This is a genomic window from Nostoc sp. 'Peltigera membranacea cyanobiont' 213, from assembly GCF_002245975.1.
GTDB lineage: Bacteria > Cyanobacteriota > Cyanobacteriia > Cyanobacteriales > Nostocaceae > Nostoc.
Genome location: NZ_NOLI01000022.1, coordinates 1 through 57,671, shown reverse-complemented (window position 1 = coordinate 57,671; position 57,671 = coordinate 1). Strand labels below are relative to the sequence as shown.

General features: G+C 41.0%; 20 protein-coding genes and 1 pseudogene (1 of these 21 running past the window's edge). All 21 read left to right on the top strand.

Features of this window, described 5'->3' with window-relative positions; all coding sequences use genetic code 11:
* A pseudogene (locus CDG77_RS37440) lies at positions 1 to 2,480 on the top strand (type I polyketide synthase) (its annotated part extends 179 nt beyond the left edge of the window); the annotation flags it as partial.
* A gap of 161 nt (positions 2,481 to 2,641) precedes the next feature.
* Positions 2,642 to 5,623, top strand: coding sequence for an SDR family NAD(P)-dependent oxidoreductase (locus CDG77_RS37435; RefSeq protein ID WP_223269755.1), 2,982 nt, complete (start codon positions 2,642 to 2,644; stop codon positions 5,621 to 5,623).
* Positions 5,624 to 5,698: 75 nt separating this feature from the next.
* On the top strand, positions 5,699 to 7,264 hold the full coding sequence (locus CDG77_RS09255; RefSeq protein ID WP_190233935.1) for a condensation domain-containing protein: 1,566 nt from the start codon (positions 5,699 to 5,701) through the stop codon (positions 7,262 to 7,264).
* A 4-nt stretch (positions 7,265 to 7,268) separates the two neighbouring features.
* A complete protein-coding gene (locus CDG77_RS09250; protein WP_094329101.1) occupies positions 7,269 to 8,315 on the top strand; it encodes a TauD/TfdA family dioxygenase in 1,047 nt (348 codons plus the stop codon).
* A 19-nt stretch (positions 8,316 to 8,334) separates the two neighbouring features.
* The gene (locus CDG77_RS09245) at positions 8,335 to 17,946 is read left to right on the top strand and encodes a non-ribosomal peptide synthetase (RefSeq protein ID WP_143856984.1); all 9,612 of its coding nucleotides are present in this window, start codon (positions 8,335 to 8,337) and stop codon (positions 17,944 to 17,946) included.
* Between the two features lie 2 nt (positions 17,947 to 17,948).
* Positions 17,949 to 22,625 carry a type I polyketide synthase gene (locus CDG77_RS09240; RefSeq protein WP_094329100.1) on the top strand — a complete coding sequence of 1,559 codons (4,677 nt, stop codon included), beginning with the start codon at positions 17,949 to 17,951 and terminating at the stop codon, positions 22,623 to 22,625.
* 132 nt (positions 22,626 to 22,757) lie between these two features.
* Entirely contained in the window at positions 22,758 to 23,828 is a 1,071-nt protein-coding gene (locus CDG77_RS09235) for an LLM class flavin-dependent oxidoreductase (RefSeq protein ID WP_094329099.1), read from the top strand.
* Between the two features lie 58 nt (positions 23,829 to 23,886).
* Positions 23,887 to 27,261 (top strand): non-ribosomal peptide synthetase, encoded by a 3,375-nt coding sequence (locus CDG77_RS09230; protein ID WP_094329098.1) that lies wholly within the window; start codon positions 23,887 to 23,889, stop codon positions 27,259 to 27,261.
* A 39-nt stretch (positions 27,262 to 27,300) separates the two neighbouring features.
* On the top strand, positions 27,301 to 28,941 hold the full coding sequence (gene panP / locus CDG77_RS09225; RefSeq protein ID WP_094329097.1) for a pyridoxal-dependent aspartate 1-decarboxylase PanP: 1,641 nt from the start codon (positions 27,301 to 27,303) through the stop codon (positions 28,939 to 28,941).
* A 54-nt stretch (positions 28,942 to 28,995) separates the two neighbouring features.
* Positions 28,996 to 33,660: a type I polyketide synthase gene (locus CDG77_RS09220; RefSeq protein WP_094329096.1), complete on the top strand. Its 4,665-nt coding sequence runs from the start codon at positions 28,996 to 28,998 to the stop codon at positions 33,658 to 33,660.
* A gap of 33 nt (positions 33,661 to 33,693) precedes the next feature.
* On the top strand, positions 33,694 to 38,364 hold the full coding sequence (locus tag CDG77_RS09215) for a type I polyketide synthase (RefSeq protein ID WP_094329095.1): 4,671 nt from the start codon (positions 33,694 to 33,696) through the stop codon (positions 38,362 to 38,364).
* Entirely contained in the window at positions 38,357 to 42,985 is a 4,629-nt protein-coding gene (locus tag CDG77_RS09210) for a type I polyketide synthase (protein WP_094329094.1), read from the top strand. Before CDG77_RS09215 ends, CDG77_RS09210 begins: the two co-directional genes overlap by 8 nt.
* Before the next feature lie 164 nt (positions 42,986 to 43,149).
* A complete protein-coding gene (locus CDG77_RS09205) occupies positions 43,150 to 47,301 on the top strand; it encodes a non-ribosomal peptide synthetase (RefSeq protein WP_094329093.1) in 4,152 nt (1,383 codons plus the stop codon).
* Positions 47,302 to 47,323: 22 nt separating this feature from the next.
* Positions 47,324 to 48,703 carry a cytochrome P450 gene (locus tag CDG77_RS09200; protein WP_094329092.1) on the top strand — a complete coding sequence of 460 codons (1,380 nt, stop codon included), beginning with the start codon at positions 47,324 to 47,326 and terminating at the stop codon, positions 48,701 to 48,703.
* A gap of 39 nt (positions 48,704 to 48,742) precedes the next feature.
* Positions 48,743 to 50,125, top strand: a complete 1,383-nt coding sequence (locus CDG77_RS09195; protein ID WP_094329091.1) for a cytochrome P450 — start codon at positions 48,743 to 48,745, stop codon at positions 50,123 to 50,125.
* 61 nt (positions 50,126 to 50,186) lie between these two features.
* On the top strand, positions 50,187 to 51,056 hold the full coding sequence (locus tag CDG77_RS09190; protein ID WP_094329090.1) for a TauD/TfdA family dioxygenase: 870 nt from the start codon (positions 50,187 to 50,189) through the stop codon (positions 51,054 to 51,056).
* Positions 51,057 to 51,248: 192 nt separating this feature from the next.
* Positions 51,249 to 52,280: a sucrase ferredoxin gene (locus CDG77_RS09185; RefSeq protein ID WP_094329089.1), complete on the top strand. Its 1,032-nt coding sequence runs from the start codon at positions 51,249 to 51,251 to the stop codon at positions 52,278 to 52,280.
* A 19-nt stretch (positions 52,281 to 52,299) separates the two neighbouring features.
* Entirely contained in the window at positions 52,300 to 53,676 is a 1,377-nt protein-coding gene (locus CDG77_RS09180; RefSeq protein ID WP_094329088.1) for an MATE family efflux transporter, read from the top strand.
* 59 nt (positions 53,677 to 53,735) lie between these two features.
* A complete protein-coding gene (locus CDG77_RS09175) occupies positions 53,736 to 54,614 on the top strand; it encodes an SDR family oxidoreductase (protein ID WP_094329087.1) in 879 nt (292 codons plus the stop codon).
* Between the two features lie 105 nt (positions 54,615 to 54,719).
* Positions 54,720 to 55,757: an acetylserotonin O-methyltransferase gene (locus CDG77_RS09170; protein WP_223269753.1), complete on the top strand. Its 1,038-nt coding sequence runs from the start codon at positions 54,720 to 54,722 to the stop codon at positions 55,755 to 55,757.
* A gap of 235 nt (positions 55,758 to 55,992) precedes the next feature.
* The coding region (locus tag CDG77_RS09165) for an acylase (RefSeq protein ID WP_094329112.1) at positions 55,993 to 57,671 on the top strand (1,679 nt) is incomplete at its 3' end.

The window sequence follows — 57,671 nt, the reverse complement described above, 5'->3', positions numbered from 1 at the left end:
CAACGATCCAAAATATGTAAAATCTGGAGCGGTACTAGAAAATATAGATTTATTTGATGCTTCATTCTTTAGCATTAATCCTAAAGAAGCAGAAATTACAGATCCGCAGCATCGTTTATTTTTAGAATATGCATGGGAAGCATTAGAAAATGCTGGCTATGACTCCCAACGTTGTGAAAGTAGGATTGGAGTTTATGCTGGTTCTAGTTCAAATAATTATTTATCATTGGATTTAAATAGCGATCGAGTTGGATTGGGTAACATTATCCAAAAGGGAATTGGCAACGATAAAGATTTCCTGGCGACTCGCGTTTCCTATAAATTAAATCTTACAGGCCCAAGTCTAACGGTACAAACGGCTTGTTCTACTTCCTTAGTAGCTATTTCTTTAGCTTGTCAAAGTCTATTAAATTACCAATGCGATATGGCTTTAGCGGGTGGAGTATCTATTCACATTCCCCAAAAAACAGGGTATTTGTATGAAGAAGGGGGTATTCTATCACCTGATGGCCACTGTCGTGCCTTTGATGCCAAAGCCAAGGGAACAATTATTGGTAATGGACTGGGGATTGTAGTTTTGAAGCGGTTATCTGAGGCGATCGCTGATGGCGATCGGATCTATGCTGTGATTAAAAGTAGTGCGATCAATAACGATGGTTCTGGTAAAGTTGGTTACACAGCACCCAGTGTTAACGGACAAGCAGATGTCATCGCAGAAGCACTTGCTTTGGCTGGGGTGGAACCTGAAACAATTAGCTATGTGGAAGCTCACGGTACAGGAACTGTCTTAGGCGATCCGATTGAAATTTCTGCTTTAACAAACGTGTTTCGTGAAAGTACCCATAAAAAAGGCTTCTGTGCAATCGGTTCAGTTAAAACAAACATTGGCCATCTAGATGCAGCAGCTGGGATTGCAGGACTGATTAAAACGGTTTTAGCCCTTAAACACAAGCAAATACCACCCAGCTTGAATTTTGAGCAACCCAATCCTCAAATAGATTTCGCCAATAGCCCTTTTTACGTTAATACAACGCTTACAGAATGGAAAGCCGGACTTACTCCTCGTCGGGCTGGAGTCAGTTCCTTAGGTATTGGTGGGACTAATGCTCATGTAATTCTGGAAGAAGCGCCAGCCTTAGAAGCTTCTAGTCCCTCTCGCCCTTGGCAATTATTGGTACTTTCTGCCAAAACAGACTCCGCTTTGGATACTGCAACAGAAAATCTGGTTCAATACCTCAAGCAACACAGCGATATTACTCTGGCAGATGTGGCGCATACGTTGCAAGTCGGACGCAGGGAATTCAATTATCGTCGCGTATTAGTGTGTCAAGATATCGAAGATGCAACCAGCGCCTTGCAGATACGAGATCCTCAAAGAGTTTTCACTAACTTAGTCGAAGTAGAGAATCGCCCCATCGTATTCATGTTTCCAGGACAGGGCGCTCAGTATGTGGACATGGGTAAAGAACTTTACCAGACTGAGCCAATTTTTCGGGAACAAGTGGATTTGTGCTGTAAATTGCTCCAATCTCATATAGGATTGGATCTGCGATCGCTCATTTATCCAAGCGAGTCTGGCTCAGTTGCCGCAGCACAAAAACTGCAACAAACTGATATCACTCAACCTGCATTGTTTGTGATAGAGTATGCTCTGGCTCAGTTGTGGATGTCATGGGGAATTACTCCAGGTGCAATGATTGGTCATAGCATCGGGGAATATGTAGCAGCTTGCCTTGCTGGTGTCATCTCACTTGAAGATGCTTTGGCGCTAGTGGCGGCGCGTGGACGGCTGATGCAACAACTACCATCTGGTACTATGCTCTCTGTACCACTGCCAGAGGAAGAAGTTAAAGCTTTACTTGATGAAAAATTATCCCTTGCTGCCAATAATGCACCATCTCTATGTGTGGTTTCGGGAACTCATGATGCCATAGACGCATTTCAAAACAAGCTCCAAGATAAAGGTATAGACTGCCGCCGTCTCCATACTTCCCATGCTTTTCATTCCCCAATGATGGAACCTATATTAGAGGCATTCCAAAAGGAAGTAAGCAAAGTCAAATTACATCCTCCAAAAATTACCTTTGTTTCTAATGTCACAGGAAACCGGATTACAGCAGAACAAGCCACAGATCCAAATTACTGGGCAAAACATTTACGGCAAACAGTGCAGTTTGCGGCAGGCATTTCTACATTGTCGCAAGAGCCAAATTACATTCTGCTAGAGGTGGGACCAGGGCACACTTTGTGTAGCTTTACTAAAAAGCATTTAGATTCTCCAGGACTATCTTCATTACGACATCCTCACGAAAAACAGTCTGACGTAACATTCTTACTGAACACATTAGGTAAACTCTGGTTGTATGGAGTACAGGTAGATTGGTCAAGATTTTACACCCATGAACACCGTCATCGCCTTCCTTTGCCAACATATCCCTTTGAGCGGCAGCGTTACTGGATTGAACCTGAAAAACTTTCACCTTTAACAAAAAGACACCTCCAACGAAAACCAACGGCACTAGAAATTTGGAAATCTCTGGTAGAAGTTGGCCAGTTCCAAGCGAGTGAGGGAATCTCTGAATTTGATAATCACATTTATCTAGCGAACAAACAGTGCTTAGAAAATTTATGTACCGTCTACATGAATCTTGCTTTAAGGGGTTTAGGTGCATTCAAAAATCCATCACAGAACTATTCTCTTGAGGAGTTGTTTGAGCAATGTCAAGTTATTCCTCACTACCGACAATTATTGTGTCGCTGGCTGGATGTCCTTGTAGAGCGAGGCCACCTAAAGCAAGATGGAAAACTCTTTACAAACCTTCTACCATTGCCAGCAGACTCGATTAATAGTTTAGTAAAAGAATTCAGAGTTAGATGGGCTGATATACCTCAACAGATAGAACTCGTCCAGAACTTTGGTGAAAATCTAGCAGACATACTTATTGGTAAAAAAGAACCATTAAAGTTGTATGCTGCTACCTTAGCCAAGGAAGGAGAAATTTCTCGGCAAAACTTGCCCACTGATGTCTACTATAATGCGATTATCCAAGCGATCCTGGAGGTGGTAATAAAGTCATTGCCATCCGAGGTGAATCTAAGAATCCTAGAAATCGGGGGTGGAACTGGTATTGTAACGGCAGAATTACTACCTGTATTGCCATCCAAGCAAACCAATTACACCTTTACTGATGTAGGCAGTTTTTTTCTAACAGAAGCTGAAAAAGAATTTAGCGCCTATCCATTTGTTGAATATCGTTTACTAAACATTGAGCAGCCTCCATCTGAGCAAGGGTACGAGAGCCACAGCTTTGATGTAGTAGTAGCCGTAAATGTGCTGCATGTGACTCAAAATATAGGAAAAACTCTTGAGTATGTACGCTCTTTATTGGCTCCTGAAGGTCTGTTATTAATCCAGGAGATAACGCAACCTCAATTAGACTTCGACATGATTGATGGTCTGTTGATGAATCCGTTAGAGGATGAACAACGAAGTTCAGGTAATCCCTTTTTATCAAAAGAACAGTGGCAGGAAGCTTTACGTAATCATGGGTTTGTTGAGGTGGCGGCTTTTTCTGAAATTGATGCTTTTGAACAATATGTTTTCGTAGCTCAAGCTTCTACGTCAACAGCATTACCCGTAGCTTCAGCATTTACTGTAACCTTTGAGCAAATAGATACTGAAAACAAACCTCAAGTTTCATTACAGGAAAAGCTGGACATTTCCGACTGGTTTTACATTCCCTCTTGGAAACGTTTAATGCCGCCTCAGCCGTTTAGCTCAAACCTTCAAGTAACTCAGCCAGAGTGTTGGTTAGTATTTATCGATGAGTGCGGTTTGGGTGATAATATCGTGCAACGACTTACCCTTGAGGGTCAGAATGCAATTATCGTCAGAATAGGAGAGCAATTTGGTAGCGAAATAGCATCTTCTCAACGCGTATATACCATTAACCCTCGACGACGAGATGATTATTACGCCTTGATCAAAGAACTTGGTGCATTAAAGTTGACTCCAAACAGGATTTTACATTTGTGGAGTCTTACATTGAACAGTGGCACAGAATTAACAATTGAGTTCCTTGAAAGGTGTGAAACTCAGAGTTTTTACAGTCTGCTATTTCTAGCACAAGCACTTGCAGAGCAGCAAAATATCACAAGTCCCGTGGAAATTGAAATAGTGTCAAACAATTTGCAGGAAGTGACAGGCTCAGAGGTTCTAGACCCAGCTAAGGCTTTCCTATTAGGGCCATGTAAGGTCATTCAGCAAGAGTACCCGAATATCGTCTGTCGTAGCATTGATATCGTTATTCCTGAAACAGAAAATTGGCAACAAGAAAAACTTATAGATCAGTTACTGGCGGAATTCATGGTTCAATCGTCTGACCGTGTTGTGGCGTACCGTGGAAATTATCGCTGGGTGCAGACCTTTGAACCTGTCAGCTTGGATGGAACAATCGAAGCAAAACCTCAGTTCAGAGAAAGGGGAGTTTATTTGATAACTGGTGGATTAGGAGGAGTTGGTCTCTTTAATGCAGAATATCTAGCGAAGACTGTACAAGCAAAACTCATACTGATAGGACGTTCAGCTTTTCCTGAGCCAGATGAGTGGTCACAATGGCTATCAGATTATGGTGAGCAAGATAGCGTAAGCCGCAAGATCCTTAAATTGCAAGAACTTGAGGCTTTGGGTGGGGAAGTTCTAGTAGTTAAAGCTGATGTTACCAATCAAGAACAAATGGAAGCAGCAATAACTCAAGCGAACAATCGATTTGGTCAAATTAATGGGGTAATTCATAATGCTGTAGAAAGCCAACAAGAATTCTTTGCACAAAAAACGCTAGAAACAGGAAGAATTTTTCTTGCGCCGAAAGTAATAGGAACAATAATACTCGATCATCTTTTCAAAGATACCAAGTTAGATTTCTTTGTACTGACTTCATCACAAGCTTCAGTTGTAGGTGGAATTGGGCTAGTAGAATATACTGCTGAATGTGCTTTTATTGATGCGTTTGCCTACTACAGTGCCTCTAAAAATGGTAGGTTTATGAGATCCATAAATTGGAATAGATGGAACACTCCAGAATGGATGACTCAAACAAACTTAGATAGGGTGTCAGAATTAACACTTGAAGAAGCAGGATTAAGCCTAGAAGAAGGCATGGAGGCTTTTAGACGTATTCTGTTTTGTAGCACAATACCTCAGGTAATTGTATCGAGAAGCGATTTTAATAACCTGATTAATCGGAATTTGATTAACCTAAAAGATACTCTCAATGCTTTAGAAGAAAAATTTACTAAGATTAGGCGAGATAAACCAACTCACCCTCGCCCTAACCTAATAAATGCTTATGTTGCTCCACGTACCGAGATTGAGCGCATTCTAACTGATATATGGCAAGAAATCTTTAGTATTGAACAGGTAGGAATTCACGATAACTTTTTTGATTTGAGGGGAGACTCTTTACTTGCTACTATTGTTATTTCTCGAATACGTAAAACCTTCAATATAGAACTGTCTCATAAACGCTTCTTTGATGAACCAAATATAGCTGAGTTGGCTTTGGTTATTGAAGAAATGATTCTAGAAGAGTTAGAAACATTCTCTGAGGTTAAAATTAGTTAGATTTGATAAATGCATTTAAACTTTGGTGTGTAATTATCAAACTAGATAGCAAAAGTCTTTGAGTTCAAGATATTGATGATGAAAATTTCAAAAGATGAAATTTTGAAAAGACGGTCAAAACTTTCACCCATACAGCGAGAAATTCTTGAAAAGCGGCTGCGGGGTGAAATTAACTCTGGCTCTCAATTAGAAGTTATTCCCAGACGTTCTCAAATAAGTCCTACTCCCTTATCGTTTGCCCAACAACGCCTGTGGTTTCTCCATCAATTAGATCCCACTAGTACTGCTTACAATGTGTCTGGATTTCTACGCTTTACAGGTTCACTCAATGTAACAGCATTGGAGCACAGCCTAAATGAGATTGTGCAACGTCATGAATCTCTACGTACTACCTTCAAAATGATAGAGGGACAACCAGTTCAAATCATTGCTCCATTTTTGAGTATTGTTCTGCCGATAGTAGACCTCCAGAAACTACCAAAGAATCAGCTTGAGCAAGAAATCCAACGATTAACCACTAAGGAAGCTCAAGTAGTTTTTAATTTGGCACAAGAACCTTTGTTGCGACCTATCCTGTTGCATCTGAGCAAAACAGAATATTTAATGCAATTAACAATACATCACATTGCCATAGATGGTTGGTCAATTGGTGTGTTTGTTCGCGAATTGACAGCGCTGTACAAAGCCTTTTGTGCTGGATTACCTTCACCACTACCTGAACTCCCTATCCAGTATGCAGACTTTGCTCTCTGGCAACGGCAATCGCTACAGGGAGAGAAACTAGAATCTCAAATTACTTATTGGAAGAAACGTCTTGACAGCCTTCCTTGTTTACAATTGCCTACCGATCGCCCCCGACAAGCAATTCAAACTTTTCGGGCTGCAAAACAATACCTGATGTTACCAAAAGCTTTATCAGAAGATATTAAAGCCTTGAGTCAACAAGAAGGTGTTACACTTTTTATGACATTACTAGCTACGTTTCAAACTCTATTACACTGGTACACTAGTCAGGATGATATTGTCGTAGGTACTGATATTGCCAACCGCAACCAAGCTGAAATAGAGGGATTAATTGGATTCTTCGTCAACCAGTTGGTGTTGCGTACTAATTTGTCTGAGAATCCTTCCTTTCGAGAGTTACTTGAACGAGTACGTGAAGTAACTTTAGGAGCCTACACACATCAAGAACTGCCGTTTGACAAAGTTGTAGATGCTCTGAAAGTAGAACGAAATCTAAATCGGATGCCACTATTCCAGGTTAAGTTTGTTTTTGATAATATTGCTTTGCCACTTCTGGAGCTTACAAATTTAACAGCTAGTACTTTAAATCATCTGGATACAGAGGAGACAACACTTGATTTATTCCTAAGAATGGTAGATACGGAACAAGGGATAAAGGCTGATTTAGAGTACGACATAGCTCTGTTTGACGCTAGTAGTATTATAAAGATGTTGAAAAATTTTGAAATACTTTTAAATACTGTTATCAAACAACCAGAGATTCGATTAAATGAACTGGTTGAAAATTTAGCAAAAGTGGAAAAAAAACAACTGACTGACATAAAAATCAGGCGAAAAAAAGAGTATTCTAACTTGTTGAAAGATGTTCAACGTAAAGCCATTATGACCATCAATTAAAAATATGAAAAATATAGAAAATAAGCAATTTAAACTTCAAGGTTTAGGAAATATTGCCAGAAAAGCAGTAAAATTGACACAGGGAGAACTAGTAAAAATAGATTATCTAAAACATGGTGAAACACTTCCTGTAGTATTCAAGCCTGCGGTAGAAAATCTCGATTTAGTAAATTGGATCGAGGATAACCAAGAATTTATCCAAACAAAGTTACTAAAACAGGGTGCTATATTATTGCGGGGCTTCAATTTAGACAGAGCAGGAATTTTTGAACAAGTTTGCCTGACGCTATGCCCAAACTTGTTTAATGAAAATGGCGAACATATTCGTGAAGCTGTCAGTGCTAATGTTTATACTCCAGTTTTTTACCCAGCAGATAAAAAACTGTTGTGGCATAATGAAAATTCTTTCAACTATCGTTGGCCTAAAAAAATATTTTTTGGCTGTGGTCAACCAGCAGAACAAGGAGGAGAAACTCCTATTGTTGATAGCCGTAAAGTTTTTGAACTAATCGATCGCAAGATTCGGGAAAGATTTATTGAAAAGAAGGTCATGTATCTTCGTAACTACGACTATAAACTTGGATTAGACTGGTCAACTGTTTTTCAAACTCAAAATAAAGCAAAAGTAGAAGCTAATTGTAGAGAAGCTGGTATCGATTTTGAATGGAAAGATAATGATAGATTGAGAACCCGTGCTGTGCGACCTGCTGTGGTCAAGCATCCTCAAACTGGTGAACGGACTTGGTTTACCCAAGCTCAACATTGGCATACTTCATGCTTAGATATGGAAACGCGTGAGACTTTGTTATCATCTTTCCAAGAAGAAGATTTACCCCGAAATTGCTACTACGGTGATGGTTCTCGTATTGAAGACTCTGTAATGGAAGAAATTTGTGGAGTATATCAAAAGTTAGAAATCAGCTTTCCTTGGCAAACTGGAGATTTATTAATACTAGATAACCTGTTAACTGCTCATGGGCGTAATCCATTTTCGGGAGAAAGAAAGCTTTTTGTTGCGATGGGTGAAATGACAAGTTTTGACGAAATTTAAAACTGAGGGTGGTCAAAAAATGCAAGAACAAATTCAGGGTTTTTCACTATCTCCGCAACAAAAGCGTCTATGGTTGTTACAAAAAGATAGTCAAGCATATCAGGCTCATTGTGCGATTCTTTTGGAAGGAAATCTGAAAAAAGAGGTTTTGAAAGAAGCGTTAAATCAAATAGTCAATCGCCATGAAATTTTCCGAACTAATTTTCATTGTATTAATGGGTTAAAGACTCCTATTCAGGTAATTAATGAATATACTTTTATATCATTAAATGAACTATATTTGGAAGATAAAGAAGCTATAGAATTTGAAATAGAGAAACTATTTAAATCAGCAAGTCAGCAGAGTCTTGATTTTGCTCAAGGATCGCTGTTGTTGACTACTTTAGTAACTCTGACACCACAAAAGCACTTATTAATCGTCAGTTTGCCTGCTTTATGTGCAGATGCGCCAACTCTAAATAATTTAGTTTGTGAACTCAGCAAATGCTATGCTGCTTGTTTACAGCAAGAGAAACTATCTGAACAACCTCTGCAATATGCAGATATCTCTGAATGGCAAAATGAATTATTGCAGACAGAGGAACTAAAAGCTGAATCAAATTACTGGAGAAAGTTCGATGTCTTCAATATTGGAGAATTGAAGCTTCCTTACTCAAATCAGCTAATTAACAACTCAGAATTTAAGCCCCAATCGTTTAGTTTAGATATTCCGCCAGATTTAGTAACTAAAATAGATGTGATACTAGCACAGCACACAAATATTACAAGTTATGTCTTTTTTCTTACTTGCTGGCAGATATTGCTGTGCCAACTCACTGGCAAATCAGACACGATCGTTGGTATAGCTAGTAATGGTCGTAACTATGAACAATTGCAAGAAGCTCTAGGTCTGTTGGTCAAATATTTACCCTTTCAATGTAATCTTCAGAATAACTACAAATTTAGTGACCTGTTGAATATAGTTGCGGAAGCTACGGAGGAGATATTTGAATGCCAGGAAAGCTTTTCTTGGGAAAACAGTGTTAGTACGTTGAATGGGAATAGTCAAGAGCAATCGTTCTTCCCATTCTGTTTTGAGTTTACGTCTTTGTCTGCCAGGTATTACGCAGACAGTATTTGTTTTTCAACTTATAAACAGTACGCCTGTGTAGATAAATTCCAGATCAAACTATCCTGTATTCGTCGGGATGACGATCGCATAGCTGCTGAATTTCACTATGATGCCAATGTCTACGTTGTTGAAGATATTCAACGGCTGGCAAGTCAATTTGAGACATTGTTAGCCAGCGTTGTAAAGAATATTGAAGGAGCGATCGCTTCTTTCGACATCCTCAGCCCTCTTGAGCGAGAGCAACTTTTAGTTGACAACAACACAAAAACTACTACCCTACAACACCAATGCATACACCACTGGTTTGAATCACAGTGCGATCGCACCCCTGACAACATTGCTATAGTTTGTGAAAACCAGCAACTAACCTACTCAGAGTTAAATGCACGGGCAAATCAACTGGCTCATTACTTACAAAAAATGGGCGTTGGTTCAGAAATTATAGTCGGGATTTGCACAGAGCGATCGCTGGATATGGTTGTGGGAGTGTTGGGTATTCTCAAAGCAGGTGGAGCTTATTTGCCATTAGATCCTATATATCCCAAAGAAAGGTTAGCCTTCATTTTAGAAGAAACCTGTACACCTGTACTGTTGACCCAACAAAAGTTGTTATCCATCCTTCCCGAATGTAGTGCTGAGTTATGTTGCCTGGATTATGACTGGGAGAAGATTGCCCTAGAAAGTACACAAAACCCTATCAGCAAGACAATTTCTGACAACCTAGCCTACGTTATTTATACTTCTGGTTCTACTGGTAAGCCCAAAGGAACATTAATTCCCCATCAAGGTTTAGTTAATTATTTAACATGGTGTACGCAAGCTTATGCAGTTGATCTGGGAGAGGGGGCTACCGTTCACTCTTCGCTTGCTTTCGACCTCACTATTACTGGACTGTTTTCCCCTTTGGTAGTAGGCCGACGGGTAGAACTTATTCCAGAAGACCAAAGTATGGAGTCTTTAGGTAATGCCTTACGTAACGGCTCAAACTACAGCTTAGTCAAAATTACACCAGCGCAACTACAGCTACTCGAAAAGCATTTATCTTCATCAGAAGCTGCTGGTAGAACTAGAGCCTTAATTATTGGAGGAGAAAATCTGCTGGCCGAAAGTATCACTTTCTGGCAAAAGTTTGCACCCAACACAATCCTAGTGAATGAATATGGGCCGACAGAGACAGTCGTGGGTTGTTGCATTTACCAAGTACCGAAAGGTGAGATCCTCTCAGGTTCTGTTCCGATTGGTCGTGCGATCGCGAACACTGAACTTTATGTACTCAACCAATACCATAAGCCTGTACCAATTGGAGTTCCAGGTGAACTATATATCGGTGGTTTAGGTTTAGCCAGAGGTTATTTCAATCGCTCGGAACTAACAGCAGAAAAGTTTATCCCTAACCCCTTTAGTGATCAACCAGGGGCACGTTTGTACAAAACGGGGGACTTAGTTTGCTATCGGTTAGACGGAAATCTGGAGTTTCTGGGGCGAATAGATAACCAGGTGAAAGTCAGAGGTTTCCGTATTGAGTTAGGAGAAATTGAGGGATTATTAAAACAACACCCAAGTGTGCAAGAGACAATAGTCATCGCGCGGGAGGATGTGGCTGGCGATCAGCGTTTGGTGGCTTATGTGGTTTCCAAATCCGATGTAACTCCTATTTCTAGTGAACTGCGGAGCTATCTCAAACAGCATTTGCCAGAATATATGCTGCCATCAGCGTTTGTACTAATGGATGCCCTGCCATTAACAACCAATGGCAAAGTAGATCGTCGGGCATTAGCTGCTCCAGATCAAACACGCCCCGAACTCCAAGAAACTTTTATAGCTCCTTGCACAGCAATTGAGGAAATACTCGCTGGAATTTGGGCGCAAATCCTCGGTTTAGAGAAAGTCGGTATCCACAATAATTTCTTTGAATTAGGCGGGCATTCGTTGCTAGCGACTCAAGTGATTTCCCAGGTGCGAAAAGTTTTTCAGCAAGAGCTTTCTTTACGTCGCTTATTTGAACAACCAACAATAGCTGGGCTAGCCAAAGACATTGAACAAGCTACTAAAGCAGGCTTAGGACTAGAAACAGCAACCATTGAGCGAATTTCCCGCTCGCAAAATTTACCCTTATCATTTGCCCAGCAACGGTTATGGTTCCTTGCCCAGTTAGAGCCAAACAGCCCCTTCTACAACATCCCTGCTGCTGTTCGCTTACAAGGGGAATTGAACTTAGAAGGACTACAACAAAGTTTCAACGAAATTCTCCGCCGTCACGAAGCATTGCGAACTAATTTCCAGACAATAGAAGGGCAAGCTGTAGCAGTAATCTCATCAGTGACATCACTACTGTTACCAGTATTAGATATCAGTGAATTAGCTTCAAATCAACAAGACAACGTAATCAGACAACAGGTAGACTTGGAAGCGCAACAACCCTTTGACCTGAACAGTGACCTGCTGCTGCGTGTAAAACTACTGCGTCTTAATGAATTTGAGCACATATTACTACTAACCATGCACCACATTGCCTCTGATGGTTGGTCAACAGGCGTGCTGGTGCGTGAGGTGGCAACACTTTATCAAACCTGCTGTAATCAACAACCCTCAACGTTAGCTGAACTACCAATCCAGTATGTAGATTTCGCAGCTTGGCAACGACAATGGCTACAAGCAGAAGTACTACAATCCCAGATATCTTACTGGAAGAAGCAGTTAGAGGGCGCACCAGCAATCCTAGAGTTACCCACTGACCACCCGCGTCCTGTTGTTATCACCTTCCAAGGAGCAAGTTATTCATTTAACCTATCTCTTGAGTTATCCCAAGCTTTAAATAAATTTAGCCAGCAACAGGGAAGTACTTTATTTATGACCCTACTGGCAGCTTTTCAGACTCTGTTATGGCGCTACACGGGCAATGAAGATATTGTGGTTGGTTCGCCGATTGCCAACCGCAATCGGCAGGAAATAGAAGGGTTAATCGGCTTTTTTGTCAATACCTTGGTGCTGCGAACTAACTTGGCAGGTAATCCCACCTTTGTCGAGCTACTAACTCGTGTGCGAGAAGTTGCTTTAGGAGCTTATGCACATCAGGATTTACCCTTTGAGCAGTTGGTAGAACAACTGCAACCACAACGAGATTTAAGCTACACACCACTGTTTCAAGTGATGTTTGTCCTCCAGAATGCACCGATGTCGGCGCTAGAGTTACCTGGTTTAACTTTAAGTCTTCTAGAAACTGAAAGTCGTGCTGCCAAATTTGATTTGACTCTGTATATGACAGAAACAGCACAGGGATTAGTTGGGACTCTGGAGTACAATAGTGATTTATTTGAGTCAAGCACTATCAGCCGGATGGCTGGGCATCTGCAAACATTGCTCTGTGCAATTGTTGCCAATCCTATTCAGCATCTCAAAGATTTGCCTTTGTTGACTGAAGTTGAGTTGGCGCTGTTGGCAGAGTGGAATCATACTGAGGTTGAGTATCCCCAGGAAAAATGCATCCATCAGTTGTTTGAGGCTCAGGTAGAGCTTACGCCTGAGGCTATTGCCGTGGTTTTTGAAGATCGGCAATTGACCTACAGGGAACTAAATATAAGAGCTAATCAACTTGCACATTATCTGCGATCGCTGGCAGTAAAACCAGAAGTATTAGTGGGAATTTGCACAGAGCGATCGCTTGATACGATCGTCGGATTATTGGGCATCCTCAAAGCTGGTGGTGCTTATGTGCCACTAGACCCCAACTATCCTCAAGAGCGGTTAAGCTTTATACTAAAAGACGCCCAAGTGCCACTGCTGCTAACTCAAGCGCGGTTAGTGGAGAAACTTCCTGAACATGAGGCACAGGTAGTTTACTTGGATACTAACTCAAATGTCATTACCCAACAAAGCGAATATAACCCCGTCAGTATTTCAAAAGCTGATACCCAGGCTTATGTCATCTACACCTCTGGTTCCACTGGTCAACCTAAGGGAGTTTTTGGACTACATCTCGGTGCCGTCAATCGCTTTCACTGGATGTGGCAGAATTATCCTTTTGTAAAAGGAGAAGTTTGTTGCCAGAAAACATCGTTAAACTTTGTCGATTCAGTCTGGGAAATTTTTGGACCCTTACTTCAAGGAGTCACCACAGTCATTGTGCCCGATGAAGTTGTCAAAGACCCACAGCAATTTGTAGCTACTCTAGCTGACAACAATGTCACACGATTAGTACTTGTTCCCTCCTTATTGCGTATGCTGTTGAACACATTTAGTGTTTTACAGTTGCAGCTACCCCAACTGAAGTTGTGGATTAGCAGTGGCGAAGCACTCTCAATTGACTTGCTTGGGCAATTTCGGCAGAGTTTACCGGATAGCACTTTGTTAAACCTTTACGGTTCGTCGGAGGTTTCTGGGGATGTGAGTTGCTACAGCCTCAGTCCGCAAGCACCTTTGCCAAAGTGCGTTTTGATTGGTCGGGCGATCGCTAATACGCAGATATATGTACTAGATGCAAGTATACAATCAGTTCCCATTGGTGTACCAGGGGAACTGTACATCGGTGGAGATGGATTAGCACAAGGTTATTTAAACCAGCCCGAACTCACTGCTGAAAAATTCATCCCCAATCCCTTTAGCGACAAATCAGCCGCACGCCTATACAAAACAGGAGATTTAGCCTGCTATCTGCCCAATGGAGAGATAGAGTATATTGGTCGTATCGACCACCAAGTTAAAATTCGTGGCTTCCGCATTGAACTCACAGAAATTGAAACAGTCATCAGAAAACACTCAGCAGTGCGAGAAACGGTCGTTGTAGTTCGATTAGATTCAGCAGATTCGCAACGAATAGTCGCCTATGTCGTCCCTCACTCAAAAGAAAAGCTGACAATTACTGAACTGCGCCGCTTCCTGGAGTTAAAGCTGCCATACTACATGATGCCAGCAGCTTTTGTGATGCTAGAGGCACTACCGCTTACACCAAATGGTAAAGTAGACCGAAAAGCGCTGCCTGCACCCGAACTCACACAGCTATTCTCCGAATCAGATTTTATCCCTCCTAGCACAGCAATTGAGGAGATACTAGCAGGAATTTGGGCAGAGGTGCTTGGTATTGAAAAAATAGGGATTTACAATAATTTCTTTGAATTAGGGGGACACTCGCTGCTAGCAACTCAAGTGATTTCCCAAGTCCGAAAAGTTTTTCAGCAAGAAGTTTCTTTACGCCGCTTATTTGAACAACCAACAATAGCTGGGCTAGCAAAAGACATTGAACAAGCTACTAAAGCAGGCTTAGGACTAGAAACAGCAACCATTGAGCGAATTTCCCGCTCGCAAAATTTACCCTTATCATTTGCCCAGCAACGGTTATGGTTCCTTGCCCAGTTAGAGCCAAACAGCCCCTTCTACAACATCCCTGCTGCTGTTCGCTTACAAGGGGAATTGAACTTAGAAGGACTACAACAAAGTTTCAACGAAATTCTCCGCCGTCACGAAGCATTGCGAACTAATTTCCAGACAATAGAAGGGCAAGCTGTAGCAGTAATCTCATCAGTGACATCACTACTGTTACCAGTATTAGATATCAGTGAATTAGCTTCAAATCAACAAGACAACGTAATCAGACAACAGGTAGACTTGGAAGCGCAACAACCCTTTGACCTGAACAGTGACCTGCTGCTGCGTGTAAAACTACTGCGTCTTAATGAATTTGAGCACATATTACTACTAACCATGCACCACATTGCCTCTGATGGTTGGTCAACAGGCGTGCTGGTGCGTGAGGTGGCAACACTTTATCAAACCTGCTGTAATCAACAACCCTCAACGTTAGCTGAACTACCAATCCAGTATGTAGATTTCGCAGCTTGGCAACGACAATGGCTACAAGCAGAAGTACTACAATCCCAGATATCTTACTGGAAGAAGCAGTTAGAGGGCGCACCAGCAATCCTAGAGTTACCCACTGACCACCCGCGTCCTGTTGTTATCACCTTCCAAGGAGCAAGTTATTCATTTAACCTATCTCTTGAGTTATCCCAAGCTTTAAATAAATTTAGCCAGCAACAGGGAAGTACTTTATTTATGACCCTACTGGCAGCTTTTCAGACTCTGTTATGGCGCTACACGGGCAATGAAGATATTGTGGTTGGTTCGCCGATTGCCAACCGCAATCGGCAGGAAATAGAAGGGTTAATCGGCTTTTTTGTCAATACCTTGGTGCTGCGAACTAACTTGGCAGGTAATCCCACCTTTGTCGAGCTACTAACTCGTGTGCGAGAAGTTGCTTTAGGAGCTTATGCACATCAGGATTTACCCTTTGAGCAGTTGGTAGAACAACTGCAACCACAACGAGATTTAAGCTACACACCACTGTTTCAAGTGATGTTTGTCCTCCAGAATGCACCGATGTCGGCGCTAGAGTTACCTGGTTTAACTTTAAGTCTTCTAGAAACTGAAAGTCGTGCTGCCAAATTTGATTTGACTCTGTATATGACAGAAACAGCACAGGGATTAGTTGGGACTCTGGAGTACAATAGTGATTTATTTGAGTCAAGCACTATCAGCCGGATGGCTGGGCATCTGCAAACATTGCTCTGTGCAATTGTTGCCAATCCTATTCAGCATCTCAAAGATTTGCCTTTGTTGACTGAAGTTGAGTTGGCGCTGTTGGCAGAGTGGAATCATACTGAGGTTGAGTATCCCCAGGAAAAATGCATCCATCAGTTGTTTGAGGCTCAGGTAGAGCTTACGCCTGAGGCTATTGCCGTGGTTTTTGAAGATCGGCAATTGACCTACAGGGAACTAAATATAAGAGCTAATCAACTTGCACATTATCTGCGATCGCTGGGAGTAAAACCAGAGGTACTGGTGGGAATTTGCACAGAGCGATCGCTTGATACGATCGTCGGATTATTGGGCATCCTCAAAGCTGGTGGTGCTTATGTGCCACTAGACCCCAACTATCCTCAAGAGCGGTTAAGCTTTATACTAAAAGACGCCCAAGTGCCACTGCTGCTAACTCAAGCGCGGTTAGTGGAAGCCATGTTCCAACACCAAGCCAAGGTCGTTTGTTTAGATACTGATTGGCTGCTTATTGCTCAAGAAAACAAAGAAAATTCCGTAACTGAGGTAACTACTAGCAACCTAGCCTATGTCATCTATACCTCTGGCTCGACTGGACAACCCAAGGGTGTAACGATCGAACACCATAGTACGGTTGCAATGTTGGATTGGGCAAAAAAAATCTTTGCTGCTGAAGCTAGGGAAGGAGTTTTGGCGTCAACGTCAATTTGTTTTGACCTTTCAATCTTCGAGATATTTGTTCCTCTGTGTTATGGAGGTAAGGTCATCTTGATCGACAATATACTACATTTACCAACTTTACCAGCAGCTAAGAGTGTATCTTTAATCAACACTGTTCCCAGCGTTTTTGCGGAATTATTAAGGATTGACGGCATTCCAAGTTCAGTGCAGACAATTAATATAGCTGGTGAACCACTCCAAAACAAACTTGTACAGCAACTTTATCAGTGGGAGAATATACAGCAGATTTTCAACTTGTACGGTCCTTCTGAAGATACAACTTATTCGACATTTGCCTGGATACAGAAGGGTGCCAGCAATATCCCATCAATTGGTCGTCCTATTAACAACACGCAGATTTATTTATTGGATCGAGGTTTACAACCCGTTCCTGTTGGTGTAGCAGGAGAACTGCATATAGGTGGGGATGGACTGGCTCGTGGCTACTTAAACCGCCCCGAACTGACAGCAGAAAAATTCATCCCCAACCCCTTTAGCGACAAATCAACCGCACGCCTCTACAAAACAGGAGATTTAGCTCGCTATCTGCCTAATGGAGAGATAGAGTACATTGGTCGTATCGACCACCAAGTTAAAATTCGTGGCTTCCGCATCGAACTCCCAGAAATTGAAGCACGACTAACTCAACATCCTACCATTCGAGAAGCCATAGTCGTCGTCAGGGAGGATGTATCTGGAGACAAATGGCTAGTAGCTTATGTAGTATGCGAACATGAGTTAGTTCCTACACTCAGTGAATTACGGAGCTTCTTAAAAGAGAATTTGCCTGATTATATGGTGCCTACTGCTTTCGTGCCCATGAAGGCTCTGCCATTGACACCTAATGGCAAAGTGGATCGTCAAGCATTGCCAGCACCGGATAATCTTCGTCTACAGTTGGAAGCGACTTACATCAAACCACAAACTGATTTAGAAAAAGCGATCGCGACTGTTTGGCAGAAGGCACTCAACCTAGAAAAAGTAGGTATTCACGATAACTTTTTTGACCTTGGTGGACATTCATTGCTGATAGTTCAGGTTCATAACCAGTTGCGTCAAATATTCCCAGCAAATTTATCAATGCTTGAAATGTTTAAATATCCAACTATCAGTTCTTTGGCAGAGTTCCTCAATCAAACAAACACAAATAAAGCATTATCTATTAATCAAACTGATACTAGAACTGAACAGCTAAAAGATGGTAAATCTCGGATCAAACAATTTTTGACAATTAGCAAGAAAGTTAAATAAACATGAGTACTTCAGCAGAATTTAATCTAAATGGTTTAGAAGTAGCCATAATTGGCATGGCTGGTCGTTTTCCTGGTGCTAAAAATCTTGATGAATTTTGGCAAAATCTGCAAAATGGGGTGGAGTCAATAGCTTCTTTCACAGATGAAGAACTGATATCTTCAGGAATAGATTCTACTATGCTGAATCACCCTCAGTATGTAAAATCTAGAGCTGCGTTAGAAGATGTGGAATTATTTGATGCTTCATTCTTTGGCTTCAATCCAAGAGAAGCAGAAATCATCGATCCCCAACAACGTCTTTTCTTAGAGTGCGCTTGGGAAGCTCTTGAAAGCGCCGGCTACGATTCTAAAAAGTATAAAGGAATGATTGGAATTTATGGTGGTACAAGTATTAATAGTTATCTAATTAACCTTTATTCAAATCAAAATCTGATAAATTCTATTGACGATCAACAGCTGGTATTTGGAAATGACAAAGATTTCCTAACGACACGAGTATCCTACAAATTAGAGTTAGAAGGGCCTTCAATAGACATTCAAACAGCCTGTTCAACTTCATTAGTTGCTGTACATCTAGCTTGTCGAAGTTTGCTAGGTGGTGAATGTGATATTGCCTTAGCTGGTGGTGTTGCAATCAGTTCATCACAAAAAGCTGGATATTTATATCAAGAAGGGGGAATTTTATCTCCAGACGGCCATTGCCGTGCCTTTGATGCTAAAGCACAGGGAACCGTTTTTGGTAGCGGTGTGGGCATTGTGGTATTGAAGCGATTAGAGGATGCTCTTGCTGATGGCGATCGCATTCATGCTGTGATCAAAGGTTCAGCTATCAACAACGATGGCGCTCTCAAAGTTAGCTATACAGCTCCCCGTATAGATACTCAAGCAAAGGTGATTAAAGCGGCTCAAACTATTGCTGAGGTTAACCCAGAGACAATAACTTATATTGAGGCACACGGAACAGGAACATCTTTGGGAGATCCGATTGAAATCGCAGCACTTACACAAGCATTTCATACCGATACTCAGAAAAAAAGTTTCTGTGCGATCGGTTCACTCAAGACGAATATTGGACACCTAGATACTGCGGCTGGTGTTGCAGGATTAATCAAAACTGTTTTAGCCCTTAAGCATCAACAAATACCGGCTAGCTTGCACTTTGAGCAGCCTAATCCGGAAATAGACTTCGATAACAGTCCCTTCTACGTTAACACCACACTTTCAGAGTGGAAGCCAAACGGCACTCCTCGTCGCGCAGGAGTCAGTTCCTTTGGTATTGGTGGAACCAATGCCCATGTAATACTCGAAGAAGCTCCATTTGTTGAACCCTCAAGTTCTTCTCGCCCTTGGCAGTTATTGCTGCTTTCTGCAAAAACCGACTCGGCACTAGAAACTGCGACGGCAAATCTAGTTACCCACTTCAAGCAGCATCCTGACTTAAACTTGGCTGATGTAGCATATACTCTTGAAGTCGGCCGTCGAGCATTTGACCATCGTCGAATGCTAGTATGTCAGAATTTTGATGATGCAGTAAAAACCCTAGAAACTCTAGACCTACAAAGAATTTTCACCCACTTCCAAGAACCGTCTAACCAAAAGGTTGTGTTAATGTTTCCTGGTCAAGGTTCACAGTATGTGAATATGGGTCGAGAATTATACGAAACTGAGTCCGTATTTCGGAAACATATTGATAAATGCTGTGAAATACTCAAATCTCACTTAGGTATTGATTTATGCACAATTTTATACCCAGGCGAAGAACACTCACAAGCAGCAACAGAGCAACTGGAACAAACTCATATCACTCAGCCAGCACTATTTGTTATTGAGTATGCCTTAGCTCAGTTGTGGATAGCATGGGGCATATCTCCTACAGCAATGATTGGTCACAGCATCGGAGAGTATGTAGCTGCTTGTTTGGCAGGTGTTTTCTCTCTAGAAGATGCTTTAGCACTTGTTGCAGCCCGTGGACAACTCATGCAACAACTCCCAACGGGTGCGATGCTTTCCGTTCCACTTTCTGAGGAAGAGATACAATCTTGGCTGAATGAGGAACTAACTCTTGCTGGAATCAACGCACCATCACTATGTGTTGTATCCGGTTTTGAAGAAGCGATCGCCAGTTTGCAAAATCGCTTAACACAACAAGGTGTAGAGTGTCGTCGATTGCATACTTCCCACGCTTTTCATTCCAAAATTATGGATTCCATCCTGGAACCATTTACCAAGCAAGTTGAAAAAGTTAAATTAAATCCTCCTCAAATTCCGTTTATCTCCAACTTAACAGGAACTTGGATTACTAATAATGAAGCAACCAATCCTAGCTACTGGGCAAAACATCTGCGGCACACCGTGCGCTTTAGTACAGGCATTGCTGAGTTAATTAAAGAATCAGAGCAAATATTGCTAGAAGTGGGCCCTGGGCAAACTTTAAACACTTTTGTAAAACAACAAACTAATCAGTCAATAGTGTTGAGTTCAATGCGCCATCCAAAAGAGCAAAAGTCGGATGTAGCATTTTTACTCAACACTTTAGGGCGACTCTGGCTAGCAGGAGTACAGGTAGATTGGGATGGCTTTTATGTTACCGAGCAAAGACATCGAATGCCATTGCCAACATATCCTTTTGAGCGCCAGCGTTATTGGATTGAGTCACAAACAATAGATATTAGCAATAATCGTCAAATTCAACTCAGCAAAAAACCAAATATTGGCGACTGGTTTTATCTTCCTAGCTGGAAACAAGTAAAGTTACTTGAACCCTTCCAAAAAAGAGGGTTGGTAAAGCAAAAGCTGTGTTGGCTGGTTTTTATAGATTCATCTAAACTAGGCGCACAAATTGTTCAACGACTGGAGGAAGACGGGCAAGAAGTTATTACTGTAACCGTAGGAGAGAAATTTACTCAATTGGGCGATCGCACCTACGCAATCAATCCTCAACAGCGACATGACTATGATGCCCTATTCCAAACCTTACGTGAAATAGATAAAATTCCACAAACCATTGCTCATTGTTGGGGTGTCACAGCAAATATTCAATCCCAAAATCAAACCTTGTACGAGCAGACACAATCAGCACTTATTAGCTTTGAAAAACATCAGGATTTAGGTTTTTACAGTTTACTCTTCATAGCACAAGCACTAAGTAAACAGAATGTTACAACTTCTCTTCAAATAATGATTGTGACCAACAACCTTTATGATACTATTGGACAAGAGGAGTTGATTCCAGAAAAGGGGACGGTATTAGGCCCATGCAAGGTAATTCCACAAGAGTACCCAAATATTACGTGCCGTAACATTGATATCGTTATTCCGGAATCGGGGACTTCTCAGGAAAATCAACTCATAAACCAACTCATGGCAGAACTGACGTCCGAGCTATCTGACTTGGTTGTTGCTTACCGTGGTAGTCATAGATGGGTACAAACCTTTGAGCCTGCACAATTAAAAGAAGTTGAAGAAGAAACAATTAGACTCAGAGAAGGGGGAACTTACTTAATTGCAGGCGATCTGACGGGAAGTCTTGGTTTAGTGTTTGCAGAGCATTTAGCTCAAACAGTACAAGCTAAAATCATCCTGATTGGCAATATAGGGCTTCCCCAAAGAAATGAATGGTCGCAATGGCTAGTAACTCATGATGAACAGGATGCAATTAGTAGTGACATCCGAAAAATACTTGCGTTAGAAGAGTTAGGTACAAAATTTCTAATTATTGAGGCTGATATTGCAAATTTTGAACAAATGCAAGCAGCAATTACTCACGCATATGAATACTTTGATCGGATTCATGGGGTGTTCTACGCAACACCAATGAGTAACGATAAATCAGCTTTCTCTATTCAAGAGATTGGTCGAACTGAGAGTGAGTTGCAATTCCACTCAAAAGTTCACGGACTTTATGTCATAGAAAAAGTCTTACAAGGTAGAGAACTTGATTTTTATCTATTGCAATCCTCATTATCATCTGTTGTGGGAGGACTTGGACTTGTTGCTTATTCCGCAGCTAATCTCTTCATTGATGCTTTTGTAAACAAACGTAATCAAACAAGCTCCATTTCATGGTTCAGCATTAATTGGGATGCCGTAAAGAATGAAGAGAAACAAGAAAAAAATATTGGGTTTGGAGCAGATTTGAATGAATTGGCAATGACACCCAAAGAAGTATGGGATGTTTCTGTGCGCGTTTTATCAATGGGTTCAGCAGGTCAATTCATTGTTTCACCAGGAGATTTGCAAGTCAGGCTTAACACATGGATTAAGCGTGAATCTCTACACAGTACGAACAATTCCGAAGAAGATCAACTCTCGCAGCACTCAAGACCAAATCTGCAAACTACCTACATAGCTCCTAGCAACGAGATTGAGCAAAAGATTGCAAATATCTGGCAAGAGCTTCTTGGTACTGAATTAGTGGGCATTCATGATAACTTTTTTGAGTTGGGAGGACACTCTTTGCTAGCTGTTCAAGTGACTTCACGTTTGCGAGAAAATTTTCAAGTGGAATTGCCCCTACAAAGTATTCTTTTCGATGCTCCTACTGTGGCTGGGCTTGCTGTTATCATTGCTGAAACACAACCTAATCAAGAAGAAAATCAAGAAATTGCAGCTTTATTACAGGAGATAAAAAGCCTGTCAGCAGAAGAAATTCAACAAGAACTAGTAACAGATTCTTAGTATACCTCACCATAACAGGGGTTCGCAAATAGTCAATATTTTGATATTCCGTACCCCACTCATAACAACTATTTTGCTGACACAATCATCAAAACTTAAATAATTATTTTACAGAAATCAAGGGGTTAATAAATGGAATTTAGTCTGTTTTATTTTTCAGGTGATGGTTTAAAAACTCAAGAAAATAAGTATAATCTATTAATAGAAAGTGCCAAATTTGCAGATCAAAATGGTTTTTCTGCACTTTGGACTCCTGAACGTCATTTCCACCCGTTTGGAGGACTTTATCCTAACCCATCGTTGACAAGTGCAGCATTGGCTATGATAACTGAGCGAATTCAATTGCGCTCTGGCAGTATTGTGATGCCACTTCATAATCCAGCACGTGTTGCTGAAGAATGGTCTGTGGTTGATAATCTTTCAAACGGTAGAGTTGCCCTTGCTTTTGCCTCAGGTTGGACGCTAGATGACTTTGTACTTTCTAGCGAAATTCATGCCAACCGGAAAGAAAGTATGTGGAGTGGAATTCAGACAGTCCACAAGCTTTGGGAAGGTGAACAAGTTGAACTCAAAGATGCAACAGGAAACACTTTCAAAGTGAGGACATTTCCACGACCAATACAGCGTAAGCTACCTACTTGGATTGTGTGTCAATCAAACGCAACATTTATTGAAGCTGGCAAAATAGGTGCTAACATACTTACTTCTTTGTTAGGAGGAACTATAGAAGAAGTTGCTCCACAAATATCACTGTATCGTGAATCTTTAGCAAAATACGGTCACGACCCTAAAGCAGGGAAAGTAGCAATGATGATACATACATTTGTAGGAGAAGACTTCAACACAGTAAAAGAACAAGCAAGGGAACCTTTTTGTAATTACTTAAAAACACATATTGATTTACTTGAAAATTTAGCTAAAAATGCTGGGATGAAGGTTAATTTAGAGAAATTTACGGAAGCAGACATCAATAGTCTTTTACGGTTTGCCTATGAAGGTTGGCTAAAAGGAAGAACTCTGATTGGGTCAAAAACGACTTGTATGCAGATGATTGAGCGTTTGAAACAGGTTGGTGTTGATGAAGTCGCTTGTTTGATTGATTTTAATCCAAATTGTGATGCTGTAATGGCAAGTTTGCCTTACCTCAAAGATTTGAAGGATCTATGTAGCCTTAATCAGGAAAAATTGGTGTCACTTAGCTGATAATTTAGTTGCTACAAATGCTCAGTTTCAAGTATTAATTTAATTTTGGTATAAATTAATGAGTGATTTAGCTCAACAAATTTTTGCTCTTTCTCCAGAGCAACGGGAACTACTGGAAAAGCGACTCAAACAGAGAGGTTTGAGTTCTCTAAAAACGTCAGAAATTTATAAAAGAAAAGATTCTAACGCGTTACCTTTATCCTTTTCCCAGCAACGGCTATGGTTTGTCCAGCAATTAGACCCTGACAACAGTAATTACAATGTTTTTAGTGCTTTACGTCTTGAGGGTCAGCTGAATGTCGCATTGCTAGAACAGGTCTTTACCGAGATTGTCAGGCGTCATGAAAACTTGCGAACTACTTTTATTAGCAATTCAGAAGGGCAACCAATCCAGGTTATTGGTTTAACTCAGCCATTAAAATTACCGATAGTGGATTTGAGGGATATACCCATAACAGAGCAGGAGATTCAGCGCCTCGCTAAAGAAGAAGCTCACCGACCCTTTGACTTAACGAAACCATTATTACGGTTTACTCTCTTACAGTTGAGAGATACAGAATCTGTACTGTTATTGACAATACATCACATTATTTCTGACAACTGGTCTCTGGGGATATTTGTTCGGGAGATGAAAGTACTCTACGAAGCTTTTGCTAGTGGGAAGTCTTCCCCCTTAGCCGAACTTCCAATCCAGTATGCAGATTGGGCAGCTTGGCAACGCCAGTGGCTAGAGGGAGAGGTGCTGGAAACGCAGGTGGCTTACTGGAAGCAGCAGTTGGCTAATCTTTCTATTTTAGAACTGCCAACAGACAGACCTCGACCAGTTGTTGCAACATACCAAGGCGCACGGCAACCTTTTGTATTATCTAAATCTCTATCTGATGCTCTTAAGGCTTTGAGTGCAAAAGAAGGGGTGACACTGTTTACATTATTGTTGGCAGCATTTAAGGTTCTGCTGCATAGATACACCAGCCATGATGACATTGTTGTAGGTACAGATATTGCCAATCGCAATCGAGTTGAGACAGAGGGATTAATTGGTCTTATAATTAACACCTTGGTGTTACGTACCAATGTGTCTGGGAATCCTGCTTTTCGGGAGTTGCTCAGTCGGGTGCGCGAGGTAATGCTGGGGGCTTATGCTCATCAAGACTTGCCGTTTGAGAAACTGGTTGAGGTTCTGAATCCAGAGCGGAATTTAAGCCAAATGGCACCCTTGTTTCAGGTCAAATTCGATCTTCAACTGGCACAAGTAGAACCTTTAGAGCTTTTGGATCTAACCGTCACTCCTTTGACTGTTGACAATGAGACAACAAAGTTTGAACTGCGCTTTAATCTCAGGGAAACAGATCGAGGACTAACAGTACTGGCAGAATACAGTACTGCTCTATTTGATGCCACCACTATTACTCGGATGCTAGGGCATTTTCAGACCTTGTTGGAGGGCATTGTTGCCAATCCAGAGCAGCGGCTTTCGGAGTTACCATTGTTAACACAACCTGAGCGGCAGACTTTGCTGGTAGAGTGGAATGATACTCAGGCTGAGTACCGATCGGATCAATGCATCCATCAGTTGTTTGAAGCTCAGGTGGGACGCACACCAGATGCTGTGGCAGTGGTCTTTGAGGATGAGCAGTTAACCTACCGGGAACTAAATGCCAGAGCTAATCAGCTAGGACAATACCTGATAAAGCTAGGAGTGAAACCAGAAGTATTAGTCGGGGTTTGTGTAGAGCGATCGCTCGATACGATCGTCGGTCTGCTAGGCATCCTCAAAGCAGGTGGTGTATATGTACCGCTAGACCCCAGTTATCCCCAAGAGCGATTATCTTTTATACTAAAAGATGCCCAAGTGGTAGTGCTACTCACTCAGCAGAAGCTGGTGTCTAAACTTGTCAATCATAATGCACACGCAGTTTACCTCGATACAGACTGGGGGGTAATCTCACAAGAAACTGAAAAAAACCCCGCTAGTAGTGTTGTATCCTTGAACTTAGCTTATGTAATTTATACATCAGGGTCAACCGGAAAACCAAAGGGTGCAATGAACACCCATCAAGGGATATGCAATCGTTTGCTGTGGATGGAAGAAGCTTACCAAATAAATTCTACAGATAGCGTACTACAAAAAACCCCTTTTAGCTTCGATGTTTCTGTTTGGGAATTCTTTTTGACTTTAATAACTGGCGCACGTTTGGTAATTGCTAAACCGGGGGGACATCGAGATAGTGCTTACCTGATCGATTTGATTGCTGTTGAGCAAATTACTACCTTACATTTTGTTCCCTCAATGCTGCAAATCTTTATTGAAAGTCGCGGTGTAGAAAAATGTACTTCAATTAAAAGAGTTATTTGTAGTGGTGAAGCTTTGCCACTGGACTTGCAAAACAGATTCTTTGAGCATTTGGCTTGCGAATTGCATAACCTTTATGGCCCCACAGAAGCAGCTATTGATGTGACTTTTTGGCAATGTCAAAAAAATAGTAACCTGAAGACAGTACCTATCGGTCGTCCTATTGCTAATACCCAAATCTACATTCTGGATGCTTATTTGCAACCAGTTCCTGTAGGTGTTACAGGTGAAATCTATATTGGCGGTGTGGGAGTAGCTCGTGGTTATCTAAACCATAAAGAATTAACTAATGAGAAATTTATTCCTAATTGCTTTAATAATTCAAAATTTGATCGGCTTTATAAAACTGGGGATTTAGGACGTTATTTATCTGATGGCAATATTGAATATGTGGGAAGAACGGACTATCAAGTAAAAATTCGGGGTTATCGAATTGAAATTGGAGAAATTGAAAATGTTTTATCTGCACATCCACAAGTGCGAGAAGCTGTAGTAATTACTCATTCCGATCGAGTAGCCCAAAAGCAACTCATCGCTTATATTACCTACAGTTCTGAAAAGCCAACACTTAATAATCTACGCGATTTCCTGAAAGAAAAGCTGCCAGCTTTTATGATTCCAGCAGCTTTTGTGATGCTAGAGACACTACCCCTCACACCTAATGGTAAAGTCGATCGCAAAGCGCTGCCTGCACCTGATACAACACGTCCAGAATTAGAAGCAGTTTATCAGCCCCCCCAAACTGAAGTAGAAAAAACTATTGCTAATATCTGGCAAGAAGTACTTCATCTTGAAGATTTAGGAATTCATGATAACTTCTTTGAACTTGGCGGTCATTCATTGCTCTTGGTTCAGGTTCATAGCAAGTTGCAAAAAATATTTGATCTAAATTTTCCATTGGTGGAAATGTTTCAATATCCGACTATCAGCCATCTAGCTAAATATCTTAGTCAGGAATCAAGCCAACAAGAGTCTTTCACACAACATTCTCGTCGCCGTGAAAACCGAACAGCGTCAATACAACAACGTAAAGAAGCTAGGAAAGAACATCGTTCAGCGACAAAACCCAAGGGTGTTTAATCAGAATAATTAAGTAAAAAACTTATTGTAGGATAGAATATGACATTAAGTAAACAAGAAAAATCGAGCAAAAGTTACTTTTTGAATACTGAAAAAGCATTAAACTATGATATTAGAAATCAAGTAATGCAATTGTTCTCTTCATCAAGTCAGACAACATCTATTGAGAAAGAAATAGATAAAATATTGAATGATTTTTCTGAAGATTTTTTAAACACGATTGATACCAACACTTCCATTGATTTAGATTCTTTATTAGGAAATTTTTTTGAGAGCCAAATACCTGTTCAACCTATTGATTTTGAAAGCTATCTCAAATGCTTAGGTAACAATGTTGTTGCTCATTCAATACATACATCCTCGCCACAATTTATCGGTCACATGACCTCAGCGCTTCCTTCCTTTGTGCGTCCTCTGGCAAAGTTGATGACGGCAATGAATCAAAATGTCGTCAAAATAGAGACTGCTAAAGCCCTAAGCTTCTGTGAACGCGAAGCTTTGGCAATGTTGCATCGACTAATTTACAACTTTTCTGATAATTTCTATGGTCAGCACATTCAAAATAACCTGAGTACACTGGGAATTTTGGTTTCCGGTGGGACAGTGGCAAATATCACGGCGCTTTGGTGCGCCCGAAATGCGATTTTGGGAGCAAAAGATGAGTTTCTTGGCGTAGAAAAAGAAGGTTTAGCCGCAGCTCTAGATTTCTACGGCTACAAAGGAGCAGTAATTATTGGCTCTGACTTGATGCATTACTCTTTTGATAAAGCTGCGGATTTGATGGGAATTGGTACACAGAGTTTAATTAGAATTCCCACTGATAGCAACAATCGAGTTGACATCCAAGCGCTACGCCAAGCTGTTGTGGAGTGTCGCGCTCAAAATTTGTTGATCGTTGCTATTGTAGGCATTGCTGGCACTACAGACTCAGGTGGGGTGGATTCACTCTTCGATATTGCCGACATTGCACAAGAAGCTCAGGTTCATTTTCATGTAGATGCTGCTTGGGGCGGGCCACTCATTTTTTCTGAACAACATCGGCATAAGCTTGCTGGCATCGAACGGGCTGATTCAGTAACTATTGACGGACACAAACAACTCTACTTGCCAATGGGCATTGGTATGGTCTTTCTGCGCGATCCGCATCTGGCAACAGCGATCGAAAAACAAGCTAGCTACACTATGCGTAAAGGGTCATTTGATTTAGGTAAACGTGCCTTAGAAGGGTCTAGGCCAGGTATGGCGTTATTTTTACATGCTGGGCTAAATCTCATCGGACTTAAGGGATATGAATTTTTGATTGATGAAGGTATTCGGAAAACTGAATATATGGCAGATCGGATCTGTACCATGCCTGAGTTTGAGTTGTTAGCAAAACCTAATACTAATTTGCTTGTCTATCGCTACATTCCAGAGCCATTCAGAGAGCTTGTGATTAAAAACCAGTTAACCGAAATTGACAATCAACTCATCAATAAATTTAATGAATGCTTGCAGAAACTCCAACGCCAAATTGGTCATACGTTTATTTCAAGAACGACAAAATCAATCACCAGCTTTGGCAAAGAAATTCCGATCCTTGCTCTGCGTGCAGTGATTGCCAATCCGTTAACTCAAGAAGAAGATATTGATGCAGTTTTAAATGACCAGATTCAAATTGCTGCAAAAATTTCGCTCTGAATTCTGCCGAATAACACCTTGATTCTGTTTGGTAATTTCAAACCGTTTTGTCTGATGAATATGTTAAATGGTATTAATAACTTAAATGCTCAAGAAGAAATAGCTATCATCGGTACGGCAGGTCGTTTTCCAGGAGCTAAAAACGTTGATAGTTTTTGGCAAAATATCCGAGATGGTGTAGAGTCTATTTCTTTTTTCACGGATGAGGAGCTAGTATCTGCTGGAATAAATCCAACATTGCTGAACGATCCTCTGTACGTAAAAGCAGGCGGTGTACTAGAAAATATAGAGTTGTTTGATGCTTCATTTTTTGGCTTTTCTCCTAGAGAAGCTGAAATTACAGACCCACAACACCGTCTTTTCCTAGAATGTGTTTGGGAAGCTTTAGAAAATGCTGGCTACAACTCTCAAACCTATAATGGTCAAATTGGTCTTTTCGCTGGTGTAGCTGCGAGTAGCTATCTGCTTACAAACTTATATCCCAATCGGGACTTTATGGAATCAGTAGACAGCTACCAACTTTTGATTGGAAACGATAAGGATTTCTTGCCCACGCAAGTTTCTTACAAGTTAAACCTGAAGGGGCCTAGCATCAATATTCAGACTGCCTGCTCTACCTCGTTGGTTGCTGTCCATTTTGCCTGCCAAAGTTTACTAAATGGTGAAAGTGATATGGCTTTGGCTGGTGGCGTTTCGATAGGAGTCCCGCAAATATCTGGTTATCAATATCAAGAAAGCGGAATTCACTCTCCTGATGGCCACTGCCGAGCTTTTGATATAAAGGCTAAAGGCACTAATGGTGGCAGTGGTTTGGGTGTAGTAGTCTTGAAAAGATTAGAGGATGCGATCGCAGATGGCGATTTAATTCATGCGGTTATCAAAGGTTCAGCTGTCAATAACGATGGTTCTTTAAAGGTTGGATATACAGCCCCCAGTGTGGATGGTCAAAGGGAAGTGATTTTAGAAGCGCTTGCCTTAGCTGGACTCGAACCTGAAACTATATCGTATATAGAAACACATGGCACTGCAACTCCGTTAGGAGATCCGATTGAAATTGAGGCTCTGACACAGGCTTTTCGTGCTAGCACCAATAAAAAAGGTTTTTGTGCGATCGGCTCAGTAAAAACCAACATGGGGCATTTGAATACAGCAGCAGGAGTCACAGGGTTAATCAAAACAGTACAAGCCCTGAAACATCAACAAATACCTCCCAGCTTGCACTTTGAGCAGCCTAATCCCCAAATAGATTTCGCCAACAGTCCCTTTTATGTCAATACTAAATTATCCGAGTGGAAAACCAACGGAACCCCGCGTAGAGCAGGTGTTAGTTCATTTGGCATTGGCGGGACTAATGCCCATATTATCTTAGAAGAAGCCCCAGTTGTTGAAAACTCTAGTGCATCCCGCCCCTGGCAATTATTGCTTCTATCAGCCAAAACCACTACAGCCTTAGAAACTATTACAGCGCAACTGGGTGCTCACCTCCAGCAACATCCTGATTTAAAACTCGCTGATGTAGCTCATACCCTACAATTAGGCCGTGGGGCTTTTGACTATCGCCGCATAGTGGTTTGCCATGACCAAGATGATGCAGTAAAAGTGCTAAATTCCCAAGACTCCCTACGTGTTTTCACTAGTTACCACAAACCCAGTCACCGTTCAGTCATTTTTATGTTTTCTGGACAAGGAGCGCAATATGTGGATATGGGGCGGGAACTTTACGAGGTAGAACCCACATTCCGCAAACATCTGGATGTTTGTGCTGACATTCTCCAACCGTTGCTCAATCTTGATATCCGCCATCTACTCTTCCCCAAAGAAGAACAAATTGAAATTGCTACCCAACAATTACAGCAAACAGCAATTACCCAACCGGCAATATTTGTGATTGAGTATGCCCTAGCTCAGTTGTGGATAGAATGGGGAGTGCGTCCAGAGGCAATGATTGGGCACAGCATTGGGGAGTATGTCGCCGCAACCATTGCAGGTGTGTTCTCCCTAGAAGATGCTTTAATACTGGTGGCAAAGCGGGGACAACTGATGCAACAGTTGCCCGCAGGGAGTATGCTGGCAATTCCACTGTCATACAAAGATGTGCAATCTGTTTTAGATACGCAGTCATTGGTGGAAGTAGCAGCGATTAACACTCCATCTTCGTGCGTCGTTTCTGGGACTGTGGAAGCGATCGCCACACTCCAAAATCAATTATCCTCCAAAGGGATTAAATGTCGCCTGTTGCATACATCTCATGCATTTCATTCTGTGATGATGGCACCTATCTTGGAATCATTCACTCAGGCTGTGAAAAAAGTTCAACTCAATCCGCCGCAGATTCGCTTTATATCCAATGTCACTGGTAGTTGGATTACAGATGATGATGCTATTAATCCCGGCTACTGGAGTCAACATTTGCGGCAAACTGTACAATTTTCTGCTGGAATATCGCTACTATTACAGCAGTTTGAAGGCGTTTTCTTGGAGGTAGGCCCTGGGCGGACATTAAGTACAATCACAACACAGCATTTACAGCCTAATGCCAAACAGATAGTGTTGAGTTGTGTACGCCATGTCAAAGAACAACAGTCTGATGTTGCTTATTTATTGCAGACATTAGGTCGGGTATGGTTGGCTGGAGTAGAGATAGATTGGTCAGGATTTTATACTCATGAACGGCGTTATCGTCTGCCTTTACCTACTTATCCCTTTGAACGTCAACGTTATTGGATTGAACCCAAAAAACAAGGAATTGATGACTATCCTACTCCAGTATCAGTGGGCAAAAAACCCGATATAGCCGACTGGTTTTACATTCCTTTTTGGAAACCATCTTTACCCCCAACACGGCTGAAACATAAAGAATTAGTATCTCAAAACTCGTGTGTTTTGGTGTTTATTGATGAGTGTGGCTTGGGTATTAATCTGGTAAAACAACTCCAACAACAAAACCAGGATGTTATTACTGTAAAAGTTGGGGCAGAGTTCACAAAATTAGGTGAGTGTCAGTATACCCTCAATCCCGATCGCAAGGATGATTATAATACCTTAATTAAAGAAATTTTAACACAACAAAAATTCCCAGAAAGCATTGTTCATTTGTGGAACGTCACGCCTATAATTGACAAAGAATTAGAACTAGAAGAAGTTGAGAAAGCTCAAAAAATAGGATTCTACAGTCTACTATTTCTTGCCCAAGCTTTGGGAAGAGAGGAAACATCTTCTGAAGTAAAAATTACAGTTATTTCTAACAACCTACAGCCAGTGACAGGAACTGAGGTGCTGTGTCCAGAAAAAGCAACTTTAATTGGGCCAATTAAAGTTATATCTCAAGAATACTCAAATATTAGCTGTCGTAGTATTGATATTATTCTTCCTAAATGTGGAAGCTGGCAAGAAGAACAACTCTTAGAAAAATTGCTGACGGAACTAACAGTTTCTACCTGTGACCAAATGATTGCCTATCGAGGTGTGAATCGCTGGGTACAATCTTTTGAGCCAGTACGCTTTAATGAAGCTAACAACGGAACACCGCGATTAAGGAAAGGGGGAGTTTATCTGATTACAGGTGGACTCGGAGGTATTGGACTTGCTGTGGCAGAATACTTGGCTCAAACTGTACAAGCAAAACTGCTGTTGCTCGGACGTTCCGCTTTCCCCAACCGAGATGACTGGGAACAATGGTTGCTGACTCACAATGAGACTGATAGTACCAGCCGCAAGATTCTCAAAGTGCAACAACTCGAACAGTTGGGTGCAGAAGTTTTGGTGATGAGCGCTGATGTGACTAACACTGAACAAATGCATTTGGCGATCGCTCAAGCAGAGTCACAGTTTGGCCAACTAAATGGTGTGGTTCATGCTGCTGGAGTTCCTGGAGGCGGGATGATTCAGCGAAAAACACAGGAGGAAGCGGAAAGTATTTTAGCTCCCAAAGTCAAGGGGACACTGGTTCTCAATGCTATCCTCAAGGATATTCAATTGGATTTCTTTGTCCTCACATCATCAATCAATTCAATTTTAGGGGGATTTGGACAGGTAGACTATTGTGGAGCCAATGCTTTTCTTGACGCTTTTGCTTACTGCAATATCTCGAAACGTAGCACATTTATCACAAGTATAAACTGGGATGCTTGGCAAGAAGTTGGGATGGCGGTAAACACAGCAGTACCTCAAAAACTCCAAGAATTGCGTGCAGAAGATATTAAACAAGCAATATCACCTCATGAGGGTATAGATGCTTTGATGCGTATTTTAGGAAGTACAATACCCCAAGTTGTAGTATCCTGCTCTGACTTGCTGAATTCACTACATCAGCAGAATTCTTACGATGAACTAAGCGTCTTAGAACTTTTAGAGAAGGTCAATGAATCCAAGTTAAAATATCCCAGACCAGAACTGAGTAATAACTATATTGCTCCTAGAAATGAAACTGAGCAAAAAATTGTTGATATTTGGCAACAAAGTCTTGGAATTGAACAGATAGGAATTCATGACAATTTCTTTGAGCTTGGTGGTGATTCACTCATAGGCATTCAAGTAATTTCTCGCTTAAATAAAGCGTTTAATTTAAATTTTTCTGTCGCCAAACTTTATGAATGTCCCCACGTAGGAGCTATGTCCAATATTTTACTTCCTGAAGAATCTCAGGAAAGCGCTTTTGAACAAAGATTAAGTCGAGGACAAAGAAGAAGAGAGAGAAAAATGCAAGACAAGTTATCATGATAAGTTACTTTATATTGATTTTCTAAAAAAATTATGAATGTAAATACAACGTTTGAACAAACAGCAGATTTAGATATAGCGTTAGTGGGAATGTCTGGTCGGTTTGCTGGTGCAAAAAATCTTGATGAATTTTGGCATAATTTACAACATGGAGTTGAGTCTGTTTCATTTTTCTCGAATGATGATTTAGTAGATTTAAATATTGAAAAGGCTATTTTAAACGACCCAAATTATGTTAAATCAGCACCTGTACTAGAAGATATTGAGAGTTTTGATGCTAGGTTTTTTGGCTTTAGCCCTAAAGAAGCTGAAGTTATAGACCCCCAACAACGCTTCTTCATGGAGTGTGCCTGGGAAGCTCTTGAAAACGCTGGATATGAGCCAGAAACCTATGAAGGGTTGATTGGGGTTTATGCTGGAACAAGCACAAACAGTTACTTTTTTAACAATATTTTTTCCAACTCTAATTTGATAAATTTTTCAAATAAACATACTCTTTATAAAGATTTTATTAGCACAAATGTCTCATACAAATTAAATCTAAAAGGCCCAAGTATAGGTATCCAAACTTACTGCTCTACTTCATTAGTTGCTATACACTTAGCCTGCAAAAGTTTACTAGATGAAGAGTGTGATATTGCTTTAGCAGGTGGGGTTGCGATCGCAGTTCCACAAAAATCAGGCTATTTATATCAAGAAGATGGAATTTTGTCTCCTGATGGTCACTGTCGTGCCTTTGATGCTAAAGCGCAAGGTACCATTTTCGGCAGTGGGCTTGGAATTATCGTATTAAAAAGGTTAAAAGATGCTCTTGCGGATAGAGACTACATTCATGCAGTTATTAAGGGTTCAGCAATTAACAACGACGGTTCTTTGAAAGTTAGCTATACAGCACCTAGTGTAGATGGTCAAGCAGAAGTAGTCGTCGAGGCTCTAGGAAATGCTGGAATCGATGCTGATGATATCTCGTACATAGAAACTCATGGAACTGGAACAGCTACTGGCGATCCAGTGGAAATCGCAGCGCTAACTAAGGCTTTTCGTAGCTTTACAAAGAAAAATGGCTTCTGCGCTATCGGTTCAGTCAAACCAAATATTGGACATCTAGATACAGCATCTGGTGTAGCAAGTCTCATCAAGACTGTCTTGGCATTAAAATACAAACAAATACCTCCTAGCATAAATTTTGAAGTTCCGAATCCTCAGATTGATTTTGTTAACAGTCCCTTCTACGTCAATACTAAACTTACCGAATGGAAAACTAAAGACACTCCCCGTCGGGCTGGAGTTAGTTCCTTAGGATTTGGTGGAACGAATGCCCATGTCATTCTGGAAGAAGCCCCCCAGATAAAACATTTTGAAAAATCTAGACCTTGGCAAGTGCTGTTATTATCAGCCAAAACTAGTTCAGCACTTGAAACTGCAACTGCAAATTTGGTTGCGTATTTAAAGCAGCATCAGGATATAAATCTAGCTAATGTCGCTCATACTCTACAAGTAGGTCGTCGGGCTTTTAACCATCGCCGAGTGTTGGTTTGTCAGGATATTAAGGATGCTGTAACCGGCTTGGAAACACAGGATCTCAAACGGGTTTTTACTACATACCAGGATCATAGAGAACAGCCTGTCATCTTCATGTTTTCTGGACAGGGAGCGCAATATGTAGATATGGCGCGAGAATTATACCAAGTTGAACCCACCTTTAGAAAACATCTAGATACTTGCGCTCAGATTCTTCAACCGCTGCTTAATCTAGATATCCGCCATCTACTCTTCCCCAAAGAAGAACAAATTGAAACTGCTACTCAACAACTCCAACAAACAGCAATTACCCAAAGCGCAATATTTGTCATTGAGTACGCCCTGGCTCAGTTATTAATGTCATGGGGAGTGCGTCCAGAGGCGATGATTGGGCACAGCATTGGGGAATATGTTGCCGCAACCATTGCAGGTGTGTTTTCCCTAGAAGATGCAATAGAAGTGGTGGCAACACGGGGACAACTAATGCAACAATTGCCACTAGGCAGTATGCTGGTAATTCCACTGCCACACAAAGATGTGCAATCCCTTTTAGATGCACAGCAGTCATTGGTCGAAGTAGCAGCGATTAACAGTCCATCTTCGTGCGTGGTTTCTGGTACTGTGGAAGCGATCGCCACATTACAAAATCAATTATCCTCCAAAGGGATTGAATCTCGGTTGTTGCATACATCTCATGGGTTTCATTCTGTAATGATGGAACCGATCTTGGAAGCATTCCTGCAAGCCGTGAAAAAAGTGAAGCTCAATCCACCACGTATTCGCTTCATTTCCAACGTCACTGGTACGTGGATTACGGATGAACAAGCTACAAATCCCAACTACTGGGGACAGCATTTACGACAACCAGTCAAATTTTCCAACGGGATATCTCAATTGTTGCAACAGTTTGAAGGTGTTTTTCTGGAGATTGGCCCGGGGCGGACATTAAGTACATTAACAACGCAACATCTCTTGCCAGAAGCTAAACAAGTAGTGTTGACTTGTTTGCGCCATGCTAAAGAACAACAATCAGACGTGAGCTTTTTGTTACATACATTAGGTCGGGTATGGTTGGCTGGAGTAGAAATAGATTGGTCAGGATTTTACACTCACGAACAGCGTCATCGTCTACCTTTGCCTACTTATCCTTTTGAGCGTCAACGTTATTGGATTGAACCCAAAAAAGAAGTAATTGATGACCATGCTACACCAGTATCACTAGGCAAAAAACCCGACATTGCTGACTGGTTCTACATCCCTTTCTGGAAACCATCATTAACTCCACCACAACTCGAACACAAGGAATTAATAGATCAATTATCTTCTATTTTGGTGTTTATCGATGAGTATGGCTTGGGTACCAAACTAGTCAAACAACTCCAACAACAAAATCGGGATGTTATTACCGTAATAGTTGGAAGTGAGTTCACCAAGCTCAATGAGTGGCAGTATACTATAAATCCTCAACAACCTAATAATTACGATGCCTTAATCAACGAACTGTCAACACAACAGAAGTTGCCAAAGACAATAGCTCATTTGTGGAGTGTCACACCTGTCAATGGCAAAGAATTAGAACTTGAAGAAGTTGACAAAGCCCAATTCATCGGATTTTATAGTCTGCTATTTCTTGCCCAAGCTTTGGGAAGACAGGAAACATCTTCTGAAGTACAAATTACAGTCATTTCTAACAACCTACAGCCAGTAACAGGAACTGAAGAGCTATGTCCAGAAAAAGCAACTTTACTTGGGCCAATTAAAGTCATATCTCAAGAATACTCAAATATCATCTGTCGTAGTATTGATGTTATTCTTCCCGAATGTGGAAGCTGGCAAGAAGAACAACTCGTAGAAAAATTGCTGACGGAACTGACAGCTTCTAGCTGTGAGCAAATGATTGCCTACCGAGGTATGAATCGCTGGGTGCAATCTTTTGAGCCAGTACGCTTTAATGAAACCAAAATTGTCAAGCCACGATTAAGGCAAGGGGGAGTCTATCTAATTACAGGTGGACTTGGAGGGATTGGACTTGTTGTGGCAGAATACTTGGCTGAAACTGTGCAAGCAAAACTGCTGTTGATTGGACGAACCGCTTTGCCCAAAAAAGACGATTGGAAACAGTGGTTGTTGACTCATGATGAGACTGATAGCACCAGCCGTAAGATTCTGAAAATCCAAGAACTCGAACAGTTGGGTGCAGAAGTTTTGGTAGTCAGTGCTGATGTGAGCAACACAGAACAAATGCATTTGGCGATCGCTCAAGCAGAGTCACAGTTTGGCCAACTAAATGGTGTAGTTCATGCTGCTGGAATACTTGGAGGCAAGTCTTCTGGAGCTATTGAAAAGATAAGTAAAACTGATTGCGATCGGCAATTTCAACCAAAAGTACATGGACTCTTAGTATTAGATAAGGTTTTGCAAGACAGAGAGCTTGATTTTTGTTTACTGCTGTCTTCCTTATCATCAGTTTTAGGAGGATTAGGATATGTTGCCTACTCAGCAGCGAATATCTTCATGGACGCTTTTGTACACCAACATAATCAGAGCCATCCCGTCTCTTGGATAAGTGTAAGCTGGGATAGTTGGCAACTTGAAAAAGAAAATAAACAAAGTACATCTGTTGGCGCAAGTGTGACTGAATTTGCGTTCGATCCTAAAGAAGGTGTAGAAGCTTTTCAAAGGATATTGAACTGTAGTGAATTCAATCATGTAGTTGTCTCGACTGGAGAACTTCAAGCTAGAATTGACCAATGGATTAAGTTTGAATCTTTTCAACAGAAACTAGCTAGCCAACCAGTAAATTCATTATCACTCCATCCCAGACCTGATTTACAAAATTTATATGTAGCTCCCGAAAACGAAATTGAACAAACGATTGCTAACATCTGGCAAGAAGTTCTTGGGATAAAAGATGTAGGTCTCCATGATAACTTCTTTGAATTAGGTGGAGATTCACTACTCATAATTCAGGTTCGCAGTCAACTTATAAAAACATTAAACAAAAATTTATCAATCGCTGACCTATTTGAGTATTCAACTATAAATGCTTTAGCAGAATATCTTGGTGGACAACAGGTTGAAGAACCAACATTTCAGCAAGCTGATGAACGTGCCAGCAGAAAAGAAGCAGCTATGCAAGAAAAAAGACAATTAATGAAACAAAGGAGGAAGGCAGATGGATAACCAACAAATCCATGATTCCATGAAAGGCATAGCTGTAATCGGGATGTCCGGTCGTTTTCCAAAAGCCAAAAATATTGATGAATTTTGGCATAATCTGTGTAATGGACAGGAGTCGATTTCTTTCTTCAGTGATGAAGAATTAGAAGATTCAGATATAGACTTAGCATCGTTGCATGACCCTCAGTATGTAAAAGCTGGCGCTCGTTTGTCAGATATTGAAATGTTTGATGCTTCCTTCTTTGATGTCTCACCAAGGGAAGCTGAAATTATAGACCCCCAACATCGTTTTCTTCTCGAATGTGCTTGGGAAGCGCTAGAAAACGCTGGTTATGCTCCTGGAGCAGGCAAAGGCTTGACTGGTATTTACGTAGGAACCAACGTGAGTATCTATATGCTTAGTAAACTCGGTTCCAACCCAGATATAATCAAATCAATGGGTTCCTCAATTTTCTTTAGTAATGTTCAAGACTTTGCCGCCACACGAGTTTCATATAAATTGAACCTGAAGGGACCAAGTATTAATATAAGCACGGCTTGCTCCACCTCATTGGTAGCTGTTCATTTAGCGTGCCAAGGATTGCTAAACTACGAGTGCGATCTGGCTTTGGCAGGTGGCGTTTCGATACAGTCTCTGCAAAAGCAAGGTTATTTTTATCAAGAAGGGGGGATTACTTCTCCTGATGGTCGCTGTCGCGCCTTTGATGCGAAAGCACAAGGAACTATTTTCGGCGACGGGGTAGGTATTGTCGTCCTCAAGAGATTAGAAGATGCTTTTGCAGATGGCGACTGCATTCATGCAGTAATTAAAAGTTCAGCGATCAATAATGATGGTGCAGCCAAAGTGGGTTATACAGCCCCTAGTGTGGGTGGCCAAGCCAAAGTGATTGTTGAGGCTCAGGCGAATGCTGGGTTTAATCCAGAGACAATAACCTATATTGAGACTCATGGAACCGGTACAACCTTGGGAGACCCTATTGAAATCAGCGCTCTCAAGAAGACGTTTGAAGCTCGCACTAACAAGAAGCAATTCTGTGCTATCGGCTCGGTAAAGCCTAATATTGGACATTTGAATATAGCTTCTGGTGTAACGGGCTTAATCAAAACGGTTATGGCGCTCAAACACAACTTGATTCCTCCCAGCTTACACTTTGAACAACCTAATCCAGAGATAGACTTCGCTAATAGTCCTTTTTACGTTAATACCAAGTTATCGGAGTGGAAGACCAACGGGACTCCCCGCAGAGCTGGTGTCAGTTCTTTTGGAGTTGGAGGCACTAATGCTCATGTTATTTTGGAAGAAGCCCCAATTGTTCAACCCTCTAGTACTTCTCGCCCTTGGCAATTGTTACTGCTTTCAGCTAAAACCAGTACAGCACTGGAAACAACTACAGCTTCTCTAGTTGCTCACCTCCAGCAGCATCCTGATTTGAATCTCCCTGATGTAGCTTATACCCTACAAGTAGGTCGTAGGGCATTTGACCATCGCCGTATGGTGGTTTGTCATAATCAAGATGATGTAGTAAAAGTACTGACATTCCTTGATCCACAACGTGTTTTCACTAATCAGCAAAAGCCTACTCATTCTCCAGTCATCTTCATGTTTTCTGGACAGGGAGCGCAATATGTAGATATGGCGCGAGAATTATACCAAGTTGAACCCACCTTTAGAAAACATCTAGATACTTGCGCTCAGATTCTTCAACCGCTGCTTAATCTAGATATCCGCCATCTACTCTTCCCCAAAGAAGAACAAATTGAAACTGCTACTCAACAACTCCAACAAACAGCAATTACCCAAAGCGCAATATTTGTCATTGAGTACGCCCTGGCTCAGTTATTAATGTCATGGGGAGTGCGTCCAGAGGCGATGATTGGGCACAGCATTGGGGAATATGTTGCCGCAACCATTGCAGGTGTGTTTTCCCTAGAAGATGCAATAGAAGTGGTGGCAACACGGGGACAACTAATGCAACAATTGCCACTAGGCAGTATGCTGGTAATTCCACTGCCACACAAAGATGTGCAATCCCTTTTAGATGCACAGCAGTCATTGGTCGAAGTAGCAGCGATTAACAGTCCATCTTCGTGCGTGGTTTCTGGTACTGTGGAAGCGATCGCCACATTACAAAATCAATTATCCTCCAAAGGGATTGAATCTCGGTTGTTGCATACATCTCATGGGTTTCATTCTGTAATGATGGAACCGATCTTGGAAGCATTCCTGCAAGCCGTGAAAAAAGTGAAGCTCAATCCACCACGTATTCGCTTCATTTCCAACGTCACTGGTACGTGGATTACGGATGAACAAGCTACAAATCCCAACTACTGGGGACAGCATTTACGACAACCAGTCAAATTTTCCAACGGGATATCTCAATTGTTGCAACAGTTTGAAGGTGTTTTTCTGGAGATTGGCCCGGGGCGGACATTAAGTACATTAACAACGCAACATCTCTTGCCAGAAGCTAAACAAGTAGTGTTGACTTGTTTGCGCCATGCTAAAGAACAACAATCAGACGTGAGCTTTTTGTTACATACATTAGGTCGGGTATGGTTGGCTGGAGTAGAAATAGATTGGTCAGGATTTTACACTCACGAACAGCGTCATCGTCTACCTTTGCCTACTTATCCTTTTGAGCGTCAACGTTATTGGATTGATGCAAAATCAGCATCACTTTCTACAAGTAGCAACTCTGTAACTTTAGATAAAAAACAAGACATTGCTAACTGGTTTTATACCCCTTCATGGAAACGTTCTTTATTACCTCCATCTCGCCCAGAATTAGAGGATGAACAATGGTTTTTGTTTGTTGATGAATGTGGCGTGGGTTCCCAGTTAGTTAACAAACTGGAACAGAATGGTAAGGATGTCATTGTAGTGAAGCTGGGACAGCACTTTAGCAAACTAAGTCAGGGTGTTTATGCGATTAATCCCCAAAGTCGAGGTGACTACGATGCATTGTTCAAAGAACTGATTACACTTGGTAGAATTCCCCAAAATATTGCTTATTTATGGAGCTTGAATCCCTTTGAAAATCATCAAACGGGTGATTATCTAGAATTCAACAATTTGCTGCTTTTAATACAGAGTTTTAGTAAGCTAAAAATTAGCGATAGCCTGCAAATCTGGGTTGTATCAAACCAGACTCAAGAAGTTAATGGGAATGAAACTCTCGACCCAGAAAAGGTAACCGTATTAGGGTTATGTAAGGTTATTCCTCAAGAGTATCCTAATATTGTTTGTCGGAATATAGATTTTGTTTTAACGAACCGCCCAGATGCCAAGGGTGCAGAGGGAAGAGCCGGAGATGATCGCAGTTATATCGTAGACCAAATCATTAGTGAGTTTGCAGCTTTATCGCCTGATTTGATTGTTGCTTATCGCGATCGCTACCGCTGGATACAAACATTTGAGCCAGTGTGCCTAGAGTCAGCAGTTGAAGAAAAAACTCCCCTGAGAAAAGAAGGCGTTTACCTGTTTCCTGGTGGACTGGAAAGTTTTGGAGTTGGGCTAGCTAAATATCTGGCGAAAACTTTACAAGCAACACTCATATTCATTGAGGATTTAACTTTCCCACAAAAGGACGAATACTCGCAATGGCTGGAAACTCATGCTCAAGAAGATGAAGTGAGTAGCAAAATCCAAGAACTGATGGAATTAGAAAAATTAGGTGTAAAATTTTTGGTGGTGCGTGCAGATAGAACTAACTATGAACAAATGCACCAGAGCCTTGCACCTGAGAAAATTGGTCAAATTCACGGAGTTATCTATTCAACTGTAACAACCCGCGAAAATGTATTATGCCCGATACCAGAAATTGGTAAGACAGAGTTAGGAAAACTCCTTGACTCTCAACTTCATCAGATGACTGTATTAGAACAAGTCTTACAGAGTAGAAAAATAGATTTTTGTATCATTATTTCTTCCTTGGCTTCCATTTTTGGAGGAATTGGATTATCTTTATACTCAGGAGTTAACCAGTTAATAGATACTTTTACTCAGAGACATAATCAAAATAACTCTTTGCCTTGGGTTTCCATAAATTGGGATAAATTGCAACTGAATACAACCCAAGAACAAAAAGCTCTTGGACAGGCATCTGGAGTCGAATTAGCCATCACTGAGGCAGAAAGCGTAGAAGTCTTTAAACGCCTATTATCCTTAACTGAAGGAAGTCAGGTTGTTGTTTCAACAGTAGATATCAAAGTCTGGAGCGATCGCACATTTAACCTAGATTCTCTACTAGATTCAAAATCTTCTAGTCAAGTAGACTCATCTCCACGCTACTCCAGACCTAACCTTAATAATTCCTATGTTGCTCCAACTAACGAGTTAGAAAAACAAATTGCCGAAATATGGCAAGAAGTTCTGGGAATTGCACAAGTTGGTATTTACGACAATTTTTATGAGTTGGGAGGAGACTCTCTCATTGCAACTCGACTAGTTTCTCGATTGCAAGCAAAGTTCCCAGTAGAGCTATCACTACGTGACCTTTTACTGCAAGCTATGATACCTATCAAGCAGGCAGAAATGATTGAGCAACTTCTGTTAGAAAAAATTGAAGAATTTTCTGAAGAGGAGGTAGAAATGTTTTTCGCTAATCGCGCAGATAGGGAATAGGTGACGCTTGCTTTGTTTGTCAAAAATCATCCATAATCCGAGGTTTTTTTATTCAGGATTAACTTTGCATAAGTATCCCTATTCAAGAAGGAATTTTCAAAGATTTACTTTTAATTACTAATTCCTGATAAAAAATATTACTAAATATTAAAAAGGTATTAACAATGGACAAAAAATACTCTCATTTATCACCTGCGAAAAAAGCTATTCTGGAAAAATTGAAGGGAGGAAATTTTCAAGCTAATACAATTCCCAAGCGACAAACATCCAACAGTATTCCCTTGTCTTTCTCCCAACAAAGGCTATGGTTTATTGACCAACTTTACCACGGCAGTCCCTTCTACAATATTTCGAGTGCCTTTCATTTAACCGGAGTGCTTAATATTATGGCACTCCAGCAAAGTCTTAATGAGATTCTCAGGCGTCATGAAGTTTGGCGCACAACTTTTAGGCTGGTAAATGGAGAACCAGTGCAACAGATTGCACCCCAATTAACTTGGGATTTACCCATTATTAATTTTGAGCATTTGTTTGCAAAAGATTGGGAACCTGAGATTAAAAAACTTGCAGTTGAGGAAGCCAAAAAACCCTTCAACTTAGCTAAAGGGCCTCTAGTCAGAGCAACTTTACTGCGCTTGGGTGAAGAAGAACACGTTTTTCTTTTGACCATCCACCACATTATTACGGATGGATGGTCTATTGGTGTGTTCATGCGGGAGTTGGCTACGCTATATACAGCTTTCTTGTCAAATCAGCCTTCTCCCTTACCTGAACTCCCTATTCAGTATGCGGATTTTGCAGGTTGGCAACGCGATCGCTTGCGAGGTGAAGTTCTAGCAACCCAAGTTAATTACTGGAAGCAACAACTTAGCGGTGAACTTCCTATACTACAGTTACCCGTTGATCGCCCGCGACCTGCCGTCGCCACTTTTATTGGTGCCAAGCAATACTTTACATTTTCAAAAACTCTGACAGATGCACTGAATAAATTCAGCCAGCGAGAAGACGCCACTTTATTTATGACTCTGTTGGCAGCATTAAATACATTGCTGTACCACTACACAGACCAAGAAGACATCCTAATTGGTTCTCCAATTGCAAATCGGAATCGAGCCGAATTAGAGGAGATGCTGGGTTTGTTCGTGAATACTTTGGTGTTACGTAATAACCTTAGTGGCAATCCCAGTTTCCGGGAACTACTACACCGCGTGCGTAAGGTGACTATTGACGCTTATGCACATCAGGATTTGCCTTTTGAGATGCTTGTAGAAGAATTGCAACCTGAGCGAGACTTAAGCCGGAATCCACTTTATGAAGTGATGTTTGTGCTGCAAAACACCCCAGAATCTGCACAAGAAGCTTCTAGTTTAACCGTGCGTTCTTTGCAGTTCGATAGCGGCACAGCTCAGTTGGATCTTTACCTGTCAATATCCGAATCTCAGCAAGGATTAACAGGGTTTTTAGAGTACAATACAGACATTTTTGACTCCGCAACAATTACTCGATTCATTAGTAATTTCCAAGCTTTATTGGAAAGCATTGTTGTGAATGAGGAACAGCGCATTTCAGAATTATCACCACTGACAACTAAAGAGCGAGAGCAATTATTATTCGGGTGGAATCAGCAAAGCGCAGATTATCCCCAAAATGCCTCCCTTCATCAGTTATTTGAGCAGCAACTTCAGCGTTCTCCTGAGTTATTAGCATTAATTAGCCAAACAGAACAACTGACTTATCGTCAACTAAATCAGAGAGTTAATCAGCTTGCCCATTATTTACAAAAACAGGGTGTAACAAAAGAAACTCTCGTTGCTATTTGTCTAGAACGTTCAGTAGAAATGGTCGTGGGAATTTTAGCTGTCCTCAAAGCTGGCGGTGCATACATTCCCATTGATCCAAGTTATCCACTTGATCGCCTTGGCTTCATGCTTTCTGATTCCCAAGTGTCATTGATTATTAGTCATTCGTCATTAGTTAATAGCTTCAAACAAATCACAAATGACAAAGAACCTCTTCGGGCTTCAGCAGTTGCTCCTCAAGATCGAACTGCCTCACAAATGAAGGTCATATTCCTAGACAATGAATGGGAATTTATTAAGCAAGAAAGTCAAGATAACCCAGTTAGTATCTCTTCAGGTGATAATCTCGCTTATATTATATACACTTCCGGCTCTACTGGAACTCCTAAAGGTGTCCTTGGTACTCATCGCGGTACAGTCAATGGCTTGCACTGGTTGTGGAAAACCTATCCCTTCACAAAAGAGGAGGTTTGTTGCCAGAAAACAGCTATTAGCTTTGTAGACTCAGTATGGGAGATTTTTGCTCCCTTATTGCAAGGTATTCCCACTGTCATTATTCCCGATGCCATTGCCAAAGACCCTCAATTGTTTATAGAAACTCTGGCACACCAAAAAGTTACGCGTATTGTACTTGTGCCTTCACTGCTGCGCTTACTCTTAGATAACTACAGTTATCTGATCAAGAATTTGTCGCATCTTAAACTCTGGATAACAAGTGGGGAAGCGCTGTCTGTTAAGTTAGCTGAAAACTTCCGAGAAGTGATGCCATCTGCAAAACTAATCAACTTTTATGGCTCATCGGAAGTTTCTGCCAATGTCACTTATTACGACACTAGTTTATTGCCAGAACAACCGAACAGCGTTCCCATTGGTCGCCCGATTGATAATACGCAAGTTTATGTGTTGAACAGCCATTTGCAACTAACGCCTGTAGGAGTTATTGGTGAACTCTATATTGGTGGTGATGGATTGGCAAGGGGATATTTGCATCGTCCTGAATTAACTCAAGAACGTTTTATTAATAACCCCTTTGTTCCAGGAACCAAACTTTATAAAACTGGTGACTTGGTGCGTTATCTCAACGATGGTAATCTTGAGTTTTTCGGTCGCCGTGATGACCAAGTAAAAATCCGTGGCTTCCGCGTCGAACTGGGAGAAATTGCAGATGCGATCGCACAACATCCGGAGGTGAAAGAATCTATTGTCATTGTCCGAGATGATGCTCAAGGCGATCGGCGTCTCATCGCTTATGTCGTAACAGATAACCAAGACATAGTGCCACAGTTAAACGCCGACTTACAGCAAAAGCTACCAAATTACATGCTACCCTCTAGTTTTGTGTTGCTAGATGGACTTCCACTAACATCGAATGGCAAAGTAGATAAGCAAGCACTTCCTACCGATGACGTTATCCGACCAAACGCCACTCAATCCTTCGTTGCTCCCCGCAATTTTATAGAATTGGCTTTGGTGAAAACTTGGGAAAATCTTCTGAATACTAGTCCGATTGGAGTAACAGATAACTTCTTTGACTTGGGTGGTCAATCGTTTTTAGCTGTACGCTTAATGGCTCAAATACAAGACCGATTTGAACACAATCTTCCCTTGTCTACTCTTTTTGAAAATCAGACGATTGAAAAATTAGCTCAAATTGTTAGCCAGCCAGTCCGTGAGACATCCAATTCTCCTCTAGTAGCAATTCAGTCTTCTGGCGACAAAATTCCTTTCTTCTGTATGCATGGCGCTGGTGGAGGTATTCGTGCCTTCTTTAACTTGTCCAGAAGACTTGGTGACGACTATCCATTTTATGGCTTGCAACATACACCTGACCAAGAGGAACCTGAAATTATTTCCGTGGAGGAAACAGCAGCTCGCTACATCCAAGAAATTCGTCAGGTACAACCGAATGGCCCTTATCTTTTAGGAGGTTTTTGTTACGGTGGTGTGATTGCCTTTGAAATGGCACAACAATTGCAAAGGCAAGGCGAAAAGGTAGGTTTGCTAGTTGTCATCGACGCTATTTTACCAGAAACAGCCGTTAAAACAGCAGACGATGATGCCAAATTCTTACTCCGCATGGCTGAATCGATAAAAACTAATAACAACATAAACTTTTCTGTTCCTTTTGAAGAACTTCGAGATTTACAACTAGATGAGCAATTTCATTTAGTAAATAAAAGAGCAAACTTTATCTTGAGCGACACAGAGATTAAGGATTTTCTCCGCTATTACAAACTTTTCAAAACTCATGTCCAAGCCATGCGAGATTATGTTCCGCTCCTTTACCCTGACTCCATCAGTCTGTTTCGAGCAAAAGAGGTAATTATTCATGACTTTGACAATCCCGAATGGAATACTGATGACCCTTTACTAGGTTGGGGTAAATGTTCCAGTCAACCTATTGATGTCATTGAAGTCTCTGGAGATCATTTCTCGATGTTAGTCGAACCGAATATTCAGGAATTAGCCAAACTATTGAGAATTTATATCGATAATGCTCAATCCAGTGTAAAGTAGAAAATGGAAGTAAATAAGACTGATGAACCTACCCGCAGGACCGAAAACTCCTAATTGGTTACTAAACCAGCAATTCCAGGCTGACCCCTTTGGCTATATGGATGCCGTTTACAAACGCTATGGTGATATTGTCACCATAATGTCTGATTCTACGCCAATAGTGCATGTCAGCAATCCCTCAGGTATAAAGCAGATTTTCACCAGTACCAAAGAAATTATCGCTAGGGGTGCATTGAACAGCAATTTCGCTGGGGGTACAGGAAACCAAGGAGTCCTTCAACTTGATGGTTTCCGTCACAAACATCGACGTAAGCTCTTAATGCAGGCTTTTCACGGAGAGCGGATGCAAGCCTGTGGGCAACGTATTTGCGAACTCACAGAAAAAATCATGAGTCAACAGGCGATTGGAAAACCTTTTATTGCCTACCGTACTATCGAAGATATCACCCTGCGGGTGGGTATAGAGGTTGTAATGGGATTGTGTGAGGGAGAGCGCTATGACAAAATCAAACATCTTTTTGCTTCTATCATCAAATATCAGCAATCTCCTTTATATGAGATTGTTACACAACTTCCCTTTGGACAACGGGATCTAGGTCAGTGGAGTCCAAGGGGATACATACTTCATCTCCAGCGAGAACTTTTCCAATTGCTATATGCTGAAGTCGAAGAACGCCGCGAGCAAGCAGATCCCTCACGCACTGACATCCTCTCCGATCTCATATTTGCTCATGATGAAACGGGTGAACCATTAAGTAATGAAGAGGTGCGCGACCTCCTATTGTCGCCTATATTTGCAGCTCAAGATGCTTCAGGAACTGCTCTAGCTTGGTCTTTATATTGGATTCACCATTTACCTGGCGTTCGCGAACGACTCCTTGAGGAACTTGATTGTCTTGGTAAAGACCCAGATCCGATGAGCATTGTTGCATTGCCCTACCTTAGTGCTGTTTGTAACGAAGTTTTGCGAATTTACCCGACTCAGTTATTCACATTTCCAAGGTTGGTAGAGTCCCCAGTTAATGTAATGGGTTATGAGTTAAGTCCAGGAACAGTACTACTTGGGAATATTTATCTGACGCATCAGCGTAAAGATTTATACCCAGAACCCAAACAATTTCAGCCAGAGCGCTTTTTGGAAAAACAATTCTCTCCCTATGAATTTCTTCCCTTTGGCGGCGGTGCTCGTACTTGTATTGGTGGGGCTTTTGCCTTATTTGAAATGAAGCTTGTGTTGGCGACAATTCTTTCACGTTATCAATTAGCGCTGGTTGACAAGCGACCAGAAAAGCCAAAATTTGGAGGTCTGATTTGTTACCCAGCCAGTGGCGTGAAAATGCTTGTGCAGAGTCGGCGTCAGCATCAAGGAGAGTCGCAGCCATTGGTTGTTAGTTCAATTTAATAACTATCGATAATTAAACAATCATTAAAAAAAATACTAATGAAATTACCTGAAGGACCAAAAGATTCTCCTCGATCGCTGAGTCGTCATTTTAAGACCGATCCTCTTGGCTTCATGGATGCTATGGGCGATCGCTATGGTGACATTTTTACCATTCTAGGTGGTGATACACCTTTAGTGATCGTAAGTAACCCGCAAGGAATGAAGCAGATTTTTACGAGTGCCAAAGAGATCGCAGCTTCTGGTAAGCTAAACCAAGGTGGCGCACCCTTAGTTGGAAATAATGGATTACTCATGCTTGATGGCTTGCGTCACAAACATCGCCGTCAGTTGTTAATGCCTCCCCTGCACGGAAATAGGGTAAAAACATACGGGCAGCGTATCTGTGAAGTTGCAGATAAAGTCATGAACGATCTAGCGATCGGCGAATCTTTTTATGCCTACCCTACCGTGCAAAAGATTACCCTAGAAGTGATACTGCAAGCTTTGTTTGGTTTGCATGAGGGAGAGCGTTACGAACAATTCAGGCTACTCTTTTCCAAGTTATTAAGTTTTGCTCGGTCTCGCTGGCTAGGGTTATCCCTGTCCTATCCCTTTCTCCGACGAGATTTAGGTCGGTGGAGTCCGTGGGGATACTGGCAGAACCTCCAACGACAATTTGACAAACTACTCTACACTGAAATTGCAGAACGGCGCGAGCAAGCAGATGCCTCCCGCACCGATGTACTTTCCGAACTAATATTTGCTCGCGATGAAACTGGTCAACCAATGACCTATGAGGATATGCGGGATTTATTCCCATCATTGCTATTGGGTGGTCAGGATGCGTCAGCTACTGCCATAACTTGGTCATTGTACTGGATTCATAGTTTACCTGCTGTTCGCGATCGATTGCTAGAAGAACTCGATCCCCTCGGTGAATCCCCAGATCCTATGAGCATCGTTGCGCTACCCTACCTCAGCGCTGTCTGCAATGAAGCACTACGAATTTATCCAACTCAGGTTGTCACATTTCCACGACTCGTAGAATCACCAATTGAGGTGATGGGCTACGAGTTGAGTCCAGGTACAGTAGTCAGAGGCTCTATTTATCTGACACACCAACGTGAGGATTTATATCCACAACCAAAGCAATTCAAACCAGAGCGCTTTCTGGAGCGACAATATTCTCCCTATGAATTTCTACCATTTGGTGGTGGTGCTCGTCGCTGTCCGGGCGAGGCATTAGCACTTTTTGAAATGAAGCTGGTTTTAGCAACAATTCTTTCACGCTATCAACTAGTATTAGCTGATGAAAAAAGAGTGGAAAAACCCAAGGCTATAGGTGTTAACTATCCCCCTGCTAGTGGCTTGAAAATGCTAATGCTCGATCGGCGTTCAGGCCAAGAGCAGCCACAGCAGTTCGTTGCTAATTCAGCGTAAGATGCATTTGTCTTGTAGTAAGCAGTTACAACGTTAATGCAAAAAATATCAAATAAAAGCCATGAAACATAAAATCGAGTCATTAGGAAGAGGTCCGGGAAAAACAGTATACAGTACTAACGATTATGAAGATATTTTCTGCTTTTCTAAAACAGAAACTATTGATTTATTCAAGTCATCTGGAATTCTTCTTTTTCGAGGTTTTGGGGTAACTCCTATCCAGATGAAAGCTTTTTCAGAAAAATTCAGTTGTAGCTACATTGGAGATCCCACGAAAAGAAGTATTGACTCGGCTGATTTTGTTAACTTCGTAGATGGCGAAATGACTGCTGTTCATTTTCATATTGAGAATGGTCATACTCCTTTTCAATCTGATGTTGTTTGGTTTTGCTGTAAAACGCCTGTACAAGGAGGCGAAACTCTATTTGTCGACGGTGTCCAAATATGGAAGGAAATGAGCAAACATACGAAACAGTTATTTAAGGAGAAAAAACTAAAGTTTCCTTTTGAGGGTGTGCCATTTGATTATTTAAAGAAATTTGGTGTCTTAGGTGAAACCCTTGATGATTGCAAGGCAATATTGGATAAAATTGAGGGATTGAGTTATCAGATAAATGAAGATTCGAGCTTTTCTATCGAATATATTTGTTCAGCAGTAGTAAAAACAAAGTATGGGAATCAAGATGCATTTGCCAACGCTTTTTTGGGACGTTACGGAGATGGACTTGAGATTTTTGAAGATGCTTCAAAGCTTCCTGACCAAGTCGGCGACGAAATTTATAAACTTTGCGACAAGTTTACGGAAGAAATATCATGGCAAGCTGGCGATCTAGTGATGGTAGATAATTCGAGATTTATGCATGGTCGGCGCGAATTCAAAGATAATCGACGGGAGGTATTCACTACCCTAAGTAACTTGAGTTTAGACTAATTACAAAATCAAAGTGGGGCATGACAAAAAACTCTTTGTTATGGTCGTTTGCAAAAGAGATTATGACTTGATTAAGAAATAGATTGAGTTTGATTCAATCAGTAATTTATCTAGTAGGATAAATAATGAATTTTAAGTGCTTGGATTTAAGAACCCTGCCGCCTCACAGCTTTTTTTCAGGAGGGGTTTGAATTGCAAAATCAACAGATCAATCTCCTTTCCCTAACAGATTGTCGTTTTTGTTCCGTAATTTCCAAAACCAACAAAGAAGACCCGATTGGTACAGCAGGTACTTGCGACCATTGGTTGATTATGGAAATTCCCCAACCTTGGTCCCAAGACCTCTTTCAGGAAAATCCCACAATTAAGCCATTGATAGGTTTGTTCCAAGAGTTAATTGTCAAACATGGGGTCAACCTGAGACCAATGGTGATTGCTCCTGACCGCGAGTATTCTTACCCTGGCTTTACCCGCGTCCTATACTACTATCGTCCTGCAAAGCTGTTTTCTAAGTTTGAGAAACAGGAGTTTGTCGTTCCAGAGGGGGAAGCAATTGCCTTGGTTACGGCAATACTCAAGCAGTTAATCCAACAGCCCAACGATTTATCAAAGTTCCAGCAATATCAGCAACAAAGCAATCACATCCGCGAACTCATGGTTTGCACCCATGCTCAAGTTGACCTTGCCTGTGGCAGATTCGGGACTCCTATATATCGTCGATTACGCAAGGAATACGCGCCCATTTCCAATGGAAAATTACGAGTTTGGCAAACAACTCACTTTGGTGGCCATCAGTTTGCTCCTACCCTAGTTGATTTACCTCAAGGATACTTATGGGGACATTTGGAACCAGAAGTCCTTGATTTACTGATAAACAAACATGGTCCAGTCTTTGGCTTGCGTCAATTTTATCGGGGATGGGCGGGTTTAACCAAATTTGAACAAATTGCCGAGCGCGAAATTTGGATGCAGTTAGGTTGGAGTTGGCTCAACTATTTAAAAGCTGGCAAAGTACTTGCTATTCAAGAAGGTGAGCAAGAAGAAAATGCTGATTGGGCTGAAGTACGTATTGATTATGCACTTGCAGATGGAAGTATATCAGGTGTTTATAAAGCCAGAGTAGAAGTTAGCGGTGAAGTTATGAGTGCATTGAATTCAGCAAAACAAATGGAGTTAAAACCAGTAAAGCAGTATCACGTTAGCCATCTAGTCAAAATCCAGTAAACAAGCCAAAAACCTAAAAATGACTTCACAAAAACAATCTCAAATGACGAATGAGATTCTCCAAGGCAATCTCATTAAGTTGATGTTCAAGTTAGTAATACCTGGTATGTTAGGAATGCTAGTAACTGGCTTGAATAGCTTTATTAATGCTTTTTTTGCAGGTCAATATATTGGTACAACTGCTGTTGCTGCTATATCTATTTCTGCACCACTTACTTTTATTATTGGTGGATTTGCTGAAATCATTGGAGTAGGTTCTGCTTCTCTTATAAGTCGAGCTATTGGTTCTGGAGATATTAAAAATCAGTCGAGAATATTTGGAAACTTAATAATACTAAATATTATCATAGCTTCTTTAATTACAATCATTGGCTATAGTTTTGGCGATCAATTAATAATGTTTATCGGAGCAAGAGGTGAGCTTGCTTCTGCTGGAGGCGACTATTTTAAGACTTATATACTAGGTTCAGTATTTTTTATGCTGGCAATATCTTGTAGTCAAATTATTAAATCAGAAGGGCAAGTCAAATTTGCTATGATATCTGCTGGTATTTTTGGTGCAAGTGATATTATATTAAATTATATCTTTACTGCTATTTTACACTGGGGAATTCGAGGATTAGCTCTTTCTACAGTTTTTGCAATGGCTATTTACAGTATTCTCAACTTAACTTATTTCTTTTCTGGTAAAAGTTCTATACCAGTTAATTATAGAAAGTTTGCACTAGCGATAGATTTACTTCCTAGTATTTTGTCAATAGGTCTATCACTAATACTGGTTCCAGTTACAAGTATAATTCAGGACTTTATAATTTTTAAATCAATATCTATTTATGGAACAGCTCAAGATATAGCTTTTTTTGGAGCAACAGAAAGATTGAGTTCATTAGCATTTCTTCCTTTAAGTGGCTTCATAATTGGCTTACAACCTGTAATCGGTATAAATTATGGAGCTAGAAATTATAAAAGACTTAAAAAAGCTTATTTTACTTTTATTAGTGGTGCAATTACTACACTGACATTACTTTGGTTACCTCTACAATTATTACCAAAAACATTTCTAAACTTACTCTTGCCAGATGTTGACTTTACTCAAAATGATTTATTTAACTTTCAAATTCTCAATTTATTAATACCAATTATGCCTTTTATTGGATTTACTGGGAATCTATTTATATACACAGGTAAAGAAAAAATAGTTGCAGCAGTACTCCTTTTAAAGAGTCTACTTATCTTCGTTCCATTAGTGTTTTTATTCTCTAGATTATTAGGTGTAAATGGTATTTACTACGGAATAATAGCTACTAATATTTTATTTGTCTTAATTGTTATATTATTGACTGTGAAAGAATTTAAGTCTTTAGAAAAAATGGAAGTTGAAAAAATGACAGGTTAAAAACAACTTATTCAGATTTGAATCGCAAATTAATTTCTGTTGTACATAAGGGTTAAAAAATGGTTGATAATCAAAAAGGTGCTGTATTGGTTACAGGGACGTCTACAGGCGTTGGTCAAGCAACGGCGCTCCTACTTGACAAAAAAGGATATCGTGTATTTGCAGCAGTTCGTAAAGAAAAAGATGCTGAATCACTTAAGCGTAATGCATCTGAGAGTTTGACAACAATCTTAATGGATGTTACCAAAACAGAAGAGATTAAATTTGCCGCAGACATTGTATCAAAAGCTATTGAGAATGAAGGACTGATTGGATTAGTAAATAATGCAGGTCTGTTACTGGATGGACCAGTAGAGTACGTTGCCATTGAAGACCTGAGATGGCAATTTGAAGTCAATGTCTTTGGGCAAATAGCGGTTACACAGGCATTTTTGCCATTAATTAGAAAAGCTAAAGGTCGGATAATTAACATTGGTTCAGTCGGTGGGAAAATTTCCTCGCCATTTATCTCTTCCTTGTGTGCTTCCAAGTTTGCATTGGAGGCATTTACAGATGCTTTAAGAATGGAATTAGATCCTTGGGGTATTGAAGTAATTTTGGTTGAACCGGGATCAATTGCTTCAGCAGCACCAGATAAAGTTGAAGAAAGCTTTCAAAAAAACTTTGCCAATATGTCATCTGAAGCTAAAGCTATGTATGGTGATGCATACAAATTTTTTGTAGAGGGTTTGATTAGATCAAATCGCACAGGAATGCAACCTGAAAAAGTTGCAGATACAATTCTAGAGGCTTTGGAAGCTAGCAAACCCAAAACACGTTATTTCTTATCTAAGCATCAAACTTCTTTAATGCTTAATTTGATACTGAAAAAATTTCTATCGGATCGAAGTTTTGATGCAAGGATACTAGAAAATTGGAAGTTAAAAAATCAAAATTGAAGCTATCTCTTTGTCTTATATTCAACTGAATACTCGAAACCAAGGTAGATTCTTCAATTGCAATGCTTTCAAAGTACTAATACTCAAGAAAAAGGGAGAAAAATCGTGGTTTTATTAAACTCTAAGCCTAGCAAAATTGAGCTTTCATTAACTACAGGAGAGTTAGTATATGCTTACTGGATTTCACGGATGATTTATGTTGTTGCAAAACTTGGCATTGCTGATTTGCTCAAAGATGGTTCTCAGCACTGCGATGCTTTAGCTTCTGCAACAAATACCCACAGCGATTCTCTTTATCGAGTGTTACGATCTCTTGCGGGTTTTGGAATTTTTGCTGAGACACAACCCCGATGCTTTGAACTAACTCCACAAGCAGAATCCTTGCAGAGCGATGTTCCGGGTTCAGTGCGTAAGGATGCAATCCTCCGAGGCGAGGAGTTTTACTATAAACCCTGGGAAAATTTGATGTATAGCGTACAGACTGGGGAAAGCGCCTTTGAGCATTTGTATGGCGTAGATTTATTTGAGTATTATGAGCAAAATGCTGTTGCAGGAGAAATGTTTCATAAGTATGCTAGTAATCCGTCACTAGAGCTATATGCTCCATACTTGGAGGCTTATGATTTTTCGTCAATAGGCAAGCTGGTTGATATTGGTGGTGGCACCGGTAATTTGCTTACTGCTATTCTCGAAGCTAACCCCACCATGACAGGTGTGTTATTCGATCTCCCAAAATCAATTGATAGAGTTAAGAATTTAGGTGAACCAGCATCTGTGCATAATCGCTGTCAACTCATAGGAGGTAGCTTTTTTGAGGGTGTACCAGAAGGTGGAGACGCTTATGTACTCAAGGAAGTTATTCACATGTGGGATGATGAACAAGCGATCAATATTCTTAAGCGCTGTCATCAAGCGATGAAAGAACAAGGGCGGTTGTTAGTGATAGAATGCATAATGCCTTCTGGAAATGAGTTCTCTAATGTCAAGCTTGAAGATGTTCATATGTTGGTAGTATGCTCTCGTGGGCGAGAGCGTACTGAAACAGAGTTCAAAGACTTGTTTAAATCTGCCGGATTCAAACTCACTAAAATTATCCCAATAAAAAATTCTCGATTTAATCTATTTGAAGGAGTTAAATCGTAACAGTTCAGGGGAGTATCCCAATTTGGCAAGAAGACCAAACAAAGGAAAAATAATTCGCGATGCAAACGACTTTGTTGGCGAATTCTTTCAGGTCAAATTTAGACGGTTATTGCTGCGAAGCGAGAAATACTCTTGCCAAAGTTATTAGCTTTGGTCCACCACTGCCAAACCCTAACCAATTTAGATCAATAGCTGTTTCAGTAACCAGGCGTTACATCTGTAGATGGTGGTGTTAATGAGGATTGATATTTTACTCAGGGTTTACAAAAGAAAATCAAAACGCGTTTTACCCTTTATACTCAGTTTCATACTGGTTTTGTTTGTAGGCAGCCGCACTATAGCTGTACCAACAAAATCCACAGAGATATTATGGGATACCTATGGTGTGCCGCACATCTACGGAAAAGATGACCAAAGTGCATTTTATGCCTTTGGTTGGGCACAAATGCAAAGTCATGGAGATTTGCTTTTGCGTCTCTATGGTCAAGCACGGGGACGCGCGGCCGAATATTGGGGAGAGAAATACCTGGATTCAGATCGTTGGGTACAGACTGTGGGAGTACCAGAACGTGCTCCTTCTTGGTACAAAGCACAGAGTCCAACTTTTCGTAGTTATCTCGATGCTTTTGCGACTGGGATCAATGCTTATGCAAAACAAAATCCTAACTTGATTGATGATGAAGTTGAGGTGGTGCTACCAGTCAAGGCAGAAGATGTCATGGCTCACTTACATCGGGTACTAAATTTCACCTTTGTAGTCAATCCTGAGCAAGTATTAGACCTGAGCAAAGAAAAGTTGCAAGCGGGATCTAATGGTTGGGCGATCGCACCAACTCATTCTGCCGATGGGAATGCTATGTTGTTGGCAAACCCACACCTACCTTGGTCAGATTTATTTTTGTGGTATGAAGCCCAAATCACCGCACCAGGAATTGATGCTTATGGGGCAACACTTGTAGGTATTCCCGTATTAGCGATCGCATTTAACAACAACTTAGGTTGGACTCACACTGTTAACACCTATGATGGTTGGGATATTTATGAACTCACATTGGCAGGTAATGGATACCGCTTTGATGACAAAGTTCGTAACTTTCAGACAAAAACCCTCTCCTTAAAGGTGAAGCAGAAAGATGGCTCCTTGCAAGAGCAACCATTAGTAGTGAAAAGTTCCGTCCACGGGACTGTGATCGTCGAGAAAAATGGTAAAACCGTGGCGCTGAGAGTTGCAGGTCTTGACCGACCAGGTGTACTCCAGGAGTGGTGGGATATGGCACGAGCAAAAAACCTTGCCCAGTTTGAAAAGACACTCCAGCGCTTGCAATTGCCAATGTTTACGGTGATGTATGCGGATAGAGAAGGGCATATTATGCACCTATTCAACGGTCAAGTTCCGGTGCGCTCTTTTGGTGATTTTAAATACTGGGAAGGCATAATCCCAGGAAATACATCTAAAACCTTGTGGACAAAAATTCATCCTTACAAAGATTTACCGCGTATAGTTGACCCGAAGAGCGGCTGGTTGCAAAATACAAATGACCCACCTTGGACAACTACATTTCCAGCCGCCATTAAAGCAGATAATTACCCGCCTTACATGGCACCTCGTTTCATGGATTTCCGCTCCCAACGTTCTGTAAGGATGTTGGCTGAGGATGACAAAATATCTTTTGATGAAATGGTTGCAGACAAGCACTCTAGCCGCATGGAACTGGCCGATCGGATTTTGGATGATTTAATTCCGGCTGCACGCAAGTACGGTGAGGACTTAGGGCAGCAAGCAGCTAATGTCTTAGAAGCCTGGGATCGGCAAGCCAATGCAGATAGTCGCGGGGCGGTATTATTTGCCTTTTGGGTACAACAGATGCACTTAGATAAGGCATTTAGTAAACCCTGGAATGAAAATTCTCCACG

Bases quoted from the DNA above. Each gene is read 5' to 3' on its own strand.
- CDG77_RS09180 (WP_094329088.1), top strand. From the start codon at position 52,300: ATGACTTCACAAAAACAATCTCAAATGACGAATGAGATTCTCCAAGGC.
- CDG77_RS09200 (WP_094329092.1), top strand. From the start codon at position 47,324: ATGAACCTACCCGCAGGACCGAAAACTCCTAATTGGTTACTAAACCAG.
- CDG77_RS09250 (WP_094329101.1), top strand. From the start codon at position 7,269: ATGAAAAATATAGAAAATAAGCAATTTAAACTTCAAGGTTTAGGAAAT.
- CDG77_RS09190 (WP_094329090.1), top strand. From the start codon at position 50,187: ATGAAACATAAAATCGAGTCATTAGGAAGAGGTCCGGGAAAAACAGTA.
- CDG77_RS09245 (WP_143856984.1), top strand. From the start codon at position 8,335: ATGCAAGAACAAATTCAGGGTTTTTCACTATCTCCGCAACAAAAGCGT.
- CDG77_RS09195 (WP_094329091.1), top strand. From the start codon at position 48,743: ATGAAATTACCTGAAGGACCAAAAGATTCTCCTCGATCGCTGAGTCGT.
- CDG77_RS37435 (WP_223269755.1), top strand. From the start codon at position 2,642: ATGAATCTTGCTTTAAGGGGTTTAGGTGCATTCAAAAATCCATCACAG.
- CDG77_RS09230 (WP_094329098.1), top strand. From the start codon at position 23,887: ATGAGTGATTTAGCTCAACAAATTTTTGCTCTTTCTCCAGAGCAACGG.
- CDG77_RS09175 (WP_094329087.1), top strand. From the start codon at position 53,736: ATGGTTGATAATCAAAAAGGTGCTGTATTGGTTACAGGGACGTCTACA.
- CDG77_RS09210 (WP_094329094.1), top strand. From the start codon at position 38,357: ATGGATAACCAACAAATCCATGATTCCATGAAAGGCATAGCTGTAATC.
- CDG77_RS09255 (WP_190233935.1), top strand. From the start codon at position 5,699: ATGATGAAAATTTCAAAAGATGAAATTTTGAAAAGACGGTCAAAACTT.
- panP (WP_094329097.1), top strand. From the start codon at position 27,301: ATGACATTAAGTAAACAAGAAAAATCGAGCAAAAGTTACTTTTTGAAT.
- CDG77_RS09205 (WP_094329093.1), top strand. From the start codon at position 43,150: ATGGACAAAAAATACTCTCATTTATCACCTGCGAAAAAAGCTATTCTG.
- CDG77_RS09220 (WP_094329096.1), top strand. From the start codon at position 28,996: ATGAATATGTTAAATGGTATTAATAACTTAAATGCTCAAGAAGAAATA.
- CDG77_RS09240 (WP_094329100.1), top strand. From the start codon at position 17,949: ATGAGTACTTCAGCAGAATTTAATCTAAATGGTTTAGAAGTAGCCATA.
- CDG77_RS09215 (WP_094329095.1), top strand. From the start codon at position 33,694: ATGAATGTAAATACAACGTTTGAACAAACAGCAGATTTAGATATAGCG.
- CDG77_RS09235 (WP_094329099.1), top strand. From the start codon at position 22,758: ATGGAATTTAGTCTGTTTTATTTTTCAGGTGATGGTTTAAAAACTCAA.